Below are 56,686 nucleotides of genomic sequence, written 5' to 3'. Positions count from 1 at the left end.
GATCTCGACACAGCCGCCATCGATCAGGAGCTCGGGCACAGGGGCAAGGTGAATGGTGGTGTCTACCAGGTCAGCATTCCTCGGGCGGAAACGATCAAGGATGGCGGCATGGATGTGCCTGAAGCCATGGGCTCGGCGATTGCCATCAATTTCCAGCCGACCGGGAACGGAAAGGTCGCCATCACGGGCGACTTCGTGCTGATCGCGTCCGAGGTCAACCCGGTGCTGCGGGCCCTGCGCGAAAATGGAATTGAGGTGACTGCGGTTCACAACCACATGCTTGATGACGCACCGCGGCTGTTCTTCATGCATTTCTGGGCGAATGACGATGTCCAAAAACTTGCGAAGGGACTGCGCGCGGTCCTCAACCAGGTGAAGGTGGCCAAGACTTGACCGACACGGCTCAAGGACCCAGCCTCCAGGACCGTGAGGATCGGACGGATCCGGGCACGAGCACCGAGGCCGCTCCCGAGGCACGCTCCGGGTTCCTGCTTCGCCACGGTCTCGCGCCTGACGTCAGGCGGGTTCTCTGGGCGCGCTCCCTGCGGGCCTTCGGCGACGGCTACGTGGCGATCCTGTTGCCGGTGCATCTGTCCAGACTGGGCTACGACGCCTTCGGCGTCGGCCTCATCTCGACCGCGTCGTTGCTGGGCTCTGCCCTGCTGACGCTTGCCCTCGGGTTGGTCGCCTTCCGGATTCGGAGGCGTCCGGCCCTGCTGGCTGCCGGCCTCCTGATGGCCGCGACCGGACTGGGATTTGCCGGGATAGGGGCTTTCTGGCCATTGCTCGTGATCGCCTTCGTCGGGACGCTCAATCCGTCCGGCGGCGACGTGAGCGTCTTCCTGCCCCTGGAACACACCGTCCTCTCCCACGTCGTCGTGGACGAGGACCGGACGGCGGCGTTCGCCCGCTACAGTTTCGTCGGTGCCTTCTTCGGCGCACTCGGGGCGCTCTCGGTCGGCGTGGTCGACTGGCTGGCACCGGTCTTCTCACCCGGGTCGACGTCGGCGGCGCTCTTTGCGCTCTACGGCCTTCTGGGCCTCCTCACGTTCCTGCTCTACCGCCGCCTATCACCCCAAGTCGAGGCGGGTGCCGATAGCCCGCCCGCACCGCTCGGTCCATCCCGCGGGATCGTCTACCGGCTGGCGGCCCTGTTCTCGGTCGACGCCTTCGGCGGCGGCCTCGTCATCAACGCGTTGCTCACGATCTGGCTCAGCGAGAGGTTTGGCGTCGGCGTCGCCACCGTCGGGATGATCTTCTTCGTGACCAGCCTGTGCTCCGCCGTGTCGTATTTCGCCGCGGTGCCGCTGGCCCGGCGGTTCGGGCTGATCAACACGATGGTGTTCACGCACCTGCCGTCGAACCTGTTCCTGATCCTGACCGCCTTTGCGCCGACGATTTGGATCGCGTTCGGGCTCCTGATCCTGCGGGGATTGCTGTCTCAGATGGACGTACCGACCCGGTCCTCCTACGTCATGGCGGTGGTCCGACCGGAGGAGCGGCCGGCGGCGGCGAGCGTCACCGCCGTGCCCCGGAGCCTGGCCGCGGCCGTTGCCCCGCTCCTGTCCGGCTGGCTGCTGACGGTCTCGCCCTTCGGCTGGCCTCTCGTCCTCGCCGGCACCCTGAAGGCAGCCTACGACCTCACGCTTCTGCGACAGTTCTCGGTCATCAAACCGCCGGAGGAACGCTGACGCACTTGAAGGCCAGCGTTCTCCTTCCCACTGGTCCTTGAACTTACAGCCGCGGCCGAAAAGATGCTTGGGTCAAATACTACAACGCCGATCGGCCGAACGGGCCATCGGCTATGCCCCCGCGCATAGGCGCCCGGTCGTAAGGAATCCGCCTGGACCGGAGTTGGCTCACCGCACGAGCGGCCATACTCCCAGCGCGACGACCGCCAAGGCGGCCATGATCTCCAGTCCCGCTCCGGCATGCCGACGCCAGCCGTCGGTCCGATCCAACAGCGTAACCAATCGGGTTCTGAACAGGACCGCCAGCAGCGGGAATGCGACCACGGTGACGATCATGCCGCCCGCGAACGAGCCAGACAGGATCAACCCAGCGCCGACGAGGCCGTTGGCGACGGCATAACTCATGATGAAGGTGGTGAGCGGACAAGGGATGAGTCCGCCGACGAAGGCCAACATCGGGCCGGATCGATCGTGGTCGTGCGCATGCGGCCGGAGGGCGCGCCAGAGCAGCCAGAATCCGACCAGGACGATCAGCACGTGACTTGCGCGTTCCAGCATCGGCGCGCGGCCGGCGCCGACGAGCGTGCGCTGCAAGATCGCCGCTCCGGTCAGGACGATCAGGATCGCGGAGCCGACATGGGTAAGGATGATGATCGTGCTCGACAGTAAGGCACCCGACCAGCGTCCGTCCCCGGCATAGTGGGCCGCCAACAGCGACTTGCCGTGGCCCGGCAGGAGAGCATGCAGCATGCCGAAGCTGACGGCCGCCGCGATCAGCGGCGGCAGCCCCGTGAAGCCTGCGTCGGGCATCGCCTTCAACGCCGCCAGTGCGTCGGCGTGCAGCCAGCGCTGGAGCGAGATCAGCCAATCCATCCGCGCCTCGGATCACTCGGCCCGCGAGGGCCAGCGGTCATGCAGATCGTCGATGACGAAGGCATGGTCATGACGATGCCCGTCGGCTTCGGCGAGATGCGGGTGATCCGGCGGCAGGTCGTGATGGCTGTGGGGCAGACTCGCGGCGTCCGCGGCTGGCCAGACGCGCGTGGCGACGATGAGCGCGGCGAAGGTCAACACCGCGAAGATGCCTGCCGTCAGCGAGAGCGGAAGGACAGCCCCGAGCCAGCCTGCGAGCGGATAGGTCACGAGCCAGCAGGCATGCGAGAGAGCGAACTGGGCCGCGAACACGGCAGGCCGATCGGCGGCCTGCGCCGAGCGCCGCAAGAGCCTGCCCGAGGGTGTCTGAACTGCGGAATAGCCAATGCCGAGGAGCAGCCAGGTCGCGAGGAGCAACGGCCAGGCCCAGCTTCCCGCGACCGTCGTCGCCGTCGCGACATCGGTCCAGGCCGCGGCGAGCAGGGCGGCGCCGAACAGCGTGAGCACAAGGCCGAGCCAGGCCGCGGCGACCAGCATCACGCGTCGGTCCGGAAGCTTGTCGAGCAGTCGAGGCAGGGAGAGCGCGGCCAGCATCGATCCGCCGCCGAAGCAGGCGAGCGCCAGCGCGACCTGCCCATCACCGAGTCCGAGCCAGCCCTTCACGATCACGACCGTATTGACGATCACCAGTGCGCCACCGGCTGCCGCCGCCATGTTGAGGGCGAGCAGGCCGCGCAGGCGTGGCGTGGCGAGATAGATGCGTATGCCTCGCGTCGTCTTGTCGTAAATGCCGCCCTGACGATGGACGGCCGGCGACAGGGGGAGCGACACCGAGAGCACGAGCGCCGCCGAGACCAGGAAGCCGATCACAGTGCCTGAGAACAGCCAATGGAAGCTGATCAAGCTCAGCAGCAGTGCCGCAAGCGCGGGACTGACGAGGCTTTCGAGATCGTAGGCCAGCCGCGAGAGCGACAGCGCCCTTGTGTAGTCCGCTTCCTCCGGCAGCACATCGGGGATCGTCGCCTGGAAGGTCGGTGTGAAGGCCGCGGAGGCCGATTGCAGCAGGAAGATCAGCACGTAGATCTGCCAGATCTCGGAGACGAAGGGCAGCAGCAGCGCGATAGCGGCTCGCGCCAGGTCCATCGCGATCAGAAAGGCCCGGCGCGGCAGTTGCGCCGCATAGGCGCCGACGACGGGCGCCACCGTGACATAGGCGACCATCTTGATCGCCAGCGCGGTACCGAGCACTGCGCCCGCTCTTTCGCCCGCGAGCTCGAAGGCGAGCAGTCCCAGCGCGACGGTCAGCAGGCCGGTGCCGAGCAGCGCGATGATTTGCGCCAGGAAGAGGTGCCGGTAGGTGCGGTTGGCGAGAACGTCGAGCATGGCTTTCCTGAACGTCCCGCTCAGCCGCCGAACGGCTGCGCCAGCGCGGCCTGCGCAGCGCGCGGAGCCTGCGCCGAGAGACCCATCCAGCCGTGGAGGCCGACATAGAGGCCGACCCCGACGAGCAGGATCCCGGAGAAGTAGGGAGCGCGGCGGGCGAAGGTCGAGAACCAGGACCAGCGCTCGGTCGCATGGCGCACGCTCAGCGCTGCCGCTGCGCCGACGGTCACGAGCGTGATCGCGAGGCCGATCGAGAAGCACAGCACCAGCGTGAAGCCGAGCGTGAACTCCTTGAGCTGGAGGCAGAGCAGCAGCACCGTGATCGCCGCAGGGCAGGGGATCAGTCCGCCGGTCAGGCCGAACAGGACGATCTGCCAGGTCGTGACGTTGCGGTCGGCGAAGCGGCGACGGATGTCGTTGGCATGGGCAAGCTCGTGCGCGTCCTGATAGCCGCCCGTCGCGACGTCGAGCCCGCGCAACTCCTCATGCATGTGGTCGTGACCGTGGGCATGGTCTTCGACGAAGGAGAGGTCGTAGTCGTGGCTGTGCCCCTTATGGCCGAGCGAGATGCGGGCCATGAACTGGTGCGGCTCGGGGATTTCCTCGACGGATTCGACATAGTCGACCCTGTCCACGAAGCTGAAGCTCTGGCGGGTTCCGTCCGGCCTCTCCGTCACGATCGAGATGGCTTTCGCGGGCCAGGTCTTGCCGCGCTCGGTGCGGATGCGCCAGCGTGGCGGAACGCCGTCCTCGAAAACCTCGACGGCGACCACGCCATGCCCGGTGTCGATCCGGCGGATCTCCGCGCCATGGCCGTGCTCGTCATGCCCGTGACCGTGATCATGACCGTGATGCTGCTCATGATCATGGTGATGACCATGGTCATGGCCGTGATCCCCGGCCGCGGCCTCCGCGCGCTGCTGATCCTTCCAGGTGCGCCGGAGCATCCAGAGCGCCATGGCGACGATGACGACGGCCGAGACGAGCTGGAGATAGGGCTCGAAGGTCTCGGGCGCGACACCTTGCCAAAGATACATGCCGCCGATCGCGATGCCCCAGACGATGATCGTGTGGGAGACCGTCGCCGCCAGCCCGAGCAGCACGGCCTGTGTCACCGTTCCCCGGACCGCGACGATGAACGCCGCCATCATTGTCTTGGAGTGGCCGGGCTCAAGCCCGTGCAGCGCTCCGAGCAGGATCGCGCTCGGAATGAACATCCAGGCGTGCGCGGAGCTTTGCTGGATCAGGTCGGCGAAGGACGGCATCGGGAACTCACAGGTATTTGGCGATTGCCTTGAACTCGTCGATCGAGCGGCGCTGGTCGCGCGGCAGCGGGCCGACGACATCCTCGAGGCAATGGTCGAGATGGTCTTGGATCAGGTTCTTCTTGGCCTGGCCGATCGCCTTCTCGACCGCGTGAAGCTGCTGGGCGAGGTCGAGGCATGGGCGCCCGGCCTCGATCATTTCGATGACCTTGCGCAGGTGTCCCTCGGCGCGTCGCAGGCGCTTGGCGATCTCGGGGTGGCTCTGGTGGACATGAGACTCGGACATGGCAAAAAGGTATCCCCCTGGATAGGATGAGTCAAAGGCGAGATTCGTCACGTCATGCCCATCTCGTCAAACTTTCGTTAAGAATGGTCCGTCTTGCTGGAAGCCATGCCGCAACGCAGCATCAGAATCAGACTTTGCCTGGCTGCCGCCTTCCTGGCGGTGGTGGCAATGCTGCTGTCCGCGGTTCACGTCCAGTCGGGCCACAACGCCTATGCGATGGCCCAGGCGGAAGTCCAGCGCCATGCCGAACTCGCCGCGGCCATCGCGAAACACGGGCACGCACATGACGAGGGCGAGCCGGACGAGCGTCTTCCGGGGCATGTCCACGGCCACAACACCGCTGACCACATTCACGAGACTGCGAACCTGGTCGGCCAGATCCAGCTCGGCATGCCGCGCTTCGTCCGCACGGTGATGCGGCACGAGCCGGAGGGCGTCGAACCCGGGCTGCCGAGCGCCTTGGAACGTCCGCCTCGATCCGTCGTCGGCTGAAGCTGGCCGCTGCGCGGCCCTCTGCAACGACAACCACGGATCATTCATGACGAAACCTTCGACGGAAGGGCGCCGCCGGCTGCGCGCGCCGTTCCTGATCATGCTCGCCACGCTTTTTGCGCTGGCCGGCCTCAATGCAGCACTCGCCCATGCCGTCGCCGAAGGCGACAAGGGCTACATCCAGGAGATCACGGGGGTGAACCTGATCCCCTTCGTCTATCTTGGCGCCAAGCACATGGTGACGGGATACGACCACATCCTGTTCCTGTTCGGGGTGATCTTCTTCCTTTATCGGCCGAAGCATATCGCGATCTATGTCAGCCTGTTCGCGATCGGCCATTCCACGACGATGCTGCTCGGCGTCTATTTCAACGTCGGGATCAACAGCTACATCATCGACGCGATCATCGGCCTCTCGGTCGTCTACAAGGCGCTCGACAACATGGGCGCCTTCCAGAGATGGCTCGGCTTCCAGCCGAACACCAAGGTCGCGACGCTGATCTTCGGCCTGTTCCACGGCTTCGGCCTATCGACCAAGATCCTCGAATACAACATCTCACCTGACGGGCTCGTCGCGAACCTCCTCGCCTTCAACGTCGGCGTCGAGATCGGGCAGCTCACCGCGCTGGCGATGATCCTGATCGCCATGGGGTATTGGCGCCGCACCGACAGCTTCTGGCGCCACGCCTACGCCGCCAACACCGTCATGCTCACCGCCGGGTTCGTGCTGATCGGCTACCAGCTCACCGGCTATTTCATCTCCCAGGCTTGAAGGACCTCACCGATGTATAACTCCGATATCCCGAGCCGCGCCGAGCTCCTGACCTCGGCCCAGCTCCTGCGCTCGACCGCCATCGCCTTCGTCGCGGCAGTCGGCATCCTCGTCACCATCGTGCTCCCGGCCGAGTACGCGATCGACCCGACCGGGATCGGCCGGGCGCTCCGGCTGACCGAGATGGGAGAGATCAAGACCCAGCTCGCCGCGGAAGCCGAAGCGGACCGCAATCGCGACACGCAAAGCGTGCCGGCTGCTCCGCCCGCGGACCAGCGTTCCAGCCTGCTGAACACGATCATTGGCGGATTGTTTGTCTCGCCGGCCCATGCTGCCGAGCGCGTTTTGCTCGCCCAGGCGGCCAAGAGCGACGAGACAGTCTTCACGCTCAAGCCGAATGAGGGCATCGAGTACAAGCTGACAATGGCCAAGGGCGCCCAGGTGAATTTCACCTGGGCCGTCCAGGGCGGCGCGGTGAACTACGACATGCATGGCACCGCAACTGGTGGCGGCAAGGAGAAGAGCATCAGGACCGGCCGCGGCGTCGCCGGCGATCAAGGTGTCCTGACGGCCGAGACGGACGGGGCCTATGGCTGGTTCTGGCGCAATCGCGGCAGTGCCGATGTCACGATCACGCTGAAGACCAACGGCGCCTACAGCGCAATCAAGCGCATGGTCTGACCGCGTCCGACAACGCCAGGCAGCCAGTCGTGCGACTGGCGTAGATCGCAACGACCTGCCGGCCGTCCTGTGCCGGCAGGTTCCTCTGCAATGATTCACCGCAGCATTGGCGAGGCGCCTTTGTGCCCATTAACTGGGAGCCGCCTCGCCACCCAACTGTCTGCAACCCTCTTCTCATCCTCTGCCGCTCGCTCCAGCAGCCATGGATGGAACGCCTTGCGACGTTCTGCGGTCGCGACTGGGCCGACGAGCTGCCGAAGGACAAGCCCGTGGTCGTCTATTGCGTCAATGAGGTCCTATCGGAGTGTCGTTCTCGCCGTCCGCCAGAGCTTGTATTCATCGGTCAAGCACGGTGTTCACGGTGTTCGCGAAGGCCTAAAGTGATCCCGCGGGGCTGTTGATCCGATGGGACGAAGCAGGCGTGTTCCCCGCTGGTTCGCTCCCGAGGATGTCCAGGGAGGATCACGCAATGAACCGAAGGATCTGTCTGCATCCGCGCGCTGCGCTCACGAAGTCCGCGCTCGGCCTTCTCGCCGCCATGGCCGTGACGGGCGTTCCGGCGCCTGTCGCATCGGCGGAGGGGGATGCTCGAAGCATCCTGAAGGCCATGACGGACTATCTCAGCCGCCAGGAGAACCTGGCCTTGAAGTTCGATGCCGACGTCGAGGCGGTGACCCCGGCCGTCGAGAAGATCCAGTTCAGCGCCTCGGGTGAGGTCACCATGAGCCGCCCGAACAAGTTTCGCATCAGCCGGACCGGCGGCTATGCCGATGTCGAATTGATCTCTGACGGTTCAAACGTGACGGTCTTTGACCGCGGTGGAAACAGGTTCGCACAGGTTCCTGCCGTCGGTTCCTTCGACATCGTGGTCGACAAGCTCCGAAACGAAGCCCTGCTCGAAATTCCAGGTGCAGATCTTTTTCTATCGAAGCCCTACGAGGTGCTGATGGCAGGGGTGCTGGAGGCCAAGCATCTCGGCCGCGGGGTCGTCGGGGGCGTTGAGTGCGAACATCTCGCTTTCCGCAATCTCGACACCGACTGGCAGATCTGGGTCGAGGTCGGTGACCGGCCGCTGCCGTGCAAATACGTCATCACGAGCAAGGCGGTTGGTGCCGCACCCCAGTACACGCTGCGGCTCAGGGACTGGAAGACCGGCGTCAGTCCGGCGCCGGATGCGTTCGCATTCAAGCCGCCGGAAGGCGCCAGCGGCGTTGCGATCACCGTGCTCAAGGACATCGACGAAATTCCAGCCGGCGTCGTTCCGGGAGGTCCAAAATGAACAAGTCAGGTTTGAAATTCATGTTCCGCGCCGCGCTCGCGGTGTTGGCCGGCGGCGCGGCCCTGCTCTGGAGCGGAGACATGTCCGTTCCATCGGGCTCGTTCACCAGTCAGGCGGAGGCGAGGGTGGGGCGGCCGTTAACGCCCATGAGCTACGCTGGCGTGGCCCGCCGGACCACCCGCAGGAGTGCCGCCTACGGGGCGGCGGCCGGAGCCGCGGCGGCTGGGGCGTATTATTACGCCCCAGGCTGCCCGCAGGTTGTGAATTCCTACGGCCAGATCGTCTACCAATGTCAGTAGCCAGGGCAGCCCTGGACGCCAGGCTTGATGGGATGCCTACCTGACCGTCGCCGCTGGCCGATGGCCACGAGCCGATCCCGGACCCGGGCCGCGACGGCGGCCCGGCCATAGGCGTCCGAGATCGACGCCTTGGCGGCTCGGGTTCGCTTGCCCACATCGGCTCCGCCTCGCGTGATTTCGACCAGTTTCGCCGCCGCATCTGCTACGCTCGGTTCAGACCAGACACTGCCTTCATGAAACCAGTACTCGCCTGCAAGGACGGGGGTCTCGCCATGATCCACCACCCAACAAATCTCAGGCGAGACGAAATCCAAGGGCCCCGTTCCGCCGGTGGTAAGCACCGGCGTACCGAGAAGCATGGCCTCCGCCAGGCTGCGTCCGAATCCTTCCGCGCGATGAAGACTGATCAGGCAGTCCGCGGCGGCGATCAGCCCCAGCGTGTCCCTGCGGGTGAGATGCCGATCGAGCACAACGATGCTGCTGTCGGCCGAAATACGGCTGCACAGTTCGGAGAACGCGTCGGGGTTGCGGTCTCCGTTGATGGTTTTCAGGATCAGGAGCGACGGCTCCGCCAGGTTCGCGCGAGCGATCTGAAAGGCCTCGATGGCTCCCCAGGGATTCTTGCGCGCCAGGGATGAATTGAAATCGAACAGGCACAACGCCGTGAACGCCTTCCGCTCGATCCCGATGTCAATCCAGTTCGGCGGCCGCACATCGCCCAGTTCGACGAGAGGGGGCACGTGGAAGACAGGCTTCCGCGTGCGGGCTTCGAAGACCTCTTTGACGAACCGGGTTGGTGCCCAGATCTCGTCGACCGTGTCGAATACCTGGGACCAATAGTCCGGGATCGCGCTGAGCTCCCAGGGCCAATAGCCGACATTATAGCATCCGTCGAAGTGCGAAGGGCTGACGAGCCTCAGGCGAGCAGTCTCAAATGGTGAAAGACAGAAGAGGTTGACGTCGAATAGCGGAGTTTCCGCGGCACACTGGCGTTGCACGACCTTGAAATCCTGGGTGACGGTCGCTGGCGCCGGAAGATCGCACACAACCCGAGGTGCGCCCAGCTCCTCGAGAACCTGCAGGATGCTGCGTGCATCCTCTCCCAAACCCATGACGGCATGCAGATGGCCGTGGACGTTGACCCCGGGGAGACGTGCCCCGTCCGGTCGCGTCGCGGGTCTTACCAACCACTCGGGAAGCTTGTCCCTGCCCGTTGACCGGAACCAGTTCAGGAAAGCGCGAAAGTCAGGCAAAGCCCCCAGGAGGTCGGCGTAGTGGATCGAAGCCAGCCTCTCCAGGCGAAGCGGTCCGTCCGGCCCCTCGGCCTCGTGGAGCCAGGTTCTTTCGTGCGGCGACACGAAAGGCGCCAGCCCGAGATCTGGAATACCCTCGAAGTAATACCACGCGAGAAAACGGTCATGCGTCTGTCGAACAGACGATGGCGCGAGAGTATCGCTCACATACCGCTGCAGGCTGGAACGATAGGGCGGATCAGGCTCCTGCAGGATCTCCATGATCTCCGGTGTGATCCGAACACCTGCGAAGCGCTTTCGCCCCTTCGTGGCGAGCCAGCATAAGAAACCGATGATCTCAGGCTCGTCGACCGCTTGCTGATTGATGTGACCTGTCGTCAAATAGAATAGCGACCGGATCTGCGGATGTGTGTTCAAGACCCTCCGTTCAGGTGTCATGGTTCACGCGAGTTGTCGTTCCGGGAGCCGTCGCATCGCTCGTCAATCCTTGCCAGCCAAGAATCCTTCCCAGCGAGGCTTTGCAATCTCAATTTGATCGAGTCACCCGCCACAATCCGTCAAGCGACATGATGCATGACCAAGATGTCCGAACAGAAGCGATACGTCACAAAATCGACCGAGCTTTCCGCGGGATTGTTCGTCATTCGCTACACCGACGCGATGGACCAGGTGAATCCGCCCACAATCGTCCTGACTGGCCATCCCGCCAGTTCCGTCGAGATCGTGTACGAACCCCACATCGTGGACGGCAGCCTACGCATCGGCTCCGTGGCGGTTCTGCGCGTTCGCGAGGCCAGTTCCGTGTTGGTGACAACGATCGCGGGCTTGCTGTCCACCTCGCCGGACGTGACCGTCGAAATCGAGCCCCTCGGCCGGCCAGCGCTCAACGATCTGACAGCGAAGCCCATGCCACCGGTTTGCCCGGTCCGGGACGGCGACGAACTGATCCTGACGGGCTATGTGACGTCTCGCGGCTTGCGCGGAGTGGATGCGTCCGGTTGGCTGGGATCCAATTCGGCATCATCGAGACTGGAAGGGTTCTCCCTCGCTTGGAAAAAGCCGATCGCCGGTGTTCTTCTGAGCTATGGCTGCGAGCTCGACAACGGGCAGTCCATCCGCTCCAGGGTCGCCGGATCCTTTGTCGGTTTACTGGGTGAAGGATCGGGTATCGAGGCCATCCGCTTCCAGATCAGAGGACCGCAGGCAGCCGAGAACGAACTCGTGGTGTCCGCGATCTTCAACGGACATGGGCCGCAGACACAGTCCGGCCAGATCATCGACATGCGCAAGCCATCCCATGGTACGGTATTGCGTGCCTTGAAGGTCGCCATTCGCGCCCTGGAACCCGCTGGCGCGCCTTCGCAAGCAAACAGCAAGAAGGTGCCGGTTCGCAGGAAGGTGTTTCGCTCCAAGTGACCTGATAGGAAGTAACCTGATAGGAAGTGACCTGATAGGTGAAGGGTCCCTGCTCCGCCGCAGCAGGTCAACCCCACGCAAATCCGGCTGTCGATATGCGCCGGACTCCCTCGTCAGACGACGAGGAAATCGCGCGGTTCGGGCCGGTTGGGAAACCTCCAGATTCGGAAAAACGCCGAACCTGGACGAGCGCACTACGCCGCCTTGGTTGCTTCCGATGCCTCTTGCCTCGGCATGTTCGTCTTGACCTTCAGGATCGCGGCAATGGCCTCAAGCTCCGCCGCGAAGGCGAGGGCGTCTTCCGGTTTGACGTAGAGAGATCGTGGTATCCCGCTCTGATCCAGCGTTATGCGAAGGCGGAACATGTCTTCACCCTCTTCGGTGAGCCCACGATCAAGACGCGCGTATCGAAATCGTGAGATCCTTTCAGATACATTCATCGTTTTACTCCTCTTGAATTCCGGAATCGCTGCGGGCGTAGCTGGCGCCGCTCCTTCAATCACAATAGTCAATGCCTCGGGGGGCGGTTGAGCCTCCACCTTTTTCCGAAAACGCAAGTTTTTCGAAAGCCGCAAGATCGAACCCCATCGTCCAATATACTTACCGAAAATCTTAACCCAAACATTCCGCCCAGTCGACGAAAAATTGTTACAACTGGGCCCGTGAGCTTAACATAGTCCAGCGGGGAGAATTCAGACATGAACGTGACGGTTGCTTAATCAACAACACTATCGCCGTCCCTCGAACTTCCCGTAGTAAATACCCGTCGTCTATGCAGTTGAGACGGCGTAGCTTCGTGGTTAGCGCATATCCGCTCAACTGTCATAGGCAACGCCCAACTCGTCGGTCATGGTTCGATGAACCTGAACGGCTCTCTCGAACTCGCTTGTCCGTGAATCGTCAGCATTTTGATAGTATTCCATCGCGATGCTAATGCACAATCCAGGGAAAGAAAGCTCAGCGTAGAGCATTTCCATCTCAAAATCTTTCATCTTGCCATAATACGTCAGAATATCGCGGAAACGTTCGCTCGACCATGACTGAAGATCATGGTCCGCCCATGTGACGAGGCGGGCCAGGTCATACGAGCGAACGGACACGGCGGTATTGTCGATGTCGATAATCGCGTAGGAGCCGTCCGCCCCCCGGATCACGTTCTGGCATCCGAAATCCCCATGCGACAGGATGCATTGTTTGCGGCCGGCCGCCGTTACTGCGGTCATCGCGTCCGTGGCCAGGCTCAAGGCGTGTTCGCACTGGCGCCGGAGCTCGCCTGAATGGGCGCGAAACGCCTCCGCGAAGGGGGAGGGGTCCGCCGACGCCGTGTCGCACACGGTTTCGAAATTGGTGATCCATTCCCGCAGGCGCTTTGGCGCATCGAATGTCTTGTCAGGGATCGGAGCGATGTTCTCCGTAAAGTCTTTTGAGCTGTCGTGGAACGTTCTGAGCAGATGGCCCAGATCCCTGAGCGTTTTTGGCTCGCTGTACCTGGGAAACATGCCCTTGACATAGGGAAAGACCAAGTAGCTCATGAAGCTGCCTGTCACGAGACGGTCTCCGAGCCGCGCAACGACCGGACAGCCATTCTTCAGAAGATAGGGCCCTACGTCGAAGATTTTCTGGGCAACTTGCGTGGACGCCAGACCTTTCAGGACGAAGTCCCCGATGCGCCAGACTCTGCGCTTGCCCCGCTCGGCGAGGAGCTCGAGCTCGCCCGAGGCTGGGAAGCCCAGCTCTGAAAGCGCCCACCGGGCCTCGTCTTCGAGTTCGGGTTCCGTGGCGCTCACTGGCCGCCTCGACGGTTCGTCTGCAGCATGCGGGTCGCTTGCCCCGCCAGAGAAAGGTACCAGTCATTCGCGGTGTCACAAGACTCTGCGTCAGGAGTGATCAGGCCACCATCGACCGGCAAGGCATTCTGCGGCTCCGCCGCCTTCATGATCGCTGTGCCCTCGTCGAATTCGTCGAACATGGCGGTATAGAGCATGCGGGCTCCGAACTTCTCCGCGGCCGCAACCTGCTCCAGGTAGAACCGGCCGCAATCCCGATCGATGCTGTTGGGCTCGGATGCCTTTCTTTTCAGGTTCGATGCCGAATAGCCGGGGAAGATGACGGGTAGATAGTCGATCCCGAGACGGGAGGTTTCCGCCATGTCGGGCACGATGCGGTCCGTCCAGAATGTCCTGGCGGTCGAGGGCGTCTTGAAACGGCCAACCGTCCAGGGACTGATGACATCGAAGGACCTGTAGACATCGGCCCATTCGGGTTCCTTCTTCGAGTCCCCGGACAGCCCCCTCCATCGTGTCGGCACCCCACCAATGATCGTGGCGGGCGGAGCCGCTCCGCTTCCGCTCTTCAGCCTGGCGATCAGGCTTGCCGCTGCTTTCGCCGAGCCCGCGCGGCTGGTGAAGCCGAGGCCCCAGACGCCGACGACGGGCTTGCCCCGATGCATCTGGTAGAGGCCAGCTTGACCAATGGCGTTTTCCTTCCAGAGACGTTCCCAGTCCGCCAACAGGATGTCCAGGTCCTTGTCGGCTTCGATTCCGGAAATATCATAGTAGATGAAGTAAGCCCGCTTGTGAGTTCTTGCGGATTTGACCACGTTTTGCAGTACGATATCCCTTTGCGCACGCTTTCTGCTGCTGGTGAGTTCCGAAACGAACCGCTGCAGAGCGACACTTTCGATGTTGTAAGTCTTCATCCACGAAAAATGGCGGTCGACTGTTTTTGAATTAAGCGACGAGAACAGCACAGCCTCATTGCCCGCGCCGGTTTTCAGGCCTGTGGAGCACCGTTCTTCGGCGGTCAGTTCGGCCGTATCCGGCCACATGTCGACGCGCAGATCATCGGCCGTCTTGCCCTCACCGCGAAACCAGTGGGCCCATTTGCCGCCGGATTCCGGAGAGGACGGGCAGACGAACCAGCCCTGATAGCCGACCACGTGTCGCCCGTACAAAGTCGACGCCAGTTCCATGGCTCTGTCCTGTGCGTGGGCCGGCTCGCACATCAGGAAACCGAGAGCTCCGAGGACGATGAGATAGCTATGCATGATGGATCCACCTCGCAACGGGTTCGTAGAAGGCTTGCGGCGTGAACCTGCTCGCGGCCTCGAAAGCAGCATCGCGAAGTGGTGCAGGGTTCTGATCGACCTTGCCCCAAAGGTACTTGAACTGCGCGATGAAGTCGGCCGTCGACAGGGGATCGAAATAGTGGACAGCGTCCCGACCGACCTCGGGGATGCTCGAAGACCACGACGCAAGGACTGGCGTCCCCAGGCTGAGCGCCTCCAGGACCGGGATTCCGAATCCCTCGAAAAGCGAAGGAAACACGAGCATCTTGCACATGCGTAGATAACAGTACTTCTGGAACTCGGAGACGAAGCCGGTGATCAGCAGGCTCTCCTCGGCGATCCAACGATCGACTTCGGCCGTAAGGGCGGAATCCAGCTTCCATCCCTTTTTGCCGATGACGACGACCTGGAGCGTCGGGTCGGCATCCAGCAATTGCTGAAATGCAGATATGACCACGCGCAAATTCTTGCGCGGCTCGATAGTGCCGAGAACCGCGATGAAGTTTGGCGGTTTCCTCCCCTCGAACCGGCTCTCGTACTCGGAGCCAAAGTGCTCCGGCCAGGCGACGTACTGGTTGAGGACCTGAATGGCCGAGCTCGGAATGCTCAGATAATATTGGAGATCCTCGCCGGTGGCGTGCGACACGGCGAAAGTGAGTTCATTGGACTGTATCTCCCGGCGCATGTGGCATCGATGATGAGCGATATTGGCCGAGGTGTGAAACTCGGGCGTCAGCAGGGTGGAGATATCGTGAACCACGCTCGCCTCTCGCGGCGCCACGGAGAATACGTCCTTTGTCGACGGAAACAGCGCGACATCGAACTTGCCCGGGCTGTCGAAGCGGATGTTCCGTCCGCGCCGAAGGTCGGCACAGAGATAGAGCCCTGTCTGCTGCTTGACGGCGGCGCAAACCGCGTTCGTCTCGATCAGGCGCAGATCGCTTCCGAACGCGATGTTGACGTCGGAATCCGCGAGCAATTGAAGGGCCAGTCTCGCGGTGAAAACCGGAATACCAGTCCAGAAATTTTCGAGCAGCGGTTTCACATCGAAATAGACATTGACGGTCATTGCGGCAGGGTCTCGCCAATGAGCAGATCAACCACCTTGCTGTAACAGGTGTCGAAAAAATCCTGCGAGGCCCTGATGTTTCGGGCCCTGGCGTGGGGGCCCCTTGCGGAGGCCCGATCATGCCGAGATGCAAAGAGGGACCTCACTTGCCCCGGGCGCGGTGCGAGGAAACCTGCCGATCGTGCGGTGAACCGGCCAAGACCGAGGGGGATGTCGTAGCGATCGCAGGCCAGCGACGTCGCATGCGTCACCTCCAACGCGTCGAGGGACAATCCATCGCTCTCCATTAGCCGAATGAGTTCGGGACCCAGGCACATGGCCAGTTGCCCGAGCGGATTTTCCACCCAGTCAGGCTCTGTCGCGATGTAGTGGTCGGCCATCTCGAGCAGCTCGCGACTGGCGCGCCGGCTCGGAGAAAAGACCAGCTTGATCCTCGAGGAGTAGATCTGGTGTCCGTCGAAGCCGAGCCCGGCCAGCGTCTTGTCGAGCCTGCGCAGACACGCAGCAAGCGCGCCTTCCGTGGCGGCGGGGCACTCCACGAGAACGACGTAATTGAAGGCTGCGCCCATCTTCTCGAAGTTGAAGAACTCCAGCAAAATCGGCGCGAGACCGGTCGGCAGGTCGCCTTCGGCGGTGAGCCAGCTTATGAAGGCGGGGCCGTCATTCGCGGTCTGCTGTGACGCCGAATATCCCTGCAGCCGCTCCTGACTGATCTCGATGGATTGTTCGAGGTTGCCCACCTGGAGGATCAGGGGACAGCTCGATGCCCGGCCCAGGGCTTGCGGACCGTTGCGCGACTTGCTCTTGGTGGAGCGCAGCAATTGCAGCCACGGCAAGAGAACGCCGCGCCTCGGCACAGCGCTTGGCACCAGATTGCTGATACCGATACCGTTGATGAAACCGCCGGCCCGCTGTCCCCAACCCGGCGCCTGATCCAGAAGCGAGATCAGGTTGCCGGTCTCGGCAACCGTGTTGGAGTAATTCAGCAGCCAGACATTTCGGATATTTTTGAGATAGCGTATCTCGTCAAGCCTGCCGACGGCTAGGAAGCCGCGGATATCGGCGACACTTGATTTCAGATGGCGGGCTGCAATCGCAGTGCCATAAATCTCCGGACGGCGGATAGCATAGACCCTGTAGCCCATCTCTTCAAAAAAAACAGAGAGATTGGCGAATATATCTCTATAATACTTTTGATTGCACGCTTCTTTTAGCATGGCAGCGTCAAGAACGGCCCCTGTAAACAGTTCGCCTGCATAACTCGAAGCAGGAAGGCCGATCAAATATGACGGCATTTTATTCAGCCATGAAATGGAAAACTCGGGCTTGATGGAATAACAGGGTGATATTCATTATTCGCGAATTCCGATGAATTAAATAATATCTTGAGAAGCTTCATCCCACTCATCTTCTTACTGTCCAGTAAATTTACATAATTTTTCAGACCACCATCGTCGGCCGGGCGACCCAATACGTAACAATAACAATATTCGACAAACTGTGACGTCGGAACCCGCCGCCTGAAAGACTCGATGGCCCCCTCCAGGCCGCTAAGGGCATCGAAGTCGGGAAGCGTGTCGGTCGCTTCGGCCAGGATTCCGCCCAGGCTGAGCGGGCCGCATTCCCGAACTCCCTCGGGAACTTCCAGGGCGCGCGGCTCACAGATGAGCGCTCCGTTCAGGGGGTCGGCGACCGCGACGGTAATGATCGTTTTCGCCCGCAGAAACCGACGATCGAGCCGGAGAGCGAATCCGTTCCATCCGCTTCCGTGCCCATCTCTCAGAAGGTCCCTTCTGAAGCGGTTCGCAGGGCCGTGGGCCAGGGTGATGGAACCGCAGATTGCAGCGACGTCGCAGAAACTCTGGTTGGATTGCGGCCGCGCCCATCCATGCAGCCGCCCCATTGCATCGATGCCGTCGATTGCTCCGCGTGGGTGCGAAGGCTCCGCGCTTCCCTGTGTCGCAGCGTCGTCCATCGAACTAAACTCCGAACACACGTCAAGCTACGAATAGCCTTACGCTCGATCAGTCTCACTCGTGATGGAGGTTCATCTTGAGGGCGTTGGTTTCCTCATCCGCCGTCGTGTGCTGGGCGATGGCGGAGATAACGTCGGCCTTCGTCAATCCGCCCTGATCGAGAGCGTCAATATAGCCAGAAATCAGATCCTTGGCTTGTGCAGGGTCATCGATGTGACTGAAAGCTGTCTTCACGAAGGCTGTGTTGTCGCCATGGTTGCCCGGACTGTGGACATCCAGCTCCGAGAAGGCACTCTTGACGACATCGGAGAGGTTGCCGCCATGCGACAATACGCCCAGGGCGTGGGTGACCTGATCGGCGCTCGGGTCGGTATTGCTGGCGATGTGGAACACACGGGCGATGGCGGACTCGTTTTCAGCCGTGACGTTGATCTGGACATGGTGCTGCGGGTCTTGGTGCTGGAGATCTTGCGCAGCGTCCTTGTCGACCTCGGGGTAGCTGTTTTTGCCGGCGTCGATATGGATGTCGGCCTTGGAGGTCGCGGGTCCCATGGTCACATCGCGGCTTCCCGAAACCATGTCCCGCCCGTCGTCCTCGAACCATTTATGGCTCTCGGCCGGCGACCAGTCCGGTTGGTACTTGGCGACCTGCTCCTCGGCGTGGGAGACGCTGTCGGAGCCGGGCTGGGCATGATCGACAGAATGCTCCTCTACGTCGTGCTTCTCTGCTTCGTGGGAAGGTTGATCGTCGTCTTGATCAACGCGCGAAACATCCCCGTTTTTGAATTGGGCGAAGTTATCCTGCGCGCTTGCCTTTAAAGATGCCACGAACTCACTAATTTGAAAGTTCTCGTGGCCTACGTTGGAATTAAAGTCTTCAGGCCCACGTCCACCTTCCGGTGTATGATCGCCGTAATCTTTTTCTAGATTGTACGTGACCGTGGGCATGGCTGACCTCCCACCAAGAAGCGGCTATAGATCACGCATAGCGGGGTGATACGGCATTACTCACATTATCGTTACATAATCGGCTACATTTGTCAAATTTTCCGGCAAGTTTTAACCTTGAATTAGGCTTTAACCAGGGTTCGTGCCGCCATTTGGATTCCGGGCGTGATGCTGACATGAGCCCGTACAATGAGTTAGCGAAGCACGTGCAATCGGAAGCGCCAGGTCGCGTTGTCGAGCCGAAGAAAAAGCGGCGTGCGCATCTCACCAGAGTGACCGCGGCGGAGTACCTGAAGGCGGTCCATCAGGCGCCGGTGTTTTTCCGATATGTGGCAAAAAAATGGCAGGCGGTCCTGCTGACCAGACGACGCTTCGTCCGCAAGCGCGTCGTTTCCGACGAGGGTGAATGGAAGAGCGAGTACATTCCAATTCTGGTCAGAATCAGCCCTGTCGTATGGGACGACGAGAGGGGTGAATTCGCTACGGAACCCAAGGCGAAGGGCGCCGGATCGGCGGTCCCGGTCGATCCGGATTTAAGGACGTTGCTCGATCGGATTCAGCGCGGCTGGGACGTGATGGCTCACGCTATCGAACGTCTTGATATGGCGGGACTGTTGATCCCGGTGCAGATGGGCTTTGCCTTCCGCTTGACGGAAAAACTTCCGCCCGATCTCTTCATGGTGGACCCGGCCAAGTTCGTTTCATTGCCTTCAGAGTGGCTGGCGGCGCTCGTCTCCGGATCGCTAACGAGCCTCGATATCGCAATCGGCTCACTCTATTCCATGCGGCTTGCCGACGGTGTTTTCTTCCTTGGCGACGAAGGGGAGTTCGAGGCCCGCCTTGCGGTCTGGGCATCGTCCCCCCTCGAAGCGGAGCAGTCGGCCGCGCGTGAGCAGAGGCAGGGGGGGCTTCCTCCTGTGCACTTTCAGATAGATGCGACTGAGATGCTGGATTTTTCCACTGTCATCGATCCCCTCACCGGTGAGAACTGAAGTCGGCCGTAAGAGTCGTGATCCGATGCTTGGATATGCGGTGCAGGACAAACACGTTTGCTGTGTGCCAGCCATGCTTCGCGATGAGTTCCCGGTGGAGAGCCGAGCCGAAGAAGGCCTCGTCGAGTATCAGGAGACCGGTAATGGAAAAGGATCCTCGCTTCGTGTCAAACGCCGGTTCCCACGGCAAAAGAACGCCGGCCTCGGCCAGGGCGGCAAAAGCCGGGGCGGCCTTTCGCCTGGACTGAACAAAAGCCCATAGTGCTTCGCACCTTCGCTCGGCATTCGCACTGAGACTTCCATTGTCGTCGATCACCGCCTCTGCGGAGTCTTCGTTCACCACGTCCGTGTCGAAAAGGATGGTCAGTTTCTCCGAAACGCCATCGTCCTGGACTGAAAAGGGATGGGCCGCAATCAGCAGTGGGAGTTCGGATGGCTTGCGGCGCGCAAGGTAGCGATGGTCCGGCCGAAGCCCGGTCATCGCAACCAACTCGACGCCAGACGAGGTCGATCGCCAGATGATCGGGTAAAGCGGTGCAAGCGTGGGGGTTTCGATGGGCGCAACCGGAACAATGACTGGATTGACCTTGAATTTCGACGTGCCGAACTCCCCCACCTTGAGCGTTCTATCCTCGCGGTCGAGTGGAATATAAGTCATCGCTTGTGCACACGACAGCAAGATCGAAAGGTTATCTACCGTCTCGGAGTAAATATAATACAGTAATATTAAAGGATCAAGAGCCGGCCCCAAGGAGGCTCTGGGCATGGACTGTAAGCTTTGGACTGAAGTGCTTCTCGCCATACCCGACCTGAAAGATCCGGCGAAGCACAGAGATGCGCTCGTCGGTGGCGCTCTTTGGCTTCATGCGCAGGGGTACCCAAGACAGGCTCTCGCATTGCTGGATCGGTTCGATCGGACAGGCCGGGCGACCTCTCGCAGCGGTCTCATCGCGGCGATGCTCAATGCGGAGATCGACAGCCTGCCAGCCAGCGTCTCCATGCTGCGCAAGGCCTTCGTGCTGGATCCGCTCGATCCCCAGACTCAGAAGGCGTTCCTTCTGGCTCTGATCCAGACTGGCGCGACAGGCCAGAGTGCCGAGATGGCGAACTTCATCTTGGACGTGTCGAAAGACGCTGAATGCATTGCTGCCGCGCTCGACGTTCTGCAGCCCGGCTGGGGCGTTCATGGGCGCATGGAACTGTCCGGCGACCTCATGCAGGGATGGCTGATCTGGCGCGGCGGGGAGCGCGTACGGTCCATCGTCGTACAGTCGGAAGACGTGGATCACGTCTTCGAGGTGAATGCGTCGCTCTCACGTGGCTCGACCGACCCGCATTTCGCGGCCATCGAGATCCCCTGGGCGGAAGAGCCCTGGCGGGAGGTTCGGGATGTCTCGACCGGCATCAGTCTCGACGCGCCGAACTGGTCCGACACGATGGAGGCCGAGGCGCTTTTCACCGGAGATGCGAATGTCGCCGTCACTGTGATCATTGCGGTCCACAAGGACTTTCAGGCCACGCAAGCCTGTCTGAAAAGCCTGATGGACGATGCGACGGAGGTGAAGCGCCGGATCATCGTGATCGATGATGCCTCACCTGATCCGGCAATCGAGGCTCTGCTGGCCGACGCGGCGGCGCAAGGGTTCGTCGCTCTTCTGAAGAACGAGACCAATCGGGGCTTCGTCGGATCGGTGAACAGGGCCCTGCGCCTTGTCGGTGGGGAAGACGTCGTTATCCTCAACAGCGACACGGTCGTTCCACCGCGATGGCTCGATCGGCTCAATGCGGTCGCGCAGTCTGCGTCGATCGGATCAATCACGCCGCTTTCGAACAATGGCGAACTCGTGAGCGTGCCGGGTGCGTTTCGGGCGAACCCGTTTTGCGGACCCGCGAGCGTCGCGGCCATGGACGCCTGCGCCAGTTCTCTGGCTGGTTCGCTGGTCGACATTCCCAATGGCGTCGGATTTTGCCTTTACCTGTGTCACCGAGCCTTGAAGGTTGCGGGGCTCCTCAGCCCCCAGTTCGGTCGAGGCTATCTCGAGGACGTCGAGTACTGCCTGCGGATCGCGCGAGCCGGCCTGAGAAACGTGTGCGCGACATCCGTTTTCGTCGGTCACAAGGGTGGCGCGTCGTTCGGGGCGCACCGCGGGTACCTTGTCGCGGCGAACAGCGCCAGGCTGGTAGCGCAATGCCCCGAAATCGAGGAGCGGACGCGTGCCTTCATGACGCTGGATCCTTTCGCTCCACTCCGCGAAGCGCTCCATTGGGCGTTCCTGGAGGTTTGCGGTCCGCTTCGCCTCGTTTTCGCTGAAGAAGCGATCGGCACGTCCCTGCTCGCCGACATCGCAGACGACGATCCCTCCCTGTCCGTCCTGGCAGTGACCGTCCCGCGCGATGGCAGCCTGATGGTGACATGCCATCCGACAGGGGTCCGCGCCAGTTGGCCCGCGGACCGCGGGATGGACGCGTTCCTCGACTATGCCAGGCGCTTGCCGGTGAGGGATTGCATCGTCATCGGTCCCGGGAATCTGGAGGCACGCCTCTCGTCCATCTTCAGCCTTGGCGTTCCCGCCGACATCATCGTCGCCGAGCGCGGGGCGATCGAGGACCGCGCGCGGATGAGCCCGCCAGGGCGGACCTGGCCCTTCCGGCGTGTCATCGAAGCCGGGTGGTTCGGGGTTCCGCTGCACCGTCCCGAGGTGACGGACGAGGGCTCGCCCCCCGTTTCCAAACCGGGCCGACCGGTGATCGGGATCGTCTCTGCAGCCAGCCCTGCCGAAACGGCCGAGTGGAGTGCAGCCTTTGCCGCGGCTGTCCGGGCGGAGTGGCCGGAGGCGAACCTCATCCTGTTTGGTGAGACGGATCGCGACGTGGAGCTGATGACCGAAGGGCGCCTTTTCGTAACCGGCCCCGTTGACCGTGGCGGCCTCCGGGCGCTGGGTCGCCGTCATGGCTGCGGCTGCATTGTTGTGTTGACGAGCCAATACTCGTTGCTGAACGGAGGCTTGGCTCCATTAAGCGGATGGAACCTTTCGCTGCGCCACGTCAATCTCAGTGCGCGACGCCCGTTGCGCGGTGGCGGGGAGCCCGAACTTGGCGAGCTGGCCGCATGGGCAGTCGCCCGAACGCGTCCCGATGGAGCAACGGGCGAGCTGAGTTCGCCGCGACTTCCGGCGCAGACATGTCTCTCCGGACAGGTCCATCCCCGTGGACCTGAAAAACATGCTTCGCGTGATTAGGCCCAATCGTGGTAACTTCGATGACGAAGGGCTCCTCTCGTTGTTGTCCTCATCGACGAGAACGTTTTGGCGCCTCGACGCCGGAGGGCACCCCCGTCGGGCCAAATATTGGGCAGTGGCCTACGCTCGCGCCTTGATCGCATTTAATAAAAGCGATGAGTTGAAATCGATGTTGTTCGGGAGCTGAAGTTGACAGTCAGTTCAAGCGGCCTCGATCGTGCGATGAAGGCGCTTGTTCCGGCGTTCCTCGCGATATTTGTGGTTAGTTTTTTCTATAATTTGCTTGCGCTTGGCAGCCTTTTCTACATGCGTAATTTGTTCGATCGCGTGATACCGACGCGTAGTATGCCAACTTTATATTCTCTCTTAGGTCTGATCATCACAGCGTGGGTGTTCTATGCTGTCCTGGAATGGTTGCGCGCAAAGGCCATGAACCGTGTTGCCGTGGCGTTCGACCGTTCCCTGGCTCAGGCCGTATTCGACGCCGTGCACCGCACCCTTTTCCAGGGAAGGTCCGGCGATGATGGGATGTCGGCTACCCAGACCCTGCGCGACGTTGATACGCTTCGCGATCGCATCAGTGGCGGAGTTCTCGCAACGGCTGCAGATGCGCTATGGAGCCCGCTCTTCATTGCCGCTGCGTTCGCCATCAATATCTATGCCGGCATTGCCATGCTCGTCGGTGTCGGAATCCTGTTGCTCATGGGAATTGCCGTCACCTATTACACCTCAGTACCGATGCTGTATTCGCTGGTGCACTCCCTTCGTGCGAGCGAATTCGCCGACAGGATGCTGCAGAACAGCGAGGTTATCCGCGCGCTTGGAATGCGCAGGACGCTGCAGCGCCGTTGGCTCTCGATAAAGAATCTCAACCTCTCCTGGCAGGAAGAGGCGGCGAGCAAGGGCCAGTTCATCGAGAGCATCATCACTTTCGTGCGAATGTCCCTGTCTTCGCTCATCATGGCGCTGGCCGCGGTCCTTGTCATCGAGCATCAGATCAGTGGCGGCAACATGATGATGCTGCTGATCATTTCGACACGGGCGATTTCGCCTGTGGCGACCATGATCTCGACCTGGAAGAACTATCTTTCGATGAAGATGGCGTACCAGCGCCTCCAGCTGCTCTTCAGCCATGATGAAATCGAACCCAGGCATATGCCGCTTCATCCCCCGGTCGGTCGCGTTTGCGTCCAAGGCGTGTCTGCGGTCGCGCCGGGCCGGAAGAACATCGTGCTGAGGGACATCTCCTTCGATCTCGAACCCGGCGAAGTACTCGGCGTCATCGGCCCCACCGGGTCCGGCAAATCAAGCCTGGCGCGCGTTCTTGTCGGCGTATGGCCCGCGACCATCGGAGCGGTTCGCCTCGACGGTGCCAACATCAAGTGGTGGGATTCCGACGAACTGGGCAAGCACCTCGGCTACATCCCGCAGGATGTCGAGCTCTTCCCGGGGACGGTCGCGCAGAACATCGCCCGTTTCACGGACTGTCCGTCTTCCGAGATCATCAAGGCCGCCATGCTCGCCGGAGTTCATGACCTGATCCTCTCCCTTCCCGACGGATACGAAACGCAGATCGGTGAAAGAGGGGCCATATTGTCAGGGGGGCAGCGGCAGCGAATCGCGTTGGCGAGGGCCGTTCTAGGCAGCCCGGCGCTGATCGTCATGGACGAGCCGAACGCCAATCTCGACACGACCGGCGAGGAATGCCTGGTGAGAACGATCAAGGACCTCGCGGAGCTCGGTTCCACCGTCATCGTCATCACCCATCGCGGCAGCCTGCTGTCCCAGGTCGACAAGGTGCTTCTCCTGGTGGGAGGGGCGATGCACGGCTTCGGGGGACGCAATGAGGTCATGCAGCAGATCAGCCGCCCGAGGATCGTCGAACTGCCGCCTCGCAGGTCCATAACATGAGTGCGTCACCCTCAAATCCCCGGCGACCGGTGGCTTCGTCAGACTGGCGTCAGCCCATCAAGGCCGCCTGGGTCGCCATCTTTGTCTTCTTCGGCGTGGGCGGCGTATGGGCAGCCTATTCCCGGCTGGATCAGGCGGCGATCGCGAAGGGCGAGATCGTCAGCCAGTCCAACCGAAAGACGATCCAGCATCTCGAGGGCGGCATCGTTCAGGAGGTCCTCGTCAGGGACGGCCAGCTCGTTCAGGAGGGGAGCTTGCTCGTCCGGCTCGCGGACGTGTCGGCGGCGGGCAATCTGACCGTCCTCAAGAGCCAGCTGATCGCCGCGGTCGCGGAGGAGGCGCGCCTGGTTGCAGAGCGCGACGACCTGCCGGCCGTGGCGTTCCCCAATGAGGTCTCGTCGGACGCGTCCGACCCGACCACGGCGCGGGTGATTGCCGACCAACTCTCGCAGTTTCGCGAGCGGCGGGCCAATTATCAGGGTCAAATCAATATTCTCACCTCCAAGATTTCCCAGCTCTCCGAACAGATCAAGGGGTTCGAGCAGGTCAATATTTCAGGGAAAGAGCAAACCTCAAAGATTAGAGACGAACTTGTTGGCCTTCATGCGCTCTACGCCAAGAAACTGATACCAGTCACCCGTATCTATGCTCTCGAACGCGAGATGGCACGGATCCAGGGCGAGGTGGGGCAGAGCGCCTCCGAGATCGCGCGATTGAAGCAGGCCGCCGGCGAGACGCAGCTTCAAATCGACCAGATGCGGAGCCGATTCCTCGAGACGGTCAGCCGCGACCTGCCCGCCACACGAAAGGTCATCGTCGAAACCCGCGCCAAGATGCATTCGGCCACGGACGTGGTGCAGCGCATCGACATCAGGGCTCCTCAGACGGGGGTGGTTCAGGGGCTGAAGGTGTTCACTGTCGGCGGCGTCGTCCGCCCGGGCGACGTGCTCATGGAGCTTGCTCCCGTATCGGATGTCCTTCTCGCTCGGATCGAAATCAACCCGCTGGACATCGACGGGATCGCGCCGGGCCTCGACGCTGAGATCATGTTCCCGGCCTTCGCCACCAGACGACCACCGCTCTTTCGCGGGAAGGTCACGTCTGTCTCACGGGACCGGTTATTGGATGAAGCCACGCGGCGGCCCTACTTCGCTGGCGAGGTGACGATCGAGCAGGACGCCATACCCGAGAACTACAAGAAGCGGATTGTCCCCGGCATGCCCGTCGAAGTGTTCGTCGCCACCGGCGAGCGTTCCGCTCTCCAGTACATCGTGGGACCGGTCCTGCAGCGCATGCAGCGTAGCATGCGCGAGCAATGATCCGAGGTCGGTGACCTCAGTGGTTGTGGGCGCGGGGCGTTGGCGTTGAGCCGCGGCCCCGCGGTTATCGTGACCGAGTGGCGGGCGGTGGCGACTCCTCGTTCCCGTCGAGATGATCACGATGGCGTCAGCAAGACTGCCGGCGTCGCGGTTGCACGCGGCCTCGCCAAACCCATGGCCGCTGCCTGCTCCGAACGGGCCGATCGACCTGGTGATGCGGCTCTAATGGCCGAAGACAACGCCGCCTTCGGTGCCGCCAGCGGGTGAGGGGGCATGGCAGCCGCCGGAATGAAACGAGTCTCGTAAATCGACAGAAGGATACGGCGCCGGTGTCGGGGGGTAGGGTCCTCGCCCGAAAGGGCCTCATTGCCTGTGCTCCGGCCGATTGAACTTCCGTTTTTCACCCAATTTCCACATTCGCCTCGGGCTTGGGCGTAGCTGACCGACAGGCTCGCGGTGCTGGTCGCTTGTATCGTCACCGCAAGATCAGCATGTGCGTCAGGTCCAAGCCAGCCGGATGTACCCGCCGGCGGGCGCCTAGGTCCGGCTCAGGAAGAACGTCTCCAGCTTGCCTTTGCCCTTCACGTAAATGCTGCCACGTGGCTCCAGCACGAAGGGGCCGACGAGGTGGCGGGCGGTATCCTGGGAAACATGGATCCGATTGGGCAGCGAATGGGCCTCGAGCCGGCTGGCGACATTCACGGTGTCGCCCCACACGTCGTAGATGAAGCGGTGCGTGCCGATGATGCCGGCCACCACGGGACCGGAATGGATGCCGATCCGGATTTGCAACGGCCAGCCGAAATGGCCGTTGACGCGGCCTAGCTGATCGATCATGCCGAGCGCCATTTTCGCGATCGCTGCGAACGGATCTGGGCTCGGATCGGGCAAGCCGGCGACGGCCATATAGGCATCGCCGATGGTCTTGATCTTCTCGACACCGAGTTCGCGGGCAAGCGCGTCGAACTCCGAGAACAGCCGGTTCAGATACTCGACCAACGCCGCAGGCGTGATGCGGGCCGAGTGCTCGGTGAAGCCCACTAAGTCGGCGAACAGAACGCTGACGCCCTCGAAGCGGTCGGCGATGATGACTTCGCCCTGGTTCAGGCGGCTGATGACCTGTCCTGGCAGGATGGTGAACAGCAGTCGCTCGAATTTGGCGGTCTCGTCCTCGATGCGGCGAAGATAGGTCTGCTCGCGGTCACGCCAGTGCTTCTTGTGCAGGCAGGCATTGATCCGCGCGCGCAGCAGGATCGGATTGAACGGCTTCGGCAGATAGTCCTCGGCCCCCGCCTCGATGCAGCGGACGGCGCTCTCGGTCTCCGCCAGGGCCGTGATCATGATGACGGGAATGCGACGCAGCCGCTCATCGGCCTTCATCCGCACGAGCACGTCAAACCCGTTGATATCGGGCATCATCAAATCGAGCAGGACGAGGTCGAACTCATCGTCGGCGAGTGCCGCCAGCGCCTGCTGACCGCCGGCCACCGAAGCGACGCGATGGCCATCGCGGGTGAGCTGGCGCGACAGGAGATCGCGGTTGGCCTCGATATCATCGACAACGAGAATGGAGCCGGTTTCGGTGACAGCATGCGGCTCATGCCCGATTGGCCCGACATTGCGCATCAGGTCGCTGAACATGACCGCGCCGGTTTGTTCGGAGGCCAGGCTCGTATCCTTGACATCGACCGAGATGCGCATGACGCGGTCGAGACGCAGCAGCAGGTCGGTGGCTGTCACCAGCAGGCGATCGAGATCTGCCCGGAGCGCGTCGCTTGAGACATTGGCGACATCCTCCTGCAGCATCTCGCCATAGCCCTTGATCGCGTTGAGGGGCGTGCGCAGTTCGTGACGCAGCGCCTGCTCCTGCGTGGAGGCGGCTGCGCCGGGCGGGCTCTCGGCGCGATCGCCATCCTCCAGCCGGTCGACCTTGCCGGCCAGATCCCGGGCAGCGCCGAGGATGCGGTTCATATCGGGCAGGATGTCCGGGCGCCCTTTCCGGGCTGCCTCCTCGTGCAGGATCTCAGCATAGCCGAGCAAGGCGTTGACCGGAGTCAGCAATTCCTGGCGAAGATGAGCAAGCGGAATGCGCCAGGCATACGCGCTGCCGGTGTCGATGCCGCTCATGGCCGAGCCGGCGCCGCGCGCCTTGCGTGCAGGGGGACCAGCTCGTCGAGCGCCGCCAGCACGGTCTTGCCGCTATATTCGCCCTTGTGCACCAGATGCTGTATCTGGCCGTTGAGGCGGGCTAGATCCTCTGCGGTCAAAGTCTTCGCGGTAACGACAATGACGGGGATGTGCCGGAAGCGGGATTCGGCGCGCACCTGCGCGATGAACTCGAACCCGTCCATCTCGGGCATCATCAGATCGAGCAGAATGGCGTCGGGCAAAGCCTCGTTCAACCGCTTGAGACCAACCCGACCATTCTCTGCCTGCGTGACCGTGCAATCGATCTGTCGCAGGGCGCGCGCCATCAGCTCACTGGTCGGAGCGTCATCCTCGACGATCAGCACGTGCCGTGGCGCGCCCCTCGGGCCGCATTTTTCCACCGCACGGACCAATCTGTCGCGATCGATCGGCTTGATCAGGTAGTCGGCGGCGCCGAGCGAGAAGGCAATGCTCTGGTTGTCGACGATCGTGGCCATGATGACGGGAATTTCGGCGAGCGCCGCATCCTCCTTCATGGCGCTGAGCACGGCCCAGCCGTCCATCTGCGGCATCAGAACGTCCAGTGTGACGACATCGGGCTGCAGCGTGCGGGCGAGCTGTATCGCCTCCTCGCCATTGGCGGCCACGCGCACGGCATAACCGCTGCGTTGCAGGTGCCGGCGCAGCAACTCCCGCGCAATGGGATCATCGTCGACCACGAGAACGATCGGCGTGTGCTCGGGCTCCGCGACCTGCGGATCCTCTGAACGTTTCTCTGCCCCCGGGGCCGCAGTATCCGACGCAGGGCGTGGCTCCGCCGGCAGACGAACCTTGAAGGTCGTTCCCTTGCCGGCTTCGCTGGTCAGCGTCACATCGCCGCCCATCAGCTGGCAGAAGCTCTTGGTGATGGCGAGGCCCAGCCCGGTGCCGCCATAGGTGCGGGTCGTCGAGTCATCGGCCTGAGTGAAGGCCTCGAACACCTTAGCCTGCTGATCTGGCGTCATGCCGATACCGGTATCGCGCACCTGGAACTCGATCCAGTCGACCGCCTCGTTCGTATCACGGAGCGCGGTCAGCGTTATCGTCCCGTTCCGTGTGAACTTGCAGGCATTGCTGAGAAGGTTGAACAGGGTCTGCCGCACCTTGGTCAGATCGCTGTGGAGCGTGCCGACCTCGTCGGCGCAGTTCACCACGAGAGCGTTGCCAGTCTTCCTGGCCAGCGGGGTGACGGTCGCCGCGACGCTCTCGATCATGGGTTGCAGCTCGAAGGTCTCGAGATAGAGCGTCATCTTGCCGGCCTCGATCTTGGAAAGATCGAGGATGTTGTCGATCAGGCCGAGCAGATGCTTGCCAGCATCCTGGATCTTGCGCAGGTCCGCCTTTTCCGCTTCGCGCCCGGCACTCTCGGCGTCCTCGAACAGGATCTCGCTGTAACCGATGATCGCGTTCAAGGGCGTGCGCAGCTCATGGCTCATGTTGGCAACGAAGTCCGACTTCGCGCGGGTCGCCTGCTCGCTCGCCCAGATCGCCTTGTGCAGCTCGCCTTCCATGCGCTTGCGGTCACTGATGTCAGCGAGGCCGGTGATCATCGCCGGGCGCCCCTCGAACTGGACGCGCTGCGAGGCGATGAGCGCCCAGAACTCCTCGCCGCCAGCCCGCTTGAGCAGCATCTCCATGCCCTCTACATGGCCGTGCTCGGCGAGCGCGCCGATGAAGCGCTCGCGATGCTGCGGGTCGGCGTAGAGGGTTTCGGCTCTGAGGCCGAGCGCGGACGACCCTTCGACGTCGAACATTTCGCTGAAGCGTTGGTTGGCATACCGGATGATCCCGTCATCGAAGGTGACGATCACCACCGCCATCGGCGCGGCCTCGGCAATGACGCGCAGCCGCTGCTCGCTCTCCTGGATCGCCTGCTCCGCCTGCTTCATGTCGGTAATGTCGGTGTAGATCGCGACCGTGCCGCCGTCGTCGGTCCTGTGCTCGTTGATCTGGAGCCAGCGCCCGTCGGAGCGGCGTTGCACATGCGTGCCCTTGGGATCGCGATGCCGGGCCAGGCGCTCCGCGACCCAGGACTCGACATGCCCCTCCGCGTCGCGGATCTCGCCGCTCGCAACCGAATTGCGCAGGATCGTTTCGAACGATACGCCCTGATTCACGACATCGACGCTGCCGGTGCCGTGCATGTCCCGGTACCGTCGGTTGTAGATCACCAGCTTGTCGGCGGCGTCATAGAGCGAGAAGCCCTCCGAGATGCTCCCGAGCGCGTCGGTCAGCCGGGTCTGGGCCTGGGTCGCCTTGTCGCGCGCCTCCGACAACTCCTGCCAGCTCAACTCTTGCGAGCGCTCGAGCATCGCCCGATCACTATCGAAATCGGCGTAGGCGGCATCGACGGCTGCTACGAAAGGCTGCAGCTCAGCTGGTACGTCGTCCTCGATGCCGAGGTGCTTTCTGAGCTGGCGTCGCAGCAGCCTATGCATCTGCGGCCTCTGACGTGAGAGCATCTGACCGAAAAGTGGAATCCGGTTTTCGGAGTAATCCGATGCTTAAACAAAGAGATAGATCGCCCATCCTGCGTCCGAACGGACGCACGGCGATCTAGTCCTCGGCAAAAGTTGTTATGGTCATGGTCTGATTGTGCAGGCGGCACTCGCCACCGCGCCTGAAGGGGGAAAGCTCACCGTACGAGTAGAATCCGGAAATCCTCGTATCCGTTCCGAAGACATTTCGGATTGCTTCGATTTCTTCTTCTGTGCGCTGCTTCATCACAAGCTTACGACCGACACAGCTCACCAGAATGGCAAGATCCGGTCGCCTGTCGCCCAGCCCACTGAGGCTGGCCTTGGCGGCTGCCGTCGCGCCGTCGACCAGATCGTCGACATTGGTCTTCATCAACTGCGCCGTTCCGCCCTGTGGGATGTCGCCCGCGAACGTCATCGACTTGTTCTGCTCGTCCACAGACAGGACTGTCCGGACGACCCCCTGGCCGCCCTTTGCCTCGGTCACCAGGATTGGAAAAAGCAAGGCAGAGCTTGGCAGCTGGTCGGCGTGCGAGCCCAGGTACGATTTATAGAGATCGAGCGCTGATCGCTCGTCCAGCTCATAGAGGATGTTGCCCTCGGTCCGCGTGATGGTGCGCAGTGGCCCGAATGGCTCCCAGCCACCCATCGATGCGTAGCCGATGCGCAAGTCCTCACCGTACAGACCGACCGCTGCGACGCGCTGGGGGCCCGCGGCATCGTCGGCAATGACCCAGGTCTCGGCAAAATCAGTTCCGTCTCCGGAGAGGCCGCCAGTGATCGACACGCCGTCCAGGACGCCGTCCGCGAGACCGCGCGCCAGGTCGGAGCCATTGACGTTCAAGCCGTCCGAAAGCACGAACACATGGCGCAACGAGGCATCGTCCAGCAGTTGCGCGAGCTCCTTGCCGACGTCGTAACTCGCCTTCGCCTCACCAATCCTGGCAGAGGCGGACCGCAGTCGCGTATGGTCAAAGGCGACGGTGGTGGCAATCACCGAGTCGTCGACGACCATGTCGCCAAAAATCTCGCCGGATGTCGAGCAGCCAAGCATGGCGGCTCCTTTGAAGTGATCGCGCAGCTCGCCCATGAGGTCACCTGCCTGCATCAGCGATCTCGCACCAAAGACGAACACGACACTTTGTCGTCCGACTTCGCCATCTGGCAAACGCGGCCGCCACCCGTCGCCTTGGGACCATTTGTACTGAGCCGTTTTCACGAGTTGTTTCCTCTCGTCATCGGTCAGGAAGGTATAGGTTGTCTACGGTGCAGCAGCCGCGAGCAGCGTCTCGATCTTGCCCAGCAGACTCTGCAGCTCGATCGGTTTTGTGTCGTAGTCGTCACAGCCGACCTCGAGGGCCTTGTCCCGGTCGGTCGCCATGGCGTGCGCCGTCAGAGCTATGATGGGGATCTTGCGCAGCTCGGGCGTCGCCTTGATCCGGCGCGTCGCCTCCCAGCCGTCGATCACCGGCAGGCTCATGTCCATCAAGATGAGATCGGGCCTGTCGCTCGTCGCCACTGCGACGCCGCGCGCTCCGTCCTCGGCAAGGATGACCTCGTAACCGCCGCGCACGAGGCGCCGCGAGAGCATGTCGCGGTTCATCTCGTTGTCTTCGACCAGCAGGATCTTGGGCATCACACCGCCTCGAGTCGGACTGTGAGGATTGCTTGCCCGAGACCACCCGGGGTGGCCTCAATAGATGCCTATGAGATCAACTTAACACCCGAGCCCACCAGTCGCATCACAAAAACGGCGAGCGGTGGCGCCGGTGCCATCAAACCGACCTCATCGGTCCAGGTTAACCCCAAAGGATGCAATGCGAGGACAGTCGTCAGTCCCTCCAGCCAGGTGAATGACGCAGTTGAACAACGAACGGACATCGACGCCCCACGCCTCTGCGGTTTTCAGGAAAAGGCTCAGATGTCGCTGAAGATCTTGTGACGGGACTGCTGTGTTTCATCGCCATTCCCTTGAGATATCGGCAGAAAAGAGCCTGGCTGCCGGGCCAGGCTCTTCTTCATCGTCGTCGGGCCGGTTGTCGGCCGCCAGCTTTGCCTTGGAACATCAGGGGTACTGTCATTTGATCTCCCACATCGTGTTATGCGGGATGTCCATCGCGAAATATCCGCCGGGGCCAGCCAGTGCAGGCATCGCTATACAGGCGAAGGGCTCACGCCCGGTGATGCCCTTATACTTGCCGGTGCCAGCGGTGATGATATGGGTGCCACAACCCATCTCCGGCTGCGACTTGTCGAGGTCGCGCGTATCAAAAGTCGAGAAGATCTTGTCGCCGTCGCTGTCGGCCAGCACGCAGGCGCCGTCGATGTATTTCTTTTCGCCTGACGCAACGCTTAGTGCCGTGCACTGTGCCGACATCTTGTCGAACATCTTTTCGCCCTTCATGTTCTGGGTGGTGCCGACCGCCTCCAGCGCGGTGGCCGTACCGAGGCCGGCAATGTCCATGTTCATCAAGGGGCGAAAGATGAAGTGCGTGACGTAGGGCGTGGTCCCTTTCTTTTCGATCGGCTGTCCGAGGACGACCCCGGGCGCCAAGGACAGGAGTAACCCGGAGAGGAGCGCTGTTTTGACAGGTGTCATCGGTGGTTCCTCCATGGCGTGAGCGGCGGAACAAGGCGAACGTCTGCGCCGCCGCAGATTAGGAGACGACCCGCTTTCGTTTGAGGCGTGTGTGATTTCGCCGAGCGCCTGTGCCCAGAGAAAGATCAAGCGACCGGCTTTAAGCCAGCCCTATCAGCTTCGACAGCGCCTGGGACGAGACTGCATCTTCGAGAGGCGATACCCCGGAACTCTGCCAGGTTCATGTCGCAGCCGACGCATGAGCAACTGCGTCTGAAAGCAGGATATCAGAGTTTCCGCGCCGCGCCACATTCCGCGGCTCCTTTTCTAATGATGGCGGGCGGGTTGCATTGCGAGACCGGCGATGGTTTTTGCGCCGCGCGAGACCAGCGTCTTGACATGGACCGGGCTCGGCTCGCCGTCCTCGTCCGCATAGAGTTCCAGCAGCACTTCGTCGCCGATCTCCGGGCGGCGCGCGTCCTCGCCGGCATCGATCTTCCCGCGCGATAGAGGGGAGGGTTGCTGATCAGGTTGAACGCAAAGCGCGCTTGCGGCCGGCCCGCGGCGGCCGCGTCCTGCGCGCGAGCCCGACACAATCATCGCCGCTGCCGACGAGCGGGCGTGAGGTCGACCGCCTCGACCACATCCCTGCATTTCAAGTTTCGAACAATAGTTGAATGATCTAACCACAAATTTGTCACTTCCTGCCGTACAATCCTAGGTAGGAGAATCGCATGCACAAACCTTGGCGCGATGTTTTTCTGTTTGGGGGAGCGGGCCTGGCGCTGGTCAACGCGATGGTGCTCGCTCTCAATTTTGCCGATGCGTCAAAAGGTGGCAAGGATGCTTACGAATTGGCAAGGGCTGCTTCGGTGGAGCCGCTCTTTTCCATGACCTTCGGTCTGGTCGCCGTCGCCGTCAGTTACCTCAGCCGGTAGCCGCTGCTCGACAACCATCTCCGTATCGACCCCGGCGGGGCGGCGAATGGCGCAAGATCACGTGCATCCAATCCGAGACATTCATTGGGCGATGCCGGCAAGCGTATGGTCATGAGAGCCCGCCCCCTTGCGGGGGCGGGCCTCGATCCGGACGCGACCCTGGGTTGGATCAGTCGATGACCTGGATGATGCGGCGGGTGCGCGGCTCGACAACGACGGCGCGCTCATTCACCACGGTGTAGCGATAACCCGGCGCGCCGTATTCGGCCGGGATCTCGCGATAGACGATGCCCTCGTCCGGCAGGATCGCTCCAACCACGACGGGGCTGCTATAACGATAGGACGGCACGCTTTGCTGCATCACATAGGTCCGGAAGCCGGCGACGGCGCCGGCGGCGAGCGCCGGATCGCGCGTCGTGCCGCCGGCCGGGTCGGGAATGATCGGCCCGGTGCTCTGGGCGAAGACGGTGGCGGGCAGCACGGCCAGTGCTGCCGCGAACGCGAGTTGCTTCATCATCATTGATCTCCCTGATGAGTTGGGGGCCCCTAGAACCAACGAGGCCGCGGCGCTGAGGTTCCGGCAAAAATGTGGGGCTTGGCCTACCGTCGCAGGCTCAGGCACGCCATTCCCGTGACAATGCCGGCGCCCCGCCTTACTGGGACTGGCCATCGAACGTTATTGGGACTGGCCATCGAACGTTCCGGCTGAGCAACGCGAGGTGGCCATTGCAGATGCTACGTCCGAACTCGTGTCATCTGCCATTTGACCTGCCGCAAGTCAGCGGGCAAGCACCGAGCGCATCGACTCTGATCTCCGGATATCGGTGGCGCGATCGGCGTGGGCATCATCACCTGCAAGCAGGTGCGCAGAAGATGGCCGAGGCGTTCGGCTTTACCCACATCGCCTGGGGAAGCCGGGGATCAAGAGGGTCAGGGATTCACCGATGGGGACTTTCAAGCCCGATAGGATTTTAAAGCGAGATCTTGCGCGCGCCGCCGGATATGCCCGTCGGATCAATTCGGCGTGATCACGAAATTGATATGTAACCCAATCGGCCCGCCCTGCGAAAAACCCATGTGCCGGTTTTCCGGCTCCCTTCCGTAAGCCGAACAGGGTCGAGATCATGATTTCCCGCCGAAGCTTCGTCGTCCTCGCTATTGCCATGACCTCGTTGGCAGCCTCACCCATCCTTGCCTCCGACGAAATCCGCTCCTTTACGCCGGCTGACTTCAGCGCTGCACAAAAGGCCGGCAAGCCGATCCTCGTCGAGATCCATGCTGATTGGTGCCCGACCTGCAAGGCTCAGGCGCCGATCATCTCGGAGCTGCGCAAGCAGCCGAAGTTCAAGGAGTTGATGGTGTTCCGGGTCGACTTCGATAGCCAAAAGGATGCGGTCAAGCAGTTCCGCGCCCGCTCGCAGAGCACGCTTATCACCTTCAAGGGCGGCTCGGAGACCGGCCGCTCCGTCGGAGACACGAACAAGGGTTCGATCGAAGCCCTGCTTGCCAAGGCGATCTGAGGTCTCCCCATGATTCTTGGCAGCTTCGGACTCGCGTTCCTCGCAGGGGTCCTCTCCATCCTCTCGCCCTGCGTTCTTCCGCTGCTGCCGATAATTCTCGGCACTGCCTCCGCCGAGCATCGTCTTGCTCCCGCGGCGCTTGCCGGCGGCGTTGCGCTGTCCTTTGTCGGCATCGGCCTCTTCATCGCGACAATCGGTTACGGAATCGGGCTCGATGCGGATGTCTTCCGGATCGCAGCCGCAATCTTGATGATCCTCGTCGGAACCCTTCTCGCCGTGCCGCTCCTCCAGGTCCGGCTGGCGGCGGCCGGCGGACCGGTCAGCGATTGGGCCGAGCGGAACATGTCCGGCTTTTCGACGCGCGGGGTCTGGGGGCAGTTCGGTGTCGGCCTCCTGCTCGGCGCTGTCTGGAGCCCCTGCGTCGGGCCGACGCTCGGAGCCGCCTCGGTGCTGGCTGCTCAGGGAACGGATCTGGGGCAGGTAGCAGGGACCATGGCGTTCTTCGGGCTGGGAGCTGGTACCCCCCTGGTGCTGCTGGGCATGGTATCGCGTCAGGCGCTGGCACGCTGGCGGGAGCGGATGCTGCAAGGCGGCAAGGCGGCGAAAATGGCGCTCGGCCTCGTCCTCATCGCCGTCGGGCTCCTGATTGCCAGCGGCTATGACAAGAAGCTCGAGGCAGTGCTGGTCGGACTCTCGCCGGAGTGGCTGGTGACACTGACCACACGCTTCTGACCACGAGCCTGCCCGAAGGGCCTTGTTGCGTCGTCGATGAACACGATCAGCGAGCAGCCCGCTCCGCACTCCTCGAACCAGGGGTGCTTGCTGCCATCGATCTGAACCAGTTCGGACTGACGACCAAAATCCACATGCTGGCCGATGCTATCGGCCGGCCGAATTGGCCCGCCTATCCAACATCATTGCGCCGAACCGGAAGGAGTCGGGTTACGGATGATCGCAGGGCGTTGACGATGTCTTGAACGAGCCGATCTTTCGCGTGCAAGCACTCTGTGGCACTCCTGTCTCCATGAAGCTCCGGCTCCTTGCGCATGGTCTGGTCTTGGCCCTTTTCGTTACGGCCAGCGTCCTGACGGCTTTCGTCAGCCCGGCGACGGCTGGCTATGGCCGCGCGGATCTTGAGGCAGCAATGCCGATGCCGATGGCGACTGCCATGCCATGCTGCCCGTCCGATCAAGCTGGGCCGCAGGACTGCACGACGAACTGTCCAGCGTTGAGCTTCTGCCTGGCCAAATGCTTCGCGAGCGAGCCTGCCAAGGTCGTCGCCACGCTCGCGCACCCGATCATCGCCGTCCTTGGTCTTGGCGGTGATGACGCCGAGCGCACCTCGCGGCCCTTCGAGCCGCCGGCGCGACCTCCCCGAACCTAAGGCATCGCCGGCGCCTCGGCGCCGGTTCCGGCCGCACGGTTGCAGCCGAGCGGCCGGTTGACCGTGGCCTTCGCCACGCGATCCAGCCGTGCGCAAGCGCGGCGGCCTGATTCATTCGGGATTTCAATCATGACGTCCATCAACACGCTGCGCGCGCTTGCCGCCGCGCTTCCGCTCGGCTTGGCCACGCTTCCAGCACTGGCCGACATCAAGGACTACGAATTTCAACTCGCCCAAAGCGAGCTGAAGCAGGGCAACGGCGTCGTCGTCACCGTGCGGCTCATCGACAAGCGTTCAGGCAAGCCGGTTCCCGACGCCGTGATCTTCACCAGGCGCATCGACATGGAACCGGACGGCATGGAGATGATGACGGCGCCGATCGAGGCCTTGCCGTCGACGGAACCCGGCACATACCGCTTCACGACCAATCTGAGCATGGCGGGAGGCTGGCGCCTTTCGCTCGCTGCCAAGATCCAGGGCGAGACCGGCACGCTCGAGAACAAGCTGATCCTCAAGGCCGTGCCATGAAACGCGTCGCCCTTACGGGCCTCACGCTGGCCGTCGCTCTCGCGGCGGGAGGCCTAGGCTATTGGGCGGGACATCGGGGAATTCCGGTGCCTGGCCTGCGCGAATGGCTCAGCGGTGACGGCACGCATGCTGCGGGGGAGCCTGTCGCGACAGGCGCGGTGGTCTACTACCAGGAGCCCGACGGAAAGCCGATCTATTCGGCTGAGCCGCGCCGAACGGCGGATGGCAGGGCGTACCGGCCCGTCCGCGCCAGCGAGGATGTCAGCTTCGACGAGCCAGCCGCGCCGCCGGCTCAGGCGGCCGAGGCGAAGGCCGAGCGCAAGCTGCTCTATTACCGCAACCCGATGGGGCTGCCGGACACGTCCCCTGTGCCCAAGAAGGATTCCATGGGCATGGACTATCTGCCGGTCTATGCCGGCGAGGAGGCTGACGACAAGGTCATCAAGCTCTCGCCTGGCCGGGTGCAACGCAGTGGCGTGCGCACTGAGCCGGTCAGCCGTCAGGTCATCACGCGGCCGATCCGGGTGCCCGGCACGGTCCAGCTCGACGAGCGGCGTGTCGCCGTCGTCGCAACCCGCTCGGATGCCTTCATCCAGGAGGTGGCGCCGGTGACGACCGGGGACCGCGTCGCCAAGGGCGACCGGCTCGTCAGGATCTATTCGCCTGAGATCGCCGCGGCCGGCGCGCAATTTCTGACCGATCTCAACGCAGCCGCGCGTGGGGCTCCGGAGGGCGGGGCCCGTCAGCGGCTGGAGAATCTCGGCGTCCCGGCTGAGATCGTCGCCGAAATCGAGCGCAGCCGGAAGGTGCCGATCACGATCAGCTGGTCCGCCCCGCGCGACGGCATCGTGCTGGAGCGCAACGTCGTCGACGGCATGAAGGTGGCGGCCGGCGACAGCCTGTTCCGGCTCGCCGACATCTCGACCATCTGGGTCAATGCCGACGTTCCGGAAGGCGAACTGGCGGCTGTTCGCATCGGCGCACCCGTGACGGTCCGGCTGCGGGGGCGGCCCGAAACGGCCTTCCAGGGCAAGGTCGGCCTGATCTATCCGCAGGTGGCGGAGGCAACGCGCACCACCAAGGTCCGCGTCGAACTCGCCAATCGCGGCGGGATGCTGCTGCCCAACATGTATGCCGATGTCGAGATCGGATCGGGTGACGCCGCGCCCGCGCTCACCGTCCCCGACAGCGCCGTGATCGACACCGGCACCCGCCGCATCGTCATCCTCGACCGCGGCGAGGGCCGTTTCGAGCCGCGCGAGGTCAAGCTCGGCCAGCGCGGCGACGGCAGGGTTGCGATCAGCGAAGGCGTGGCGGAAGGCGACCGCGTCGTCGTTTCGGCGAATTTCCTGATCGATGCCGAAAGCAACCTCAAGGCCGCCCTGAGCGGGCTCAATCCGCCGCAAGCCAAGCCTTCCGAGCCCAAGCCTTCCCAGCTCAAGCCTTCCGAGGTCAAGCCATGATCGCCCGTCTGATCGCCTGGTCGGCGCGCAACCTCGTCCTCGTCTTCGTCGGCACGGCCTTTGCCGTCGCGGCAGGGCTTTATGCGGTGAGGACGCTGCCGCTCGACGCCATCCCCGATCTCTCCGACGTCCAGGTCATCGTCTATACCGAGTATTCCGGCCAGGCGCCGCAGGTGATCGAGGATCAGGTCACCTATCCGCTGACGACCGCGATGCTGACCGTGCCGAAGGCGCGCGTCGTGCGCGGCTTCTCGTTCTTCGGGGTCTCCTTCGTCTATGTGATCTTTGAAGACGGCACTGATCCGTACTGGGCGCGCTCACGCGTGCTCGAATATCTCAATGCGGCAGCGCGCCGATTGCCGCCCGGTGTCGCGCCAACACTCGGCCCGGACGCGACCGGCGTGGGCTGGGTCTATCAATACGCCGTCATGGCCAAGGAGATGACGCTGGCCGAGCTGCGCTCGACGCAGGATTGGCTCGTGCGTTTCGCTGCCTCGCGCGCCGAGGGTGTAGCGGAGGTCGCCAGCGTCGGCGGCTTCGTCAAGCAATACGCCGTCGTGGTCGATCCGGTGCGGCTGCGGGCGCAGGGCGTCTCGCTGGCGGCGCTGCGCGAAGCCGTGCGCAGCAGCAACATGGATGTCGGCGGGCGCACCGTCGAGCTCGCCGAGTTCGAGTTCGTGGTGCGCGGGCGCGGCTATCTGAAGTCGATCAGCGATATCGAGAACATCGTCCTCAGGAGCGAGCGCGGCGTGCCCTTGCGGCTGGCGGATGTCGCCCGCGTCGAGCTCGGCCCCGACGAGCGGCGCGGCATCACCGAACTCAACGGCGAAGGCGAGGTCGCGAGCGGCATCGTGCTGCAGCGCTTCGGGGCGAATGCGCTTGGCGTGATCGAGCGCGCCAAGGCGCGGCTCGCCGAGATCGCGCCATCGCTACCGGGCGGGGCGGAGATCGTGCCGGTCTACGACCGCTCGCAGCTGATCGAGCGGGCGATCGAGACGCTGAAGGTGACGCTGATCGAGGAGAGCGCCATCGTCGCGCTGGTCTGCATCGTCTTCCTGCTGCATCTGCGCAGCGCGCTGGTGGCGATCCTGATGCTGCCGGTCGGCATCCTGATGGCCTTCGCGGCGATGAAGGCGCTGGGCTTAGGCTCCAACATCATGAGCCTCGGCGGCATCGCGATCGCTGTCGGCGCCATGATCGACGCTGCGATCGTCATGATCGAGAACGCGCACAAGCATCTCGAACGAGCGCCGCCCGACAAGCCACGCATCGAGATCCTGATCGAGGCGGCGAACGAGGTCGGACCGGCTCTGTTCTTCACCCTGCTCGTCATTACCGTCTCGTTCCTGCCGATCTTCTCGCTGGAAGCGGAGGAGGGTCGGCTGTTCGGGCCGCTCGCCTACACCAAGACCTTCGCGATGGCGGCCGCGGCCTTGCTGTCGGTGACGCTTGTACCGGCGCTGATGGTCGTCTTCGTCAGGGGCAAAATCATTCCCGAGCACAAGAACCCGATCAACCGTGGGCTGATCGCTCTCTATCGCCCGCTGATCCGCGGGGTGCTCAAGGCCAAGACGCTGACGATCCTGCTGGCCTTGGCGGCGCTGGGCGCCAGCGTCTGGCCGGCGCGTCAGCTCGGCTCCGAGTTCATGCCGGCGCTGAACGAGGGCACATTGATGTATATGCCGACGACCTTGCCCGGCATTTCCGTGACCAAGGCGGCCGAGTTGCTGCAAATCCAGAACCAGATCATCCGGTCCTTCCCGGAGGTCGCCTCGGTCTACGGCAAGGCCGGTCGCGCCCAGACCGCGACCGACCCAGCCCCGACCGAGATGTTCGAGACGATCATCAACCTGAAGCCGCAAGCCGAATGGCGTGACGGCGTCACCGTCGACAGCCTCAAGGCCGAGATGGACAGGGCCTTGCAGTTTCCCGGTGTCTCCAATGCCTGGACCCAGCCGATCCGGGCCCGCATCGACATGCTGGCGACTGGCATCCGCACGCCGATCGGGATCAAGGTCTTCGGAACGGACCTCGCGCAGATGGAAGGCATCGCCCGCCAGATTGAAACGGTGCTGCGCAACGTGCCGGGCACGACCAGCGCCTATGCCGAACGCGTCATCGGCGGCTATTTCCTCGACATCGTGCCGGATCGGATCGCGCTCGGGCGCTATGGGCTCTCCGTCGGCGACGTCCAGGGCGCGGTCGTGATGGCAATGGGCGGCGAGACGGTGACGACGACGGTCGAGGGCCGCGAGCGCTACGGCGTCACCATCCGCTATCCCAGGGACCTGCGCTCCGATCCGCAGGCCATCGCGCGCGAGGTCCAGGTCACGACGGCGTCCGGCGGCACCGTGCCGCTCGGAGAAATCGCCAAGGTCGAGCGCAAGCGGGGGGCGACCACGATCCGCACCGAGAATAGCCAGCTCGCGACCTATATCTTCGTCGACATCGCCGGGCGCGATCTCGGCGGCTATGTCCGCGAGGCGCAGAACGCGATCGATCAGTCGGTGAAACTGCCTTCTGGCTACCGCGTCGCCTGGAGCGGGCAGTTCGAGTATCTCGAACGGGCAGAGGCACGCCTGAAGCTGGTCGTACCGCTGACGCTCGCGATCATCTTCCTGCTGCTCTACTTGAATTTCCGCAGGCTGACCGAGACCTTCATCGTCATGCTCTCGCTGCCTTTCGCCCTGATCGGCGGCGTCTGGCTGCTCTGGTGGGAAGGCTTCAACATGTCGGTGGCGGTCGCGGTCGGCTTCATCGCCCTTGCCGGCGTTGCGGCCGAGACCGGCGTGATCATGCTGATCTATCTCGACCACGCGTTGAAGGAGGTGCAGGCCCGCTGCGCGGCAGAGGGCAGGGCGTTCACGCGGACCGAGTTGCACGAAGCCATCATGCAGGGCGCGGTCGAGCGCGTGCGGCCCAAGATCATGACCGTGATCGCGATCATGGCCGGCCTGCTGCCGATCCTCTGGAACACCGGAACGGGTTCGGAGGTGATGCAACGCATTGCCGTGCCGATGATCGGCGGCATGATGTCATCGACCGTGCTGACGCTGATGGTGATCCCTGCGATCTACGGGCTCGTGAAAGGCTGGGGTGCAGCGCTCGCAGATGCACCACCATCCGCTACGGCACGAACCCACAGCCAGCTGCAGGGAAGGCCGGGATGACGAGATCAGCCTGAAGACGTGGCGCGCTGAATCGGCTCAGTTTGCTCTTATCGATGAATGTCGCCGCCATGGGAGACGGTCCGAAGAAAGCCCTGCAGCCGGGGATGCCCGAGGCTGTCGATCAGGTCCGTGGGCTTGCCGCGTTCGAGCACCGCTCCGCGTTCCATGAACCAGATCTCGTCGGCCACCTCGCGGGCGAAGCCCATTTCGTGGGTGACGCAGATCATGGTCATGCCGGCGGCGGCGAGCTGCTTCATGACGACGAGCACTTCGCCGACCATTTCCGGATCAAGCGCCGAAGTCGGCTCGTCGAACAGCATGACCTGCGGGTCCATCGCGAGCGAACGAGCGATGGCGACGCGCTGGCGCTGGCCGCCGGAAAGCTGGCCCGGCATCTCGTCGGCTTTCTCGGCCAGTCCGACGCGGGCGAGTTCGGCGAGGCCCCGTTCGCGCGCCTCCGCCTTGCCCATCCCGCGTAATTTCGTCAGGCCAAGCGTGATGTTGCCGATCGCCGACAGATGCGGAAACAGGTTATAGGCCTGAAAGACGAAGCCGACGCGCTGGCGCAGCCGGTTGATGTCGACCTTGCGTGACGCAATATCGATGTCGTCGACCAGCACCCGGCCGCCCTGGATCGCCTCGAGCCGGGTCACCGTGCGGATCAGGGTCGATTTGCCCGAGCCCGAGGGGCCGACCAGCACCTTGACCTCGCCGCGGCCCACCTCGCCGGAGACGCCGGCCAGCGCCTGCATCGTCCCGAACCATTTATCGACATTCTCGAACCGGATCATGGACGGCCTCATGCTGCGACGATGACGCCGGGCGCCCCGCCGCGCCCCGACGAGATGCGCCGCTCGATCAAGCGCGCCAGCGAGCTCAATGCGAAGCACAGCGCGAAATAGGTCAGGGCCAGGATGCCATAGACCTCGAAAGGCTGGGTCAGGAGCACATTGTTCACCTGGCTCGCCGCGAAGGTCAGCTCATGGGCGCTGATGACGTAGCCGAGCGAGGTTTCCTTGATGGTCGAGACGAACTGGCTGACCATGCTCGGCAGCATGTTGTGCAGCGCCTGCGGCAGCACGACTTTGATGGTCGTTGGCCAATAGCGCAGACCGAGTGACCTGGCGGCCTCGACCTGGCCCTTGGGCAGGCCCTCGATGCCGGCGCGGATGATCTCCGAGAGATAGGCCGCCTCGTAGACCACCAGCGCGATGACGAGCGTCTCGACCCCGCCGACCGCGCGTCCGATCACCAGCGGCGAGACGAAGTAGGTCCAGAAGATGAACATGATCAACGGCAGGCCGCGCACCGTGTGCACGATCGCCGTCGCCGGCAGGCGCAGCCAGCGATAGGGGCTGAGCCGGGCCAGCGCCAGTGCGATCGCGAACGGGAAGCACAGGGCGAGCGCGATCACAGCCATGAACAGCGTCATGGCCAGCCCGCCGATCGGCCCATGCGGATACTGGCCGACGAGGAAGAGCAGCCAGTTGTTCTCCAGGATCTCCAGCATCAACGCGCCTCGAGCTTGAGGCGCTGACCCGAATAAGCGCCGAGGGCCATGATGCCGAAGGAGATCGCCAGATAGATTGCGGTGGCGACCGCAAAGGCCTCGAAGGTCTTGAAGGTGTAGCTCTCGACCTCGCGGGTGCGATAGGTCAGCTCGCCGACGCCGATCGCCATGGCGAGGCTGGTGTTCTTGAACAGGAGCAGGGTCTGGTTGATCAGGGGCGGGACCGCGATCCGCATCGCCTGAGGCAGCACGACATAGCCCATGGCGCCGAGATAGCCGAAGCCGATCGAGCGCGCCGCCTCGTATTGCGCCTTGGGGATCGAGCGGATGCCGCTGCGAATGTCTTCGGCGATATAGGCCGCAGACGCCAGCCCGAGCGCGATCGCCGCCAGCAGGAACTCGCCGTGATGGGCGTTGATCCATTGCCGGGCCGGGCGTGGCAGCAGCGAGGGAACGCCGAAATACCAGACGAAGATCTGCACCAGCAGAGGGACGTTGCGGTGATACTCGACATAGAGCGCAACGAGCCAGCCGAGCGGCGGCAGCGGGATCATCCTGATCAGCGTGAGGACGATGCCCATCGCCATGGCAAGGCACCAGGCAGCGCAGGTCAGGGCGAGCGTGGTCGCGACGCCGATCAGGAACCAGTCGAGATACTGGCCGCTGAGCACGCCACGCAGGTCGAAAACATATCCCATCGCGCGCCGCCTCCCGCAGCCGGGCCTCTCGAGCATCGGACGGAAAAGTGGAATCCGGTTTCGGAAAGATCCGATGCTCAACCAAAGAGATAGATCGCCCCTCCTGCGTCAGAACGGACGCACGGCGATCCAAGCCCTCAGCCCTTGATCTCTTCGATCGGGAAATCGCGCCTGATGTCGAAGGCGGTGCCTGCGCCCAGCCATTTCGAGAAGACCGTGTCGATCTCGCCGGAGCTGGCGAGCTTCGTCAGGACGCCGTTGACATGGTCCTTGAAGCCGGTCTCGCCGCGACGCAGTCCGAGGCCCCAGGGCTCGACGAAGAGCGATTTCTCGATCACCGCCATCGGCACCTTCGACTGCTTGGCGAGCTTCACGAGGATCAGCTCCGAGCCGCAGAAGGCGTCGACCTTGTCCTGGGCGAGCGCCAGGAAGGCCGAGGAGGTGTCCTGAAAGGTCACGGTCTCCGCCGTCGGGATCAGGCGGCGCACGCCCTGTTCCGAAGACGAGCCCTTGATCGCCGTGACCTTCTTGCCGGCCAGCTTGTCGAGCGTCGCGATGCCCGATTCCTTCGTCACCAACAGCTTCTGCTGGCTGACGAAGTAGGAATAGGAAAAATCGATCTGCTGGGCGCGCTCGGTTGTGTAGCCGAGATTGGCGGCGAGAATGTCGACGCGGCCCTGCGTCAGTTCGGGAATGCGGGCCTCCACCGCGATCGGCTTCAGTTCGAGCGTCACGCCGAGCGAGTCCGCGACCTTCTGGCAGATATCGACGTCGTAGCCGACGATCTGGCGGGTCTGCGGGTGCTGGAACGAGAACGGTTCGGCCGTGCCGAGCGTGCCGCAGATCAGCTTTCCGCGCGCCTTGATGTCGGCGAGCTGGTCGGCCTTGGCCGCTGTGGCGGCGGTGCCGGCCAGAAGGGCGGCAAGGCCCAGGATCGAAATCAGCTTCATGGTCGGGTCCCCTGTTCTTATGGTCATTGCAATGCGTTGCTTGCGCGCTTCATCCGCGCGCATGCCTCGTCGATCGCGTCGAGAGATGTCGCGATCGACAGGCGCAGATAGGGCGACAGCCCATAGGCCGAGCCGTCGAGCATGGCGACGCCAGCCTCCTCCAGGAAATAGAGCGCGATATCGAGATCGCTCTTCAATGCGCGGCCATCAGGCGTCCTTTTGCCGATCAACCCGGCGCAGGACGGGTAGACGTAGAAGGCGCCGTCGGGCGTGAGGCAGGTGATGCCGTCGATCGCGTTGAGCATCTCGACCGCCCGGTCGCGACGCGTGCGATAGGCGAGGCGGGCTTCGCCGACGAAGCCTTGATCGCCTTCGAGCGCGGCGGCGGCCGCGGCCATGCTCGGGGCCGCCGCGGCGGAGGTGGACTGCGACTGGATGACGTTCATCGCCGTCACGAGCGGCTTCGGGCCGGCGCCGTAGCCGATGCGGAAGCCGGTCATGGCGTAGGTCTTGGACACGCCGTTGACCAGCAGCGTGCGCTCGCGCAGCCCGGGCGCGATCACCACGGGGCAGACCGGCTCGCCGCCGTCGAAGCGGATGTGTTCGTAGATATCGTCCGTCATCAGCGCCACATGCGGATGGCGCAGCAGCACCTCGGTCAGCGCCGTCATCTCGGCGGCCGAATAGAAGGCGCCTGTCGGGTTCGAGGGCGTGTTCAGGAGAAGCCAGCGCGTCTTCGGCGTGATCGCGCCTTCGAGTGCCGCGGGTGTCAGCTTGAAACCGGAGTTTTCGCCGCAAGCCACGATCACGGGTGTGCCGTCGCAGGCCAGGACCATATCGGGATAGGACACCCAATATGGCGCCGGCACGATGACCTCGTCGCCTTCGCCCAGCGTCGCCGCGAGCGCGTTGAAGATGACCTGCTTGGCGCCGCTGCCGACCACGATCTGGTCGAGGAGATAGCTGACGCCATTCTCGCGCTCGAACTTCGCGGCGATCGCCTGGCGCAGCCGCAGCGTGCCATTGACCGGCGCGTAGCGGGTCTCTCCGGCTGCCATCGCGGCCGTCGCCGCCTGCTGGATGTGGAGGGGCGTGTCGAAATCGGGCTCGCCGGTGGTGAGGTCGATGATGTCGCGGCCCAGCGCCCGCAACTCATGGGCGCGCATGCGCGCGACCATGCTGGGCGAAGGCTTGATGCGTTGGACGCGGGCCGAGAGCGGGATGGCGGTGACGGTCATGACGCGGCCTTTTCGACGATTCCGGTATAGGGCTTGTCGAGGCGGCCCTCGGCGATGTCGGTGAGCGCGCCAGCCTCGCGCGCCTCCTGCTCGCGCACCAGGGCCAGCAGGCCCTCGGCGTCGGCGCGGTCGAAGGTCACCACGCCGTCCGTGTCGCCGACCACCACATCGCCCGGCATTACGACCATGCCGTCGATCGCGACCGGCACGTTGATCTCGCCCGGACCTGATTTATAGGGGCCGCGGTGGGTGACGCTGCGCGCATAACAGGGAAAATCGGCTTCGCGGAAGGCCGCGACGTCGCGGATCGCGCCATCGATGACGAAACCCGCGACGCCCATGGCCTTGGCGCGATTCATCATGATCTCGCCGACCAGCGCCTGGATCCGGTCGCCGCCGCCATCGACGACCAGCACGTCACCGGGGCGCAGCAATTCATAGGCCTTGTGCAAGGTGTGGTTGTCGCCGGGCCGTGTCTTCACCGTCACCGCGGTGCCGACCAGATGGCCCGAGCGATGATAGGGCCTGAGGTTCCTGGTGCCGTGCAGCCGGTTCATGTTGTCGGAAATGACCGCGACGGCTGCGCCGCGAAAGGCGTCGAGAATGGCAGCCGGAACAGCAGATGTGCTCGGGTTGATGCGATGGCCGATCAGCGGCATGGCTTTGAACCTGCGTCGAAAAATGATCTTGGCGACGATTATGTGACGTGTCATCGATGACAGAAAGCGAATATTATTCGCAGAGACGATCGCTTTTCTTCATTCATACTGGTGGCGACGATAGTGATCGATCTCGGTTTTGAGGCCTGCTCCCCATGCCAGTCACTCTGAAGCAGCTTGAGGCATTCTATTGGACAGCGACGCTGGGCGGGTTCACCGAGGCGGCCGTGCGTCTCAACCTGGCTCAGTCCACGATCTCGAAGCGGATTCTGGAGATCGAGGCCGTCGTCAACGGGCCGCTCTTCGATCGCACGAGCCATGCCTTGCGGCTGACCCGGGCAGGTGAGGCGAGCTTGCCGGTCGCGACCGAGATGCTGGCGTTGGAGGTGCGCTTTCGCGAAGCGGCCAGCGGCCCCGCGACCTTTGCGGGTCCCTTCCGCTTTGGCGCCACCGAGCTCGTAGCGCTGACCTGGCTGCCGAAGCTCGTCGTCGCGATGAAGCGCACCTACCCGAACCTGATACCGGTGCCGGAGGTCGCGGCGAGTGTCGACCTGTTCGGCAAGCTCGCCGCAAACGAGCTCGACCTCGTGATTGGGCTCGATCCACCGCAGACGCCTGAGCTCACCACGGTGCCTCTGAAAGAGGTTCAGCTCGAATGGGTCGCGGCGCCGGGCTTCGGCCCGGTCGAAGACTGCATCCCGCTGCGCGATATGGCAAAATATCCGATCCTGAGCCAGACGCAGGGCTCGGGCCTGCAGCGGCTGGTGCTCGACTGGGCCGTGGCGAATGGCCTGCAGATCAATCGCGTGGTCCAGTGCAACAGCCTGAATGTCTTGGCCGGGCTCGCGGCGTCAGGCCTGGGCGTCACCTTTCTGACCGCGAGCTATTTCGGACCTGAGATCAGGAATGGCCTTTTGCGCGTCATCAAGACGGAGCCGGCTATTCCACCGATCCGCTATTTCGCCGTGCACCGCGCCCGGGACCTGTCGCCGCTTGCGGCACGCGTGGCCGAGATCGCGCAGGAGTGCTGTGACTTTTCGGCACGCAGCCTGCCTGACCGCGAGCCCGGGAGCTAGACGAGCCCTCGCACCTACGGTCGACCGCCAATCTTGATCGCTGCCGCGGGAACGCAAGGCGCGTCATAACGGGGCGCGGTCTCTCAATCGGGCGCGGGCTCGTCGGGTCCCATGTCACCTCTCTGGAGATGGCGGGCTGCTCGCTGACCGTGACGGCGCTGGACGACAGCCTGATCCAGCTCTGGGACGCGCCGGTCCATACCGCCGCGCTACGCTGGGGCTAGAGCATCGGACCGAAAAGTGGAATCCGGTTTTCGGAAAAATCCGATGCTCAAACAAAGAGCTAGATCGCCGCTCCTGCGTCCGAACGGACGCACGGCGATCTAGGCGCCGCCACCTTCGCATGGCGACCGACGGCTTTCGGCCAGCGGAACAGCCCCCCATTCGCCAGGCGACGACCGGCCATACGGTTTGGCCGGCGGAACAGATCGCCTGACCAGTCGTTCCCTCCAATCAGGCAACGGAGGGAACACATGCATCATCTCTCGAAGGACATGCAGGCATGCATCTACGAGTGTCTCCGCTGTTATCAAACCTGCATCGGAATGGCATCGCAGCATTGCCTTGAACAGGGCGGCAAACATGTCGAACCGGAGCATTTCCGCCTGATGCTCGCCTGTGCCGAGATTTGCAGAACCTCCGCACATTTCATGCTGATCGGCACGCCTCATCACAAGCACACCTGCCGCGAGTGCGCAGAAATCTGTTCTGAGTGCGCCGACAGCTGCGAGCGTATCGGCGATATGCAGGCTTGCGTCGATCAGTGCCGCCGATGCGCCGAGCAATGCCGGGTGATGGCGGCCTGAGGGGCATGTCCGTGGGCCCCGCCATCGGCGAAGTTGGCGTGTCCTCTCGTGCTCTATCAAGGATCGAGAGGCGAGTGTCGCGCAGGCGGCCCGGGATCTGGAGGTCGATGAGAATGTGCTGCGCAAATGGGTGAAGGAATTTGCCTCTGATCCGGCGCAGGCCTTTTCCATGAAGGCAGAGCAGCTTGAGATCGAGCGGCTGGCGCGAGGTCGCCAAATTCAAGTGTGGCGAGCAGGCGGTGCGCGGTCGCAACGAGTTTGTCCGCCTCTGGCGGGCCTGGAGCGTGAGACCGCTCTCGGGCAGGGGCAAGAGGTCGGCGTCGGCACTTTGCGCCAGACGGTCGAGGTCCCAAGCGAATGGTCAACATCTGCCTAATCAAACTGCTTCAACCCGCTCGGCTTTCGATACCGCTCCCTAGCCAACCGGCAGATCACTCGCCGCCCTGGAGTTCATCGATAAAACTTTAGATATCGACTTCATCCGGCGCAGAATGACCGTCGGTCATCGTCCCTCCGTGTTGCGGAGGAACGATGATGAACCGGCCTGCATTCGCCCAGAAGGGGCGTTTTTGGTGGTGGATCGCCAGTCTGCCGATTGCGGTCTCTTTCGCCTCGTCTCTGGCAATGGCCAGCATCCTTCACGAAGCAACCGACGGCCCTCTCGCTCCCGTGAGAACACCGAGTTTGCCCGTTTTCGTCGATATCTCGCTCTCAGGGCAGAGCCCTATGGGCTGGCTCCCCGCTGCTGCGCGACGGGGCACGGCGCCTGGCTATTTCGTCGAGACCGGCGCACGTGGGCAGGAGGCCGAGCCCGCTGAGGCCGAGCCCACTCTGGAATTGGTGGTGCACAGCGAAGCGGGTCTTTCACCTGTTGAACGCTGGACGTACTTTGGTGAAACACTCCCGCAACTGCCACGTGAAACCAAGCGAGCCGTGCCGACGGTCGGTGGCGATGTGCTGGGGTCCATCGCGCTGGCCGTGTCGCAGGTTCCTCAATCTCGGCGCTGGCGCAGCTTGCTGGAGGAGCGGGCAGTTCCGTATTTTGCGGATTCATGCTCCGCCTCCGAACCCAGTTGTGCCAGTAAACTCCGCGGACGGCTCGCCGAAGCCGTGGCGATTGCCCGGATTCAGGACGATCGGGACGCTATCGACACCGTCAACAAGGCGGTGAACTCTGGACTCAAATATAAGCGCGATCTCGATGGCTATGGTGTTCAGGACTACTGGGCGACGGTGGACGAGACCCTGACGCGAGGCACAGGCGACTGCGAGGAGTTCGCCATTCTCAAGATGTGGATGCTGCTGGCTGCCGGGTTCGATCGCTCGCAGATCCGGTTGCAGCTTGTGAAGTTGCTCAAGACCGGGGAGGATCACGCGATCCTCGTCGTCGATACTGGCGCCACCCGCCTCGTTCTCGACAATCTGTCCGCATGGGTTCGAGACAATGGTGAGGTCAGCGAATATCTGCCTCTGCTCTCGTTCGTCGGCGAGGACGCCTTCCTTCACGGCTTCAAGAGCAAGCCGGCCAAATCGAACGAGATTGCCGCGTTGCGTTGAGAGCTTTTCGAGAGTTCTTGAAAGGCGGGCGCTTTGAAAATCAAATGTTTCCGGCCGTTCGTTTGACCGGCTTCTCACCAAGCGCGAACCTAAAGCATCGGCCCGAAAAGTGGATTGCGGTTTTCGGGGCAAAGCCGATGCAAACACAAAGGATTAGATCATCGGACCGGATACGATTTCCGGTCCGATGATCTAGATTGCGACGGCTCGATGCGAGAAACCTGCGTTTCTCCATGCTGCCCCTTGGACGGCTCGCGCTCGTCTTTTACAACCTGTCGGCGTCGTGCTTGCCGGCGAATTGAGACCCGCGAGCCCGGGTCAGGATTTCATCAAAGATCGTCTCATCATCCCGCCGCTCGACCGCGGTAACGCGGATTTCAGGCCGCTCTCCCCCCAGCAAAATGGGAGGGTTCGCCGTTACAGCATCCTTGAGCCGTTCAGAGATGCGTGAGGTCGTCGGCGCAGATGCTCCTGGCATGAGGACCCCGAATTCCGAGGCCGAGACGCGCGCCACGACGTCGTATGGACGGACAAAACTCTTCAGGATGTCGGCAACATGAAGTTGCAGGGCTTCGGATGCGCTGAACCCCAAGCGCTCGGCAATCTCGTCATATTTGTCGATCGAAATCAGGATGAAGCAGAGCGGGATGCGCTCCCGCGCTGCGCGACTGAGTTCCTGCACGGTCCTGATTTGCAGCCATTTGCGATTTCCGAGGCCGGTAACCGGATCGACATCCTGGAGGCGCTCGATCTCGCGGCGATATTGGGTGATCTGTTCCTGTGCGCCTCTCGCCTCGCTCAGGAGATCGCTGGCTGCTTCGGTGCCGCTGCCCGGGGCAACGATATTTGCGGAGAGCGCCAGGCTCGCGGCTTCGACCTGCCGGAGCAGCTTCATGATCGTCTGCGCAGCGCCGGCGAAGGTTACCGCAGCGGCAATGCCGAGAGAAGGAATCAACCAAGCCGGCAGGGCGGCGCCAGCGCCCGCAACCAGTCCGGACGCGACGAGGATGGCTGCGATGCAAGCCGCAAGACTGCCGCCCCATGCCACAAGCGCGGCCAGTCCCGGACGTTCGTCAGCCATGGGAAAGCCCTTCAGGTAGGTTCGTCATCGCCGCCGCTCTGGTCTGAATTCTATCGTGCCCATAAGCAGTCCGATATCTAGCTGATTCCTTTAGATATCTGGTAAAATTGAACACGTCAGTGACTGCATAAGTCACAATGCGATATCTACTGACGCGTGGCTCGCCTCGCCACTGGCGCTGTGGTATCCGTAGGTTGTTCGCCAAGCTTTGGAGAAGTCATCATGTGCGGGACACAGCGTTTGTGAGCTCAGCTCTCCGCCGAAACGCCTTTCGCCCGGTCGCCTGGTTGCGATCGAAGACTGAAAGGCAAACGTTTCGCGCTGTCGATCGCCCACCCCGTCTTGCTTCGCAAGTTATCAGGCTGGTTGGCGCCCTTTTGATGGCAGGGATCATCTGGGCCAATTTTTCACGCGTGGAGGAAATCACGCGCGGGTCCGGGCGGGTGATCCCAACATCGCGCACACAGGTGGTGCAGAGCTCAGAGGCCGGTGTCGTGCGGGACATCCTCGTGCGGCAAGGCCAGCGGGTGGCTCAGGGTGAACTGATCATCCGGCTCGACGACACCCCGAATTCCGCGAAAGCAGGAGAGGCGGACGCCCAGGGGCGGGCGCTTCGGGTGCAGATTGCGCGTCTGGAAATGGAGGTTGCAGGCCCGGACACCGTCTTCGAGTGCCCCAGGGATATCGAAGCAGCCGCGCCCGAAATATGCCTGAACGAGCGGAAGCTGTTGAGCGCGCGGCAGGAGAATTTTCACGCCCGAATTGATACCTTCAAGGAGCGCCTCGAGCAGCGCAAGCGCGAGGTTGGCGAGGTGGCTGCACAGTCCCAACGCCTGATCGAATCGTTCGCGCTCGCCGAGAAGGAACTGGCCATCATCGCTCCGATGGCGAGCAGAAACCTGATCTCGCAGCTGGAGTTGATCCGCGCGCAACGGCAAGTCGTCGAGTTGAAGGGGCAGCTGAGTGCGGCGAAGGAAACCCTGGCCAAGCTCGAGGCGGGGCTGCGAGAGGCCAGTTCCGTGCTGTCCGAACAGGTCACGCAGCTGCGTCGCGAGGCGCTGGCTGAACTGACGGCGCGGCGAGCGGAGTGGTCGGTTGTTCAGGAGACCCTTCGGGGAGCCGAGGAACGTGTTCGCCGAACCGATATTCGCTCCCCTGTCGATGGCGTGGTGAACTCCCTCGCGGTGAATACCGTTGGCGCCTACGTGAATGCTGGCGAACGGCTGCTCGACATCGTGCCCTCTGATGGAAAATTGCTGATCGAGGCGCGGGTCAAGCCTTCAGACATTGCATTCATCGCACCGGGGCAGAGGGCGCTGATCAAGATATCCGCATATGATTTCTATCAGTACGGAGGGCTTAACGGCGTCGTCGAACAGGTGTCTGCCGACAGCGTCTACGATTCGAATTCGAAGGAAACCTTCTATGTCGTGCTGGTACGAGGCGACGATGCGACTCTGAAGCTCGGCAAGGCAACGCATGCGATCATTCCCGGCATGACGGCCGATGTCGACATCATCACCGGCGACAAATCGATCCTGACCTATCTGCTCAAACCCATCAATCGGGCCAGACATGAGGCGCTGACTGAACGCTGATGGAACAGCGCGCGAGCGAATCCGATACCCAAAGTGCCCAGGAACCACGTCTGCGGCTGGTGACGATTGGCGGGCGTCGCCGTGCCTTCAAGCTCGAGCCCCAGTTCTGGCAGGCTCTCGAACGTATGGCGCGTGTGCGGCGAGAGCGGTTGTCGGCGCTCGTCGCCCATCTGCTTTCGGGCGATGGCGGCAACGCGACCGCCAGGTTGCGGGTTGCTGCGATCGAATGGTTCATGGGGGAAAGCCATGCAAGTCAATCGCAAGACCTGAAGAGCAGATGGCAGCGTATCATCGATCTGATCATCGAGCCTGCCTTCATCATCAATCAGCAAAAGCAGATCCTTCTTTTCAATGGACCGATGCGCGCATTCGCGGCCAGCGCCGGCGATCAACCGAATGTCCGGCTCGGGCTTTCCGCCGAGGTCAGCAGGATCCTGGCGCTCTTCGAAGAGAATGAGCAACGGATCATTTCGATGCCTTGTTTTCTCGAGGCTGGCCAACAATCGCTCAAGGCAATCGTCCGAGTGACCTTGCTGGAGCGGGGCCGGGGGCAGGCGCTTCTGCTGTGCGCCCTGCGGCCGGCCGCCGGCGCACCGGCGCAGCCCTGAACAAGCACTTCACCCCATCCCGTTTGATATGCCGCTATGGCAATGATCGGCAGGTTTGCTGGCCTGGGCATTAAGCATCAACAAAATTTCCACCAGATCGATATACGACAGTATAACGGTTACCTTGCTGCCGCGTTAATAATCGTCAAAGCATTCGATCAATCACGAGATTGATCGGGTGGCGTCATGAACGAAGGTCTTGTCAACGCTGGCTTCGAGACGAAAGTCGAAGCGATGTCCGGCTCGGCGGAGGGCGCGGCAGATCAGGCCAGCCGGATCGTCTTGGCGCAGGCGCAGACGGCACCCGCCGCCCCCCAGCCGCCGGCAGCGCCTGTCGCTCAACTGCCCGCCGCGCCGCCCCTCGCTCCGGCCGCAACTCATTTTGATGCAGCAGCCTCCAAGGTGGTACGCCTGCCGCAGGGCACCTCGCTCGACAATATCGAGGTCTCGGGGAAGGACATCGTCCTCAAGCAATCCGATGGCCGCACGATCGTCATCGATAACGGTGTCTCGAACGTCCCCACGCTGATGCTCGGCGACATCGAAGTGCCTGCCGGTACTTTGACAGCGGTGTTCGATCGCCTGGGCATCGTTCCTGGCGCCGGTCCCGCGGGGGCGCAGGCCTCGAATGTCAGCAGTTCCGGCGGAAATTTCGCCCTTCCGAACGGAAATGTCGGCACCTTCTTTGGTCTCACCGACCTGCTTGCGCCGACGGATCTGCAATTCCCGACTCTGGAGCAGCGTGAACTGGACGTCGGCAGGCGCCTCAGCGTCGGCCCAAGCGCATTATCATCGACGGCAAGCGTGGTGCTCGCGGAAACGGCGTTGCCGACGGGCCGCGACAGCGGTCGAACGGATGAGGCGGGCAGCGCAACCCTGTCGTTCAATACGGGATCGCAGCCGATCAGCAACGTGCGCTTCGGGGCTGACCTGAGCAGCCTGCAGGCCGAGACCAACGGTGCACCGGGAGCGGATCTCATCTGGGTCCGGATCTCGGACACGATGATCATCGGCCGGGTTGGCGGTGTCGATACTGTGTTGCTTCAGATCTTGCCGGTGAGTGGCGCCACGGGAGGAGCGATCGATGTCACAGTCACCGTCACGCTGCTTGGGCCGATCCCGCATCTTCCGGGCGGCGGTGCGCAGGTCATTGACCTCGGAGCGATCAGCGTTGTCGTCGAGACGGGCGCGGGGGCTGTCGAAGGCGCCATTCGGATATCAGTAACGGACGATGTTCCGGTTGCGGTCGCGGATACGGATGCGGTTGCTGCGGGTTCGTTTGCAGCGGTCGGCGGCAATGTGATCGCCGGGACGGGCAGCGACGGCAATGCGGCGGGCGCCGACACCCAGGGCGCCGACGGCGCGACGGTGACGTCGGTGGCGGCGACGACGGCGGGCGGGACTGCGGTCGCGGTCGGGTCGAACACGGTGGTGGCGGGCCAGTACGGCGTGCTGACGGTCTCGTCCGACGGCAGCTACAGCTATGCGCGCAATCCCGGCTCGGCCGGCGGCGTGAACGAGGTCTTCACCTATACGCTGACCGACGGCGACGGCGACGGCTCGCCGACGACGCTGACGATCGCGATCGGGGACAGGACACCGACGGTGGTCATTCCGGCCGCCGGCGGAGAGCAGATGAGAGTCTACGAGGCCGGCTTGCCGGCGCGTGGGGCCGAGTCTGCGGGCTCGAACGCGGCGGCACCGTCGGAGACGATGGCCGGAACGATCGGCTTCAGCTCGCCGGACGGCGTGTCGCTGGTGTCGCTGGGCGGGCATGTCCTGACGACCGCGCCGCAGAGCTTCGCCGACGGGACGCGCGGGACGCTGACGGCGTCCTACAGCTACGACCCGGCAACGGGCGCCGGCACGATCAGCTACAGTTACACGCTGCTCGACAACACCGCGGGAGACAATACCGCGGCGAGCTTTGCGGTGGTGGTGAGCGATGCCGATGGCGATCCGGCCCCGGCCGGCAACCTGGTGATCAGCATCGTCGACGACGCGCCGGATGCGGTCGACGATGCGGGCCTGACGGTTGCGGAGGATGCGGCCGGGACGATCGGCGGCAATCTGCTGACGAACGATGTGCAGGGCGCGGACGGCGCGACGCTGACGCATGTGCAGCTGCCAGGCTCGGGCGCGATGGTGCCGCTCACGACGGGCGTGCTGGTCGGCGGGGCCTATCAGTTCACCACGGCGCTCGGCGTCTACTCGTTCCAGGCGAATGGCGCCTGGGCGTTCGATCCGGCGCCGGGCCAGGCCAATGCCGCCGGGATCAGCGCCGGGTTCAGCTACCAGATCATCGATGGCGACGGCGACACCGATGCGGCGGTGCAGCCGATCACGGTGACGGATGGCGCCGGCCCGGTGGCGGGGGCTGCGATCTCGCTGGTGCTGGACGACCAGAACCTGGCGAGCGGCTCGACGCCGGCGGGGCCGGACTTCGCCG

General features: G+C 63.0%; 51 protein-coding genes and 2 pseudogenes (1 of these 53 cut by a window edge). 26 read left to right on the top strand and 27 right to left on the bottom strand.

Annotation, left to right across the window (positions count from 1 at the left end):
• Positions 1 to 393: the end of a DUF1259 domain-containing protein gene (locus tag FG93_RS25850; RefSeq protein WP_043240608.1), read on the top strand. Its footprint begins 489 nt before the window's first position; 393 of the gene's 882 nt are visible here — the last part of the coding sequence; its start codon lies beyond the left edge, outside the window; the stop codon is at positions 391 to 393.
• A gap of 95 nt (positions 394 to 488) precedes the next feature.
• Positions 489 to 1,691, top strand: a complete 1,203-nt coding sequence (locus tag FG93_RS25845) for an MFS transporter (RefSeq protein ID WP_043240605.1) — start codon at positions 489 to 491, stop codon at positions 1,689 to 1,691.
• 168 nt (positions 1,692 to 1,859) lie between these two features.
• Here the strand turns inward: FG93_RS25845 and FG93_RS25840 are convergent, their stop codons facing one another.
• From FG93_RS25840 to FG93_RS25825, 4 genes are read right to left on the bottom strand one after another with little or no spacing between them, the layout of a single operon-like run.
• Positions 1,860 to 2,564, bottom strand: a complete 705-nt coding sequence (locus FG93_RS25840; RefSeq protein ID WP_052514211.1) for a nickel/cobalt transporter — start codon at positions 2,562 to 2,564, stop codon at positions 1,860 to 1,862.
• Between the two features lie 12 nt (positions 2,565 to 2,576).
• Positions 2,577 to 3,947, bottom strand: a complete 1,371-nt coding sequence (locus FG93_RS25835) for an MFS transporter (protein ID WP_043240363.1) — start codon at positions 3,945 to 3,947, stop codon at positions 2,577 to 2,579.
• Positions 3,948 to 3,967: 20 nt separating this feature from the next.
• Entirely contained in the window at positions 3,968 to 5,212 is a 1,245-nt protein-coding gene (locus tag FG93_RS25830) for a nickel/cobalt efflux transporter (RefSeq protein ID WP_043240360.1), read from the bottom strand.
• 7 nt (positions 5,213 to 5,219) lie between these two features.
• Positions 5,220 to 5,498, bottom strand: a complete 279-nt coding sequence (locus FG93_RS25825) for a metal-sensing transcriptional repressor (RefSeq protein WP_043240358.1) — start codon at positions 5,496 to 5,498, stop codon at positions 5,220 to 5,222.
• A gap of 105 nt (positions 5,499 to 5,603) precedes the next feature.
• Between FG93_RS25825 and FG93_RS31465 the strand changes: the two genes are divergently transcribed.
• From FG93_RS31465 to FG93_RS25800, 5 genes are all read left to right on the top strand, one after another.
• On the top strand, positions 5,604 to 5,990 hold the full coding sequence (locus FG93_RS31465; RefSeq protein ID WP_152579633.1) for a hypothetical protein: 387 nt from the start codon (positions 5,604 to 5,606) through the stop codon (positions 5,988 to 5,990).
• 46 nt (positions 5,991 to 6,036) lie between these two features.
• Entirely contained in the window at positions 6,037 to 6,762 is a 726-nt protein-coding gene (locus FG93_RS25815; RefSeq protein WP_043240356.1) for a HupE/UreJ family protein, read from the top strand.
• Between the two features lie 12 nt (positions 6,763 to 6,774).
• The gene (locus FG93_RS25810) at positions 6,775 to 7,443 is read left to right on the top strand and encodes a hypothetical protein (protein ID WP_043240354.1); all 669 of its coding nucleotides are present in this window, start codon (positions 6,775 to 6,777) and stop codon (positions 7,441 to 7,443) included.
• Positions 7,444 to 7,912: 469 nt separating this feature from the next.
• Positions 7,913 to 8,722, top strand: coding sequence for a DUF2092 domain-containing protein (locus FG93_RS25805; protein WP_052514209.1), 810 nt, complete (start codon positions 7,913 to 7,915; stop codon positions 8,720 to 8,722).
• Positions 8,723 to 8,802: 80 nt separating this feature from the next.
• The gene (locus FG93_RS25800; protein WP_244448748.1) at positions 8,803 to 9,021 is read left to right on the top strand and encodes a hypothetical protein; all 219 of its coding nucleotides are present in this window, start codon (positions 8,803 to 8,805) and stop codon (positions 9,019 to 9,021) included.
• Here FG93_RS25800 and FG93_RS25795 read toward each other — a convergent pair.
• Positions 9,015 to 10,691, bottom strand: a complete 1,677-nt coding sequence (locus tag FG93_RS25795; protein ID WP_043240351.1) for a glycosyltransferase — start codon at positions 10,689 to 10,691, stop codon at positions 9,015 to 9,017. The two genes, FG93_RS25800 and FG93_RS25795, sit on opposite strands and share 7 nt — an antisense overlap.
• A gap of 156 nt (positions 10,692 to 10,847) precedes the next feature.
• Here FG93_RS25795 and FG93_RS25790 point away from each other — a divergent pair, with 156 nt between their 5' ends.
• The gene (locus tag FG93_RS25790; protein ID WP_043240348.1) at positions 10,848 to 11,690 is read left to right on the top strand and encodes a hypothetical protein; all 843 of its coding nucleotides are present in this window, start codon (positions 10,848 to 10,850) and stop codon (positions 11,688 to 11,690) included.
• A 194-nt stretch (positions 11,691 to 11,884) separates the two neighbouring features.
• Here FG93_RS25790 and FG93_RS32645 read toward each other — a convergent pair whose 3' ends face one another.
• The 7 genes from FG93_RS32645 to FG93_RS32640 form a co-directional block, all read right to left on the bottom strand.
• A complete protein-coding gene (locus FG93_RS32645; RefSeq protein ID WP_152579632.1) occupies positions 11,885 to 12,130 on the bottom strand; it encodes a hypothetical protein in 246 nt (81 codons plus the stop codon).
• Positions 12,131 to 12,505: 375 nt separating this feature from the next.
• The gene (locus FG93_RS25785) at positions 12,506 to 13,477 is read right to left on the bottom strand and encodes a phosphotransferase (RefSeq protein ID WP_043240346.1); all 972 of its coding nucleotides are present in this window, start codon (positions 13,475 to 13,477) and stop codon (positions 12,506 to 12,508) included.
• Positions 13,474 to 14,661 carry a glycoside hydrolase family 71/99-like protein gene (locus FG93_RS25780; RefSeq protein ID WP_152579631.1) on the bottom strand — a complete coding sequence of 396 codons (1,188 nt, stop codon included), beginning with the start codon at positions 14,659 to 14,661 and terminating at the stop codon, positions 13,474 to 13,476. The genes FG93_RS25785 and FG93_RS25780 overlap by 4 nt, the downstream gene beginning before the upstream one ends.
• A 67-nt stretch (positions 14,662 to 14,728) precedes the next feature.
• Positions 14,729 to 15,826, bottom strand: coding sequence for a glycosyltransferase family 1 protein (locus FG93_RS31460; RefSeq protein WP_052514206.1), 1,098 nt, complete (start codon positions 15,824 to 15,826; stop codon positions 14,729 to 14,731).
• On the bottom strand, positions 15,823 to 17,043 hold the full coding sequence (locus FG93_RS25770) for a hypothetical protein (RefSeq protein ID WP_152579630.1): 1,221 nt from the start codon (positions 17,041 to 17,043) through the stop codon (positions 15,823 to 15,825). The genes FG93_RS31460 and FG93_RS25770 overlap by 4 nt, the downstream gene beginning before the upstream one ends.
• Positions 17,044 to 17,126: 83 nt before the next feature.
• Entirely contained in the window at positions 17,127 to 17,801 is a 675-nt protein-coding gene (locus FG93_RS25765; protein ID WP_043240341.1) for a DUF4214 domain-containing protein, read from the bottom strand.
• Between the two features lie 55 nt (positions 17,802 to 17,856).
• Positions 17,857 to 18,750, bottom strand: coding sequence for a hypothetical protein (locus FG93_RS32640; RefSeq protein ID WP_152579629.1), 894 nt, complete (start codon positions 18,748 to 18,750; stop codon positions 17,857 to 17,859).
• A gap of 176 nt (positions 18,751 to 18,926) precedes the next feature.
• On the opposite strand from FG93_RS32640, the gene FG93_RS25750 reads away from it, so the two are divergent.
• Complete coding sequence (locus FG93_RS25750) at positions 18,927 to 19,742, top strand: SapC family protein (protein WP_043240335.1); 816 nt, start codon at positions 18,927 to 18,929, stop codon at positions 19,740 to 19,742.
• On the opposite strand, the gene FG93_RS25745 is transcribed toward FG93_RS25750, so the two are convergent.
• Complete coding sequence (locus FG93_RS25745) at positions 19,726 to 20,400, bottom strand: SapC family protein (protein WP_043240334.1); 675 nt, start codon at positions 20,398 to 20,400, stop codon at positions 19,726 to 19,728. The genes FG93_RS25750 and FG93_RS25745 overlap by 17 nt on opposite strands.
• A 106-nt stretch (positions 20,401 to 20,506) precedes the next feature.
• Here FG93_RS25745 and FG93_RS31455 point away from each other — a divergent pair, with 106 nt between their 5' ends.
• The 3 genes from FG93_RS31455 (at position 20,507) to FG93_RS25730 (ending at position 26,211) form a co-directional block, all read left to right on the top strand.
• On the top strand, positions 20,507 to 22,981 hold the full coding sequence (locus FG93_RS31455; RefSeq protein ID WP_081881879.1) for a glycosyltransferase family 2 protein: 2,475 nt from the start codon (positions 20,507 to 20,509) through the stop codon (positions 22,979 to 22,981).
• A gap of 189 nt (positions 22,982 to 23,170) precedes the next feature.
• The gene (locus tag FG93_RS25735) at positions 23,171 to 24,892 is read left to right on the top strand and encodes a type I secretion system permease/ATPase (protein WP_043240332.1); all 1,722 of its coding nucleotides are present in this window, start codon (positions 23,171 to 23,173) and stop codon (positions 24,890 to 24,892) included.
• A 29-nt stretch (positions 24,893 to 24,921) separates the two neighbouring features.
• Complete coding sequence (locus FG93_RS25730) at positions 24,922 to 26,211, top strand: HlyD family type I secretion periplasmic adaptor subunit (RefSeq protein ID WP_052514204.1); 1,290 nt, start codon at positions 24,922 to 24,924, stop codon at positions 26,209 to 26,211.
• Positions 26,212 to 26,748: 537 nt separating this feature from the next.
• On the opposite strand, the gene FG93_RS25725 is transcribed toward FG93_RS25730, so the two are convergent.
• The 6 genes from FG93_RS25725 to FG93_RS25700 form a co-directional block, all read right to left on the bottom strand.
• Entirely contained in the window at positions 26,749 to 28,338 is a 1,590-nt protein-coding gene (locus FG93_RS25725) for an adenylate/guanylate cyclase domain-containing protein (RefSeq protein ID WP_043240330.1), read from the bottom strand.
• Positions 28,335 to 30,836, bottom strand: coding sequence for a response regulator (locus FG93_RS25720; RefSeq protein ID WP_152579628.1), 2,502 nt, complete (start codon positions 30,834 to 30,836; stop codon positions 28,335 to 28,337). The genes FG93_RS25725 and FG93_RS25720 overlap by 4 nt, the downstream gene beginning before the upstream one ends.
• 118 nt (positions 30,837 to 30,954) lie before the next feature.
• A complete protein-coding gene (locus FG93_RS25715; RefSeq protein ID WP_043240329.1) occupies positions 30,955 to 32,094 on the bottom strand; it encodes an FIST signal transduction protein in 1,140 nt (379 codons plus the stop codon).
• A 42-nt stretch (positions 32,095 to 32,136) separates the two neighbouring features.
• Positions 32,137 to 32,511 carry a response regulator gene (locus FG93_RS25710; RefSeq protein ID WP_043240327.1) on the bottom strand — a complete coding sequence of 125 codons (375 nt, stop codon included), beginning with the start codon at positions 32,509 to 32,511 and terminating at the stop codon, positions 32,137 to 32,139.
• A 441-nt stretch (positions 32,512 to 32,952) separates the two neighbouring features.
• Positions 32,953 to 33,474, bottom strand: coding sequence for a hypothetical protein (locus FG93_RS25705; RefSeq protein WP_244448738.1), 522 nt, complete (start codon positions 33,472 to 33,474; stop codon positions 32,953 to 32,955).
• A gap of 306 nt (positions 33,475 to 33,780) precedes the next feature.
• Positions 33,781 to 34,047, bottom strand: coding sequence for a hypothetical protein (locus tag FG93_RS25700; RefSeq protein WP_152579627.1), 267 nt, complete (start codon positions 34,045 to 34,047; stop codon positions 33,781 to 33,783).
• A 140-nt stretch (positions 34,048 to 34,187) separates the two neighbouring features.
• Between FG93_RS25700 and FG93_RS25695 the strand changes: the two genes are divergently transcribed.
• The gene (locus tag FG93_RS25695; protein ID WP_043240323.1) at positions 34,188 to 34,391 is read left to right on the top strand and encodes a hypothetical protein; all 204 of its coding nucleotides are present in this window, start codon (positions 34,188 to 34,190) and stop codon (positions 34,389 to 34,391) included.
• A 169-nt stretch (positions 34,392 to 34,560) separates the two neighbouring features.
• On the opposite strand, the gene FG93_RS25690 is transcribed toward FG93_RS25695, so the two are convergent.
• Complete coding sequence (locus FG93_RS25690) at positions 34,561 to 34,908, bottom strand: DUF1236 domain-containing protein (protein ID WP_043240578.1); 348 nt, start codon at positions 34,906 to 34,908, stop codon at positions 34,561 to 34,563.
• Positions 34,909 to 35,515: 607 nt separating this feature from the next.
• Between FG93_RS25690 and FG93_RS25685 the strand changes: the two genes are divergently transcribed.
• The 5 genes from FG93_RS25685 (at position 35,516) to FG93_RS25660 (ending at position 42,456) form a co-directional block, all read left to right on the top strand.
• Positions 35,516 to 35,911, top strand: coding sequence for a thioredoxin family protein (locus FG93_RS25685; protein ID WP_043240321.1), 396 nt, complete (start codon positions 35,516 to 35,518; stop codon positions 35,909 to 35,911).
• Between the two features lie 9 nt (positions 35,912 to 35,920).
• Positions 35,921 to 36,643, top strand: coding sequence for a cytochrome c biogenesis CcdA family protein (locus FG93_RS25680; RefSeq protein WP_043240319.1), 723 nt, complete (start codon positions 35,921 to 35,923; stop codon positions 36,641 to 36,643).
• A gap of 781 nt (positions 36,644 to 37,424) precedes the next feature.
• The gene (locus FG93_RS25670) at positions 37,425 to 37,823 is read left to right on the top strand and encodes a FixH family protein (RefSeq protein ID WP_043240315.1); all 399 of its coding nucleotides are present in this window, start codon (positions 37,425 to 37,427) and stop codon (positions 37,821 to 37,823) included.
• Positions 37,820 to 39,286: an efflux RND transporter periplasmic adaptor subunit gene (locus FG93_RS25665; RefSeq protein ID WP_052514200.1), complete on the top strand. Its 1,467-nt coding sequence runs from the start codon at positions 37,820 to 37,822 to the stop codon at positions 39,284 to 39,286. Before FG93_RS25670 ends, FG93_RS25665 begins: the two co-directional genes overlap by 4 nt.
• Positions 39,283 to 42,456 carry an efflux RND transporter permease subunit gene (locus FG93_RS25660; protein WP_043240313.1) on the top strand — a complete coding sequence of 1,058 codons (3,174 nt, stop codon included), beginning with the start codon at positions 39,283 to 39,285 and terminating at the stop codon, positions 42,454 to 42,456. Before FG93_RS25665 ends, FG93_RS25660 begins: the two co-directional genes overlap by 4 nt.
• Before the next feature lie 47 nt (positions 42,457 to 42,503).
• Here the strand turns inward: FG93_RS25660 and FG93_RS25655 are convergent, their stop codons facing one another.
• From FG93_RS25655 to FG93_RS25630, 6 genes are all read right to left on the bottom strand, one after another.
• A complete protein-coding gene (locus FG93_RS25655) occupies positions 42,504 to 43,247 on the bottom strand; it encodes an amino acid ABC transporter ATP-binding protein (RefSeq protein ID WP_043240311.1) in 744 nt (247 codons plus the stop codon).
• Positions 43,248 to 43,255: 8 nt separating this feature from the next.
• Positions 43,256 to 43,966, bottom strand: coding sequence for an amino acid ABC transporter permease (locus FG93_RS25650; RefSeq protein ID WP_043240309.1), 711 nt, complete (start codon positions 43,964 to 43,966; stop codon positions 43,256 to 43,258).
• Positions 43,966 to 44,664 carry an amino acid ABC transporter permease gene (locus FG93_RS25645; protein WP_043240307.1) on the bottom strand — a complete coding sequence of 233 codons (699 nt, stop codon included), beginning with the start codon at positions 44,662 to 44,664 and terminating at the stop codon, positions 43,966 to 43,968. Before FG93_RS25645 ends, FG93_RS25650 begins: the two co-directional genes overlap by 1 nt.
• 137 nt (positions 44,665 to 44,801) lie before the next feature.
• Positions 44,802 to 45,614 carry an ABC transporter substrate-binding protein gene (locus FG93_RS25640; protein WP_043240305.1) on the bottom strand — a complete coding sequence of 271 codons (813 nt, stop codon included), beginning with the start codon at positions 45,612 to 45,614 and terminating at the stop codon, positions 44,802 to 44,804.
• Positions 45,615 to 45,637: 23 nt separating this feature from the next.
• Positions 45,638 to 46,852, bottom strand: coding sequence for an aspartate transaminase (locus FG93_RS25635; protein WP_043240303.1), 1,215 nt, complete (start codon positions 46,850 to 46,852; stop codon positions 45,638 to 45,640).
• Positions 46,849 to 47,511 (bottom strand): RraA family protein, encoded by a 663-nt coding sequence (locus FG93_RS25630; RefSeq protein ID WP_043240572.1) that lies wholly within the window; start codon positions 47,509 to 47,511, stop codon positions 46,849 to 46,851. The genes FG93_RS25635 and FG93_RS25630 overlap by 4 nt, the downstream gene beginning before the upstream one ends.
• A gap of 155 nt (positions 47,512 to 47,666) precedes the next feature.
• Between FG93_RS25630 and FG93_RS25625 the strand changes: the two genes are divergently transcribed.
• From FG93_RS25625 to FG93_RS31450, 5 genes and pseudogenes are all read left to right on the top strand, one after another.
• The gene (locus FG93_RS25625) at positions 47,667 to 48,587 is read left to right on the top strand and encodes a LysR family transcriptional regulator (RefSeq protein WP_043240301.1); all 921 of its coding nucleotides are present in this window, start codon (positions 47,667 to 47,669) and stop codon (positions 48,585 to 48,587) included.
• 53 nt (positions 48,588 to 48,640) lie between these two features.
• A pseudogene (locus tag FG93_RS32050) lies at positions 48,641 to 48,811 on the top strand (dihydroxyacetone kinase subunit DhaK); the annotation flags it as partial.
• 249 nt (positions 48,812 to 49,060) lie between these two features.
• The gene (locus tag FG93_RS25620; protein ID WP_043240299.1) at positions 49,061 to 49,393 is read left to right on the top strand and encodes a four-helix bundle copper-binding protein; all 333 of its coding nucleotides are present in this window, start codon (positions 49,061 to 49,063) and stop codon (positions 49,391 to 49,393) included.
• A gap of 55 nt (positions 49,394 to 49,448) precedes the next feature.
• Positions 49,449 to 49,617: pseudogene (locus FG93_RS33715) on the top strand (transposase); the annotation flags it as partial.
• A 310-nt stretch (positions 49,618 to 49,927) separates the two neighbouring features.
• Complete coding sequence (locus tag FG93_RS31450; protein ID WP_161783887.1) at positions 49,928 to 50,950, top strand: transglutaminase-like cysteine peptidase; 1,023 nt, start codon at positions 49,928 to 49,930, stop codon at positions 50,948 to 50,950.
• A 265-nt stretch (positions 50,951 to 51,215) separates the two neighbouring features.
• On the opposite strand, the gene FG93_RS34080 is transcribed toward FG93_RS31450, so the two are convergent.
• Complete coding sequence (locus FG93_RS34080; protein WP_369347098.1) at positions 51,216 to 51,845, bottom strand: GGDEF domain-containing protein; 630 nt, start codon at positions 51,843 to 51,845, stop codon at positions 51,216 to 51,218.
• 473 nt (positions 51,846 to 52,318) lie between these two features.
• Between FG93_RS34080 and FG93_RS25605 the strand changes: the two genes are divergently transcribed.
• The 3 genes from FG93_RS25605 to FG93_RS25595 form a co-directional block, all read left to right on the top strand.
• On the top strand, positions 52,319 to 53,629 hold the full coding sequence (locus tag FG93_RS25605) for an HlyD family type I secretion periplasmic adaptor subunit (protein WP_052514198.1): 1,311 nt from the start codon (positions 52,319 to 52,321) through the stop codon (positions 53,627 to 53,629).
• Positions 53,629 to 54,237: a ribbon-helix-helix domain-containing protein gene (locus tag FG93_RS25600; RefSeq protein ID WP_043240296.1), complete on the top strand. Its 609-nt coding sequence runs from the start codon at positions 53,629 to 53,631 to the stop codon at positions 54,235 to 54,237. Before FG93_RS25605 ends, FG93_RS25600 begins: the two co-directional genes overlap by 1 nt.
• Before the next feature lie 186 nt (positions 54,238 to 54,423).
• Positions 54,424 to 56,686, top strand: a 2,263-nt coding sequence (locus FG93_RS25595) for a hypothetical protein (protein ID WP_200878163.1), incomplete at its 3' end; no start/stop codon positions are given.

The sequence above is a fragment of the Allobosea sp. LC85 genome (assembly GCF_000735605.1).
Classification (GTDB): Bacteria; Pseudomonadota; Alphaproteobacteria; order Rhizobiales; family Beijerinckiaceae; genus Allobosea.
This window is presented reverse-complemented; position numbering and strand designations above follow the sequence as displayed.

What these genes read in the sequence shown, in the direction of transcription:
- FG93_RS25825 (WP_043240358.1), bottom strand. Translation starts at nt 5,498, where the DNA reads ATGTCCGAGTCTCATGTCCACCAGAGCCACCCCGAGATCGCCAAGCGC.
- FG93_RS25680 (WP_043240319.1), top strand. Translation starts at nt 35,921, where the DNA reads ATGATTCTTGGCAGCTTCGGACTCGCGTTCCTCGCAGGGGTCCTCTCC.
- FG93_RS25635 (WP_043240303.1), bottom strand. Translation starts at nt 46,852, where the DNA reads ATGACCGTCACCGCCATCCCGCTCTCGGCCCGCGTCCAACGCATCAAG.
- FG93_RS25665 (WP_052514200.1), top strand. Translation starts at nt 37,820, where the DNA reads ATGAAACGCGTCGCCCTTACGGGCCTCACGCTGGCCGTCGCTCTCGCG.
- FG93_RS25670 (WP_043240315.1), top strand. Translation starts at nt 37,425, where the DNA reads ATGACGTCCATCAACACGCTGCGCGCGCTTGCCGCCGCGCTTCCGCTC.
- FG93_RS25690 (WP_043240578.1), bottom strand. Translation starts at nt 34,908, where the DNA reads ATGATGAAGCAACTCGCGTTCGCGGCAGCACTGGCCGTGCTGCCCGCC.
- FG93_RS25655 (WP_043240311.1), bottom strand. Translation starts at nt 43,247, where the DNA reads ATGATCCGGTTCGAGAATGTCGATAAATGGTTCGGGACGATGCAGGCG.
- FG93_RS25650 (WP_043240309.1), bottom strand. Translation starts at nt 43,966, where the DNA reads ATGCTGGAGATCCTGGAGAACAACTGGCTGCTCTTCCTCGTCGGCCAG.
- FG93_RS25720 (WP_152579628.1), bottom strand. Translation starts at nt 30,836, where the DNA reads ATGCATAGGCTGCTGCGACGCCAGCTCAGAAAGCACCTCGGCATCGAG.
- FG93_RS25835 (WP_043240363.1), bottom strand. Translation starts at nt 3,947, where the DNA reads ATGCTCGACGTTCTCGCCAACCGCACCTACCGGCACCTCTTCCTGGCG.
- FG93_RS25725 (WP_043240330.1), bottom strand. Translation starts at nt 28,338, where the DNA reads ATGAGCGGCATCGACACCGGCAGCGCGTATGCCTGGCGCATTCCGCTT.
- FG93_RS31455 (WP_081881879.1), top strand. Translation starts at nt 20,507, where the DNA reads ATGGACTGTAAGCTTTGGACTGAAGTGCTTCTCGCCATACCCGACCTG.
- FG93_RS25685 (WP_043240321.1), top strand. Translation starts at nt 35,516, where the DNA reads ATGATTTCCCGCCGAAGCTTCGTCGTCCTCGCTATTGCCATGACCTCG.
- FG93_RS25625 (WP_043240301.1), top strand. Translation starts at nt 47,667, where the DNA reads ATGCCAGTCACTCTGAAGCAGCTTGAGGCATTCTATTGGACAGCGACG.
- FG93_RS31450 (WP_161783887.1), top strand. Translation starts at nt 49,928, where the DNA reads ATGAACCGGCCTGCATTCGCCCAGAAGGGGCGTTTTTGGTGGTGGATC.
- FG93_RS25790 (WP_043240348.1), top strand. Translation starts at nt 10,848, where the DNA reads ATGACCAAGATGTCCGAACAGAAGCGATACGTCACAAAATCGACCGAG.
- FG93_RS25770 (WP_152579630.1), bottom strand. Translation starts at nt 17,043, where the DNA reads ATGCTAAAAGAAGCGTGCAATCAAAAGTATTATAGAGATATATTCGCC.
- FG93_RS25660 (WP_043240313.1), top strand. Translation starts at nt 39,283, where the DNA reads ATGATCGCCCGTCTGATCGCCTGGTCGGCGCGCAACCTCGTCCTCGTC.
- FG93_RS25750 (WP_043240335.1), top strand. Translation starts at nt 18,927, where the DNA reads ATGAGCCCGTACAATGAGTTAGCGAAGCACGTGCAATCGGAAGCGCCA.
- FG93_RS25620 (WP_043240299.1), top strand. Translation starts at nt 49,061, where the DNA reads ATGCATCATCTCTCGAAGGACATGCAGGCATGCATCTACGAGTGTCTC.
- FG93_RS34080 (WP_369347098.1), bottom strand. Translation starts at nt 51,845, where the DNA reads ATGAAGCTGCTCCGGCAGGTCGAAGCCGCGAGCCTGGCGCTCTCCGCA.
- FG93_RS25765 (WP_043240341.1), bottom strand. Translation starts at nt 17,801, where the DNA reads ATGGACGACGCTGCGACACAGGGAAGCGCGGAGCCTTCGCACCCACGC.
- FG93_RS25600 (WP_043240296.1), top strand. Translation starts at nt 53,629, where the DNA reads ATGGAACAGCGCGCGAGCGAATCCGATACCCAAAGTGCCCAGGAACCA.
- FG93_RS25645 (WP_043240307.1), bottom strand. Translation starts at nt 44,664, where the DNA reads ATGGGATATGTTTTCGACCTGCGTGGCGTGCTCAGCGGCCAGTATCTC.
- FG93_RS25780 (WP_152579631.1), bottom strand. Translation starts at nt 14,661, where the DNA reads ATGGAACTGGCGTCGACTTTGTACGGGCGACACGTGGTCGGCTATCAG.
- FG93_RS25745 (WP_043240334.1), bottom strand. Translation starts at nt 20,400, where the DNA reads ATGACTTATATTCCACTCGACCGCGAGGATAGAACGCTCAAGGTGGGG.
- FG93_RS31460 (WP_052514206.1), bottom strand. Translation starts at nt 15,826, where the DNA reads ATGACCGTCAATGTCTATTTCGATGTGAAACCGCTGCTCGAAAATTTC.
- FG93_RS25805 (WP_052514209.1), top strand. Translation starts at nt 7,913, where the DNA reads ATGAACCGAAGGATCTGTCTGCATCCGCGCGCTGCGCTCACGAAGTCC.
- FG93_RS25640 (WP_043240305.1), bottom strand. Translation starts at nt 45,614, where the DNA reads ATGAAGCTGATTTCGATCCTGGGCCTTGCCGCCCTTCTGGCCGGCACC.
- FG93_RS25705 (WP_244448738.1), bottom strand. Translation starts at nt 33,474, where the DNA reads ATGACACCTGTCAAAACAGCGCTCCTCTCCGGGTTACTCCTGTCCTTG.
- FG93_RS25800 (WP_244448748.1), top strand. Translation starts at nt 8,803, where the DNA reads ATGTCCGTTCCATCGGGCTCGTTCACCAGTCAGGCGGAGGCGAGGGTG.
- FG93_RS25815 (WP_043240356.1), top strand. Translation starts at nt 6,037, where the DNA reads ATGACGAAACCTTCGACGGAAGGGCGCCGCCGGCTGCGCGCGCCGTTC.
- FG93_RS25710 (WP_043240327.1), bottom strand. Translation starts at nt 32,511, where the DNA reads ATGCCCAAGATCCTGCTGGTCGAAGACAACGAGATGAACCGCGACATG.
- FG93_RS31465 (WP_152579633.1), top strand. Translation starts at nt 5,604, where the DNA reads ATGCCGCAACGCAGCATCAGAATCAGACTTTGCCTGGCTGCCGCCTTC.
- FG93_RS32640 (WP_152579629.1), bottom strand. Translation starts at nt 18,750, where the DNA reads ATGCCCACGGTCACGTACAATCTAGAAAAAGATTACGGCGATCATACA.
- FG93_RS25840 (WP_052514211.1), bottom strand. Translation starts at nt 2,564, where the DNA reads ATGGATTGGCTGATCTCGCTCCAGCGCTGGCTGCACGCCGACGCACTG.
- FG93_RS25810 (WP_043240354.1), top strand. Translation starts at nt 6,775, where the DNA reads ATGTATAACTCCGATATCCCGAGCCGCGCCGAGCTCCTGACCTCGGCC.
- FG93_RS25630 (WP_043240572.1), bottom strand. Translation starts at nt 47,511, where the DNA reads ATGCCGCTGATCGGCCATCGCATCAACCCGAGCACATCTGCTGTTCCG.
- FG93_RS25695 (WP_043240323.1), top strand. Translation starts at nt 34,188, where the DNA reads ATGCACAAACCTTGGCGCGATGTTTTTCTGTTTGGGGGAGCGGGCCTG.
- FG93_RS25830 (WP_043240360.1), bottom strand. Translation starts at nt 5,212, where the DNA reads ATGCCGTCCTTCGCCGACCTGATCCAGCAAAGCTCCGCGCACGCCTGG.
- FG93_RS32645 (WP_152579632.1), bottom strand. Translation starts at nt 12,130, where the DNA reads ATGAATGTATCTGAAAGGATCTCACGATTTCGATACGCGCGTCTTGAT.